The sequence below is a fragment of the Nonomuraea sp. NPDC050547 genome, from assembly GCF_044457345.1.
Classification (GTDB): domain Bacteria; phylum Actinomycetota; class Actinomycetes; order Streptosporangiales; family Streptosporangiaceae; genus Nonomuraea.
The window spans coordinates 1-56181 of record NZ_JBITGW010000006.1 but is presented as its reverse complement, the minus strand read 5'-3'; the positions used below and the strand labels follow the sequence as shown (position 1 = coordinate 56181).

Below are 56181 nucleotides of genomic sequence, written 5' to 3'. Positions count from 1 at the left end.
GCGCGCCCGTCTGTCGGCGGAACCCGAGACGCACGGGCTCGTCACCGCCATCATCTCCCTCAACGAGAGCGAGATCCTCGACGCCCCGCGCACGGCCGCGCTGTGGCGGGTCCTGGCCGACCGGCCGGGCCTGCGCACGCTGGGCCAGATCACCGACCGGCGCGAACGCACGGGGCAGGGGGTCGCCTTCGACGTGGGCACCGCCGACCGGTGGGTGCTGGTGGCCGACCGGGGGAGCGGCGACCTGCTGGGGGTGGAGCGCGTGATGCTGCGGCCCGCGGCCGGCCTGGAGGTCACGCCGCCCTGCGTCCGCGACTTCTGGACCTTCCTCGACCGCGCCGACGCGGCCACCGTGGGCGACTGACCCTCGCCCCGTTGGTTTGTCCGGCAAGGCCCAGCTCGGCAAGCCACCTCAGCCCGACAGCTCGGCACGGCGGCCCCGCAAGCGGCGAGAGGCGCGGCGCCTTGGCCAGACGGCTCGGCGGTCCCGCAAGGCGGCGGGAGGCGATTCGGCGGAAGGCGGCTCAGTGGGGCGGTTCGGCGAGGTGGCTTGATGAGGTGGTTCGGTGGGGCGGCTTCGTAAGGCGGCTTCGTAAGGCGGCTTCGTTCGGGCGGTGAGAGACGCGGCTGCGCGGGGCCGTAAGAAATGCCGGGCGGCCGGACTATTACCGGGCATGATGATGACGCCCGCTTGGTGCCCGCCCCATCCGGAGGACCTCCGCCCCACCCCGCGCGACGGCCGCCGCTGGTGCGGCCCGCTCGAAGGCGTGCTGCGCCGCTTGTGGTCCCCCAAGGACGGCCCGCCACGCCCCGACTTCGTCACCGCCGTCGACGACCTGGCCACTCTTGAGTACGGCCCCGCCCACCGCCTGGCCACCGGACTGGCCATGCTGTGGATAGGCGGCACCGGCATCGGCTACGTCGTCAAGGACCCGGACGGCATCACCGGCCGCAGCCTCCCCTTCGCCCGCCCGGCCCTGTGGCGCGACCTGCCGCCCCCTTCCCCGGCACGCATGCTCGCCGCCCACGCCCTGTGCGACCTCGACGGACTGTCGGCGACTCTGGAGTGGCGCGCCCTGACCCGCCGCTGCCTTCCTCTCTTCCGCGACCGCCCCGCCCCGGGACCCCGCGACTGGTGGGCCGAGTCCTTCGCCCTGAGGTCCCAGGCCCGCATCGCCGCCGTCCTGGACGGCGACCAGGCAGCAGCCGAAACCGTGGGCGCCTACCACCACCGCATCACCACCTCCTACCCCACCCCGCCCTACCCCTCCTCCTGACCCACTCCACAGCCCTCTCCACCCCACGGCTCCGCCACCTCTCACCCCCCGCAGCCACACCCACCGTGCCCCACCACCTCTGGGGCCCGGCACCATCACGGAATCTCCAACATCCCAGCGGGCCTCGGCACCCCAACCGCGTCCCCACCGGTATCCCTCGTATCACCCGTATCCGTCGCCCCACCCCACCGCGTTTCTCCCGAAACTCCGCGCGGCGCCCCTCCCCGCGCGGGTCCCGGGCAGGACCCCCACCTCCTGCCCGGGACACCCTCCGGCACCGCACACGCACGCTTCCGGTCGTGCCCCGTGTCCCTGGACGGAGCGCCGCACGCCGCCTGCCCACGACCCGGGGGTCCCGGGGCGGGACGCCACGTGCCGCCCTGAGGATGGGCGGTCTCGTCCCGGCACCGTGGTCTGGCCCAGGGCCGGGTTCCTGGGCGGCCGCGAACGCGGGCCGGTCGGACCGGGTGAGGTGCGGGACTCAGGAAACCGCGTCCAGCACAGGGAAACCAGGCACCTGGGCCAAGCCCAGGAGGGGGTGGGAAATCGGGGAGCTCGTTCGTCATCCGGCTCAACATTTCCGGCGAATAGTGACATGCTCGGGTCGCGGCGCACCCGCCGCCTAGGTCCGGATCACGGGAGTGTGGTGCCAGTGGAGGCACCGTTCGACGACCGCCTGTTGCACCAACGGGTGGTCGGCGGCGATGAGTCCGCGCTCGGCGAGGTGTATGACCACCTCTCCTCGCTGATCTTCGGTCTCTCGCTCCGCGTCACCAGAGACCGTGTGATCGCCGAGGACATCACCCAGGAGGTGTTCCTGATCTTCTGGGAACGACCCCTGGCCTACGACCCCGACCGCGGCACCCTGCGCGCCTGGCTGGCCACGATCGCGCACCGGCGCGCCGTCGACCATGTACGCGCCGAGGAGCGGCGCCGGGTCTCCGTCCTGGGGCCGAGGCTGTTCGAGCCCCCGCCTGAGAGACTGGAGGAGACCGTGCTCGCCGCCGACGAGGCCAAGCGGGTACGCCAAGCGGTCACCCGGCTGCCCGAAGGTTTACGCGAGGCGATTGAACTGGCGTACTTCGGTGGCCGTACGTATCGGCAAGTGGGTGAGGAACTGGGCGTGCCCGAGGGCACGGCCAAGTCACGCATCAGGCTGGCGCTGCGGCGCCTGGCCGACGCGCTGGCAGAGGAAGAGGTGTGATGGAGCCCGTCGAGCGTCTGTACCTGGACGCCCTCATGGAAGAAGCGGCCGTGCCCGAGCGGTCGCTCCGGCCGCAGCTGCTGGCCGGGGCGAGGGCCCGCCGCCGGCCCGCCGCGCCCACGGCCGCGTGGGCGGAGCCGTACGCCGGACGGGTGGCCGCCATGGACGCGCTGCTGGCCGCGGCGATGGACGACGACTGGGCCCGCGAGATCGTCGAAGGCTGGACGCTGCAGGAACTCGTCGCCCACCTCGCCGCCAAGGACGGGCTGCTGGCCGCCTCGGTCGGCGCCCCCGTGCTCGGCCCCGCCCTCGACGCGCTCGACGCGATGGGACGCACCCTCCAGGTTCAGGAGTACGAGCGGGCGCGCAGCCCCGAGCAGACCCGGCGCGACTGGCGGGCACAGGCGGACGCGCTCTGCCGTCACCTGGGCGGCCTGACCCCCGACACCCCCGCCACGCTCGACGGCGTGGCCGGCGCGCTCGGCGACCACGTCCTGGCGCGCGGCCTGGAGACGTGGATCCACACCGACGACGCCGCCTCGGTCGCCGGGCTACGCCTGCCGCACCCCGTCCCCGACCACATCCGGCCGACGGCCGACCTGTGCGCCCGCCTGCTGCCGTGGACGATGATGCTGTCCGGGGTGGAAGGCGCCGGCCGTACCCTCCACCTGACCTTGACCGGGCCCGGCGGCGGGGAGTGGACCATGCCGCTCGGCGTCCATGACGCGGCTCCCGGCACTCCGGACGTCTCGATCACCGCCGACGTGATCGGCTTCTGCTTCCTGCTGGGCGGACGCGGGGAGCCCGGGGCGTTCCCCGCCGAGATCACGGGCGACCACGACCTGGCCGCCGACATCCTGCGCACCGCCCCGGCTCTGTCCGGCCCCTGACAGGCCGGGGAGTCAGAGCTTGGCGGCCGCCTCGGTGACCATCTCGCGTTCGTAGGAGTCGTCGCTCTCCGCCAGCACCCGCTTGACCCCGGCCTCGGCCCGCGCGTCGCCCCGCTCGGCCAGCCCCCGCGTGGCCTCGGCCACCGTGCGCAGGTCGGTGTCGTCCAGCCGCTGGGCCAGCACGTCCCTGATCTCCGGGGTGTCGGCGTCGAGCGAGGACAGCCCGGCGGTCGCCCAGTCGCGTACCTCGGAGTCGTCGTCACGCGTCATCGAGACCAGCAGCGCCAGCCCTTCGGCGTGGCCGGGCGGCAGCACGTCGGCCAGCGCGATCGCGTCGGTCATCGTGCGCTGGTGGTCCGGGCGGCCGAGCACGTCGAGCACCTGCGGCAGCGCCCGGGGGTCGCCCTGGTGCCCGAGCGCGGCCAGCACCGAGCGCAGCACCTGCGGGTTCCCCTCGGTGGTGGCCATCTTCTGCAGCAGCGGCAGCGTGCGCTCCAGGTAGGGCTTCTCGCCGTCCTCGGTGACGCCGTACTGCGCGATCGCGTCCACGCCGAACTCCCGCTCGCGCGCGTCCTCGCTCACGCACAGCCGCGCCAGCGCCTCGTACGTCTCCTCGTCGGCCCGCTTGCCCAGCGAGTCGGCGACGACCCACCAGGTCTCCGCGTCCTCGTCGACGTCACGGTGGGCCAGCGCCCTGGCGACGAGCTGGGGGATGGGCGTGTAGAGCCCGGTGGCGTCCTCCAGGAGGGTGGCGACGGCCGCGTGCCCGCGCTGGGCCTGCACCTGCTCGCTCTCCTCGCCGTCGGCGGAACGGCCGGCCACCGTCACCAGCTCGGTGCCGTCCTTGGCGAACTGCCTGCCCACGACGTACTCCCAGTCCTCCTGCCCGATCTGGTCGAGCAGCGCGGTCTCCAGGTGGACGCCGACCCAGTCGATCGCGATGTCGTGGGGGCTGTCGCCGTCGCCGTCGTACTTCTCCGGGTCGGCCCCGGCCGTCAGCAGCTCCCGAACGACCCCGAGCGCGCCGCGCCTGGAGGCCAGGCTGAGCGGGGTGTCGCCGTCCTCGTTCGGCTCGTCGACCTGCGCGCCGGCCTCGATGAGGGTGCGGGCGGCGTCGGCGTTGCCGTTGGCGGCGGCCCACAGCAGGGCGTGCCAGCCGCCGTTCTCCTTCGCGTTGACATCGGCCCCGGCGGCCAGGAGCGCCCCGATGACGGGCACCCGGTCCCAGGCCGCGGCCGCGCAGAGCGGCAGCCCTTCCTCGCCGGCCTCGTTGGCGTCAGCCCCGGCGGCGAGCAACGTGCCCGCCGTCTCCAGGTCGCCCTTCAACGCCGCCTGGTACAGCTCTTCCTCACGCATGACAGCGACCCTAACGCCTCACTGCCCCAACCCCGACGAACGTCCCGGCGGGTGAGCGGTTCGATGGATGAGGAATCCTCCTTCTGGAGGACCGCGATAGCCACAAGACGCGATATGTTGCGACTATGACAGACTCTGGGGAACTGCGCGCTTCCGACGCCGAGCGCGAGGCCGTCGTCGAGCAACTGCGCGTCGCCTCAGTCGACGGCAGGCTCACCCTCGTGGAGCTGACCGACCGCACCGAGGCCGCCTACACGGCGACCACCCACGCCGAGCTGGCGCTTCTCACCCAGGACCTGCCCGCGGCCGGTGTCGCGCCCCTGGCGCCGCCCACGCCCGAGCGCAAGAAGCGCTGGTTCCTGGCGTTCATGGGCGACACCAAGCGGCGCGGCAAGTGGCGGGTCGACCAGGAGCTCGGCGCGGTGGCGGTCATGGGCGACGTCGTGATGGACCTGCGCGAGGCCGAGGTCCGCACGGACGTCATCGACATCACCGCCGTCGCCGTCATGGGCGACGTCAAGATCATCGTGCCCGACGGCGTGGACGTGGACCTCGACGGCTTCGCCTTCATGGGCGACAAGAAGGTCGACGTGCTGGAGGCCGCCCCCGGCATGAACGTGCCCGTCGTGCGCGTGCACGGCTACGCGGTGATGGGCGACATCAAGGTGTACGGCGACGCCCGCGCCAAGCCGATCAAGCGCGGATGGTCCGCCTGGCGCGAACACCTCGGCCTGACCCCCGGCCAGTTCTCCGGAGACCCCCGCCGCCTCGGCGACTGACCCCTCCCGGAGACGATTCCCCGGGCGCGTGCAACGCCCGGCGGTGGCTCGCGCGTACTGATCGGTGACATCCACCGCGCGGTGAGGACCATCGGAATGCGGATCGCGCAGACTTCGAGCGCTATGTCGGCGAACGCGCCCCCCGCCTGCTGAGGACCGCCTACCTGCTGTGCCGCGACCGGCCGACCCCGAGGCCCAGCTCGGCACCCGGGACGCGCTCAGAACCGCCCTGAGGGCCCTGCCCGCCCGCCAGCGCGCGGTGATCGTGCTGCGCGCCGGCGAAGGTCGCCATCGCGGTGGAATGCCGGCTCGACACCTACCTGCTGGTGTGGCTGAACGACATGCGCGTGGCGAACGAGCCGTGCGGCGGCCGGACGAACGTGCCCAGGTGGCTGCGGACCGGCCTCCAGGCGCAGCCGGGCAGGAACACGGTCACCGCCATCCTGGTGCCGCGCTCGGCGGTGCCGGGGGACACGCTCGGCGCCGCCGAGGCCGACGAGATGGCCGCCTGGGCCGGGCCGTTCGCGGTGACCTGGAACCCTTCAGGTCATGGAGCAGGGGCGCGAGGACGCCTGCCGCGAGAAGCGGGTCATCGTCGACCCCCACAGCGGGCGCGAGGTGCTCTCCTGGAGGTGCGACCCGCCCGTCCTGCGACCGGATCGGACGGGTTCGTGAGGCGTCAGGCGACCGGCGCGGCGGCCACCGCGGCGAACGCCTGGGCGTAGCGCTCCAGGACGACGTCGACCAGCTCGGGGGCCGGGCCCAGGACGTCGGCGACCACGTCGGCCCCCGACTCCCGCCGCACCTTGTCGGCGAAGAACCCCGGCGCCAGCAGGTACGGAGCCACCGCCACCCGCGGCGCCCCGGCCCTGCGCAGCGCGGCCACCGCCTCGGCGGGCGTGGGACCGGCGGCCGAGGCGTAGGCGGGCACGACCCGCCACCAGCCGGCCCGCCGGCCCTGGCCGCCGTCGGACCACAGCCGCGCCAGGTCGGCGATGACCGCGTTGGCCCTGGCGTCGCTGGAGCCCGCCGAGACCAGGACGACGGCGGTGTCCGGGTCGCCGGGCCCCACCCCCGACTCCGACAGGCGGCGCTCCAGCGCCGTGAGCAGGAGCGGGTGGGGGCCGAGCGTCGATCCGTAGTGGACGCGCAGCCGGGGGTCGCGGGCGCGCGCCTCGTTGAGCGCCGCGGGCAGGTCGACACGGCTGTGGTAGGCCTCGGTCAGCAGCAGCGGGAGCACCGCGGCCTCGCGCAGGCCGTGCAGCGCCTGGCCGAGCGTGGGGGCGGCGTGGTCCAGGTAGGCGGTGCGTACCGGGAGGCCGGGGTCGGCCAGCCGTACCTGGTCGAGGAGGGCTTCCACGGTCGCGGCCGCGCGCGGGTCGCGCGAGCCGTGCGCCACCGCGACCAGCGGCACGCGGCCGAGCGGGGACCCCGGAGAGGACGGCGTGGCGAGTGGTGGGCGGGTCCCTGCGAGCCCGCCCACCCTCGTCACCGGGACCTCGCCCCTGCCAGAACGGGGTCCCTCGCCCGACGGATGCCGCCCGTCGGGCGAAATTTCGGTTGTCAGAGGTGAATGCCGCATTCGGTCTTCCCCAGGCCCGACCACCGGCCGCTGCGCGGATCCTCGCCATCGGCCACCTGGCGCGTGCACGGCGCGCAGCCGATGGACGGGTAGTTGTCGTAGTGCAGCGGGTTGACCAGCACGCCGTTGTCGGCCATGTAGTTGTCCACGTCCTCCTGGGTCCAGGCGGCGATGGGGTTGACCTTGACCATCTGCCGCCTGGCGTCCCACTCCACGACCCTGGTGCCGGCGCGGGTGGAGGCCTCGTCGCGGCGGATGCCGGAGATCCACGCCAGGTACGGCTCGAGCGCCCGGTTCAGCGGCTCGACCTTGCGCAGGTAGCAGCACAGGTCCGGGTTGCGGCCGAACAGCCGGGGCCCGAGGTCGCGCTCCTGCTCCTTCACGGTCCGCGACGGCTGCACGTTGATCACGTTGACGTCGTAGACCTGCTGGACGGCGTCGCGGGTCCCGATCGTCTCGGCGAAGTGGTAGCCGGTGTCGATGAACAGCACGTCGATGCCCGGCTTGACCCGGCTGACCAGATCGATCAGCAGCGCGTCGCTCATCGAGGAGGTCAGCGTGAGACGGTCGCCGAAGGTGGCCGCGGCCCAGCGGATGATCTCGCGGGCGGGCGCGCCCTCCAGGAAGATGGCGGCGGACTCGACGATGTTCTGCAGGTCGAGCGTGCCGCGTTGTGCTCTTAAACCGGTCTCGATCTCGACCAGCGTCATATCTTTACCCCGATTCCCAGGAATTTCAGCTTGAAGGCGCGAGCGCAGGCGCGGCAGTACCAGCCGCCGTCGCCCTCGTAGGGCTCCAGATCCTCATCGCCGCAGTACGGGCAGTGGAAAGGAACCGCGCGGGCGCCGCTCATTTGAGGTCCGCCTCGTCGGCGCGCTGCACCCAGTCGGCGAAGCTCTCGCCTTCCTTCTTCTGGTCCTCGAAGTGGGTGACCACCCGCTCGACGTAGTCGGGCAGGCCGTCGGAGGTGGTCTTGAGCCCGCGCACCTTACGGCCGAAGCCCGGGTTGACGCCGAGCGAGCCGCCCAGGTGGATCTGGAAGCCCTCGACCTGCTCGCCCTTGTCGTCGACGACGAGCTGGCCCTTGAGGCCGATGTCGGCGACCTGGATGCGGGCGCAGGAGTTGGGGCAGCCGTTGACGTTGATCGTCAGCGCCTCGCTGAAGTCGGGCAGGCGCCGCTCCAGCTCGTCGATCAGGTTGGAGGCGACCGCCTTGGTCTCGACGATGGCCAGCTTGCAGTACTCGATGCCGGTGCACGCCATGGTCTGGCGGCGGAAGGTGGAGGGGCGGACCTGCAGGTCGTTGGCCTCCAGCTCGGCCACGATGCTGTCGACCCGGTCGGGCGTGATGTCGAGGATGACCATCTTCTGCTCGACGGTGGTGCGTACCCGGCCGGAGCCGTGGCGCTCGGCGATGTCGGCGATGGCGTGGAGCTTGTCGCCGTCGAGGCGGCCGACCTTGGGCGCGAAGCCGACGTAGAAGTTGCCGTCCTTCTGCGGGTACACGCCGACGTGGTCGCGGCGGTTGCCGCGGGGCGCCTCGGGGGCGGGGCCGTCGGGCAGCGGCTCCTTGAGGTACTCGGTCTCCAGGACCTCGCGGAACTTCTCCGGTCCCCAGTCGTTGACGAGGAACTTGATCCGGGCACGGTGCCGGAGGCGGCGGTACCCGTAATCACGAAATATCCCGATAACGCCGCCGTAGACATCCGCGACCTGGTCGGGCCGGACGAAGACGCCGATGCGCTTGCCGAACATCGGGTTCGTGGAAAGGCCGCCGCCCGCCCACAGGTCGTAGCCCTTCTCGCCGGTCGGCAGCTGCACCGCCACGAACGCCACGTCGTTGATCTCGTGCACCGTGCAGTGCGCCGGGCAGCCGCTGATCGCCGACTTGAACTTGCGCGGCAGGTTGGAGTACGCCGGGTCGCCGATGTACTCGTCGTGGACCTCGTGGATCTCCCCGGTCGAGTCCAGCAGCTCCTCGGCGTCGATCCCGGCCAGCGGACAACCGAGGATCACCCGGGGGGTGTCGCCGCAGGCCTCGGTGGTCGACAGGCCGACCTCCTCCAGCCGCCGCCAGATGTCGGGCACCGACTCGATCTCCACCCAGTGCAGCTGCACGTTCTGGCGGTCGGTCAGGTCGGCGGTGCCCCTGCCGTAGTCGTTGGAGATGTCCGCGATGACCCGGAGCTGGCGCAGGTCGAGCTGCCCGCCGTCGATCCGGATGCGGAGCATGAAGTAGCGGTCGTCGAGCTCCTCGGGCTCCAGGATCGCGGTCTTGCCGCCGTCGATGCCGGGCTTGCGCTGGGTGTAGAGGCCGTACCAGCGCATGCGTCCGCGCAGGTCGGCCGGGTCGATGGAGTCGAAGCCCAGCTTCGAGTAGACGTCGATGATCCGCTGCCGAACGTTGAGACCGTCGTCGTTCTTCTTGTTCTCTTCGTTCTTGTTGAGCGGTTCGCGGTAACCGAGGGCCCATTGGCCTTCTCCGCGCGGGCGCTTGTGGTGCCGGCTGGCAGGAGTGCTCATTGCGCGTCCTTCAGGATTGTGGGCGCGCGCGGGATGTACCTCCTGCCTCACCGTTGAGTGCAGGGGTCCCAGAAGAGCTTGTGCGACGCGCGCCGCTGCGAAATACAGGCAGGGATTAGCGGGCGTCGCAACAGATGGCACTGCGGACACGCTGAAGATCGACGTGGCGTCGACCGACAAGCATGGGGTCCGCTGGCATGGTTCAAACGATACCCCGGCGCGCAGGGATGTCCAAGAAGGGGTCCAGACTCTGGGACCAGATCAGGGGTACCCCTACTCACCCCTGCCGCGGCCAGTCGAGCTCGGACTCCTTGGGCTCCTGCGGAGGCTGGTGCTGGCAGTCGCACCAGGAGCCGCCCCTGCAGTCCTCGTGGCGGCGCTCCGCGCAGCTCTCGCAAATCACCTTCGACATTGTCGCACCGGAATGTTGTTCGGTTAGAGTGCGGGCCATGGACCTCCTGCGCGAGCTCGCCGCCGACCTGCGTGACGAGAGCGCCTCGCTGGAGGCGCTGCTGGCTCCGCTCGCCCCCGCCCAGTGGGAGCTGGCCACCCCCGCCGAAGGCTGGGCGATCCGTGATCAGATCAGCCATCTCGCCTACTTCGACGACGCCGCCGTGAGCGCCGTCACCGACCCCGACGCCTTCCGCGCGAGCGCCGCCGCGCTCATGAAAGGCCCCGCGTCCGTCGACGACCTCGCCGTCCAGGCCCGCGCCCTGGCACCGGCCGAGGTCCACGCCTGGTTCGGTACGGCCCGCGCCGCCCTGCTGACCGCCTTGTCCGGCCTCGACGCCAAGCGGCGCCTGCCCTGGTACGGACCCGACATGTCGGCCGCCTCCTTCGCCACCGCGCGCCTCATGGAGACCTGGGCCCACGGCCAGGACGTGGCCGACGCCCTCGGCGTGACCCGCGAGCCCACGGCCCGGCTGCGCCACGTGGCCTCGATCGGGGTGCGGGCGCTGCCGTACAGCTTCGTGATCAGGGGTCTGCCGGTCCCCGAGCGGCCCGTCAGGGTCGAACTCATCCTGCCCGGCGGGATGCCGTGGACGGCGGGCCCGCAGGGCGCGGCGGACACGGTGCGCGGCCCGGCCCTGGACTTCTGCCTGGCCGTCACCCAGCGCGCGCACCTCGACGACACCGCGCTGGAGGTGCGCGGCGAGACGGCGGCGGCGTGGATGGCGATCGCGCAGGCCTTCGCCGGCCCTCCGGGCAGAGGCAGGGCCGCCTCAGGGAAGGCCCCGATGACCTGACCGGCGGCGCACTGACATGCTGGACACATGCGGACACTGCTGAACGTCATCTGGCTGGTCTTCGCCGGGATCTGGCTGGCGCTCGGCTACGCCGTCGCCGGGGTCATCTGCTGCATCCTGATCATCACGATCCCCTTCGGCATCGCCTCGTTCAGGATCGCCGGCTACGCGCTGTGGCCCTTCGGCCGCACCGTGGAGCGCTCGCCCGACGCCGGCGTCATGTCCACGATCGGCAACGTCATCTGGTGCGTGGTTGCCGGGATCTGGCTGGCCATCGGGCACGTGCTCACCTCGATCCCGCTGTTCGTCTCGATCATCGGCATCCCGCTGGGCGTCGCGAACCTCAAGATGATCCCCATCTCCCTGCTGCCGCTCGGCGCGCGCATCGTGGACGTCAGGTAGTCCGCACGCGGCGGAGCATAAGCTTGCGGGAAGTACTCCTGCGAGAGCGTTGGTGCCATGACGTCGACCGATGCGCCTACCCGGCGTACACAGCGCAAGCGGCGCAGGCAGGTCCTGAGCAAGGTGAGGACCCACCTGAGCTGGGTGCGTGACACCAAGTCGTGGGCGCTCGTGCGCGCGACGACGAACGCGGGTGTCGACTACCGGGTGACCGGGCTGGCGGGGGAGGCGGCGTTCTTCGCGCTGCTGTCGCTGCCGCCGTTCGTGCTCGGGCTGATCGGCGTGCTGGCCAAGCTGGGCGTCTGGCTGGGCCGCGACAACGTGGGCAAGGTCGAGCAGTGGGTCGTCGACCAGGCGGCCGTGCTGTTCACCACCGACGCGGTCGAGAAGGTGGTCAAGCCGCTGATCGCCGACATCCTCAGGGACGACGCCAGCAAGGTCTCGATCATCTCGCTCGGCTTCCTGCTGTCGCTGTGGTCGGGCTCGCGGGCCCTCTACGTCTACGTCGACCTGATCTCCGTCGCCTACGGCCTGGGCGAGGAACGTGGCATCGTGCGCACGCGGCTGATGTCCTTCGGCCTCTACCTCGTCGGCCTGGCCATCGGGCTGATCGTCATGCCGGTCCTGGTCATCGGGCCGACGCTGCTCAAGGAGGCGCTGCCGGCGCAGTACACCCCGGTGATCGACCTGGCGTACTGGCCGGTCGTCATCGTCGGCTCCGTGCTCTTCCTGACCGTGCTCTACCACGTGAGCGTGCCCGTGCGCACGAAGTGGTACCGGGAGCTGCCGGGCGCGATCCTGGCGTTGTTCATCTGGATCGTGTGCGCGGGCGTGCTGCGGTCGGTGCTGGCCGCCTGGTTCTCCCCGGTCTCCATCTACGGCTCGCTGGCCGCGCCCGTCGCGGTGCTCCTCTGGCTCTACATCACGGCCCTGGCCGTGCTCATCGGCGCCATCCTGAACGCCGAGGTCGACCGCCTCTGGGGCGACACCCGCTCGGCCATCGCGAAGTAGGGATCGCGAGGCAGGCTCCGCGCCGCGCCCGAGCGCCTTCCGCTATCGTCTAGGGCGTCGCGACTGGCGCATAGGGTGGGCCTGAACCACCGGGGAGCGGAATCGTGCGGAGGCCGAGCGCCTGGGTCTTCGCGAGGATGTCAAAGACGACAGGAGTGCCATGTCTTCTCTCGCTAGCGTTGACCCGCAGATCGCGGAGCTGGTCAAGGCGGAGGAGCGCCGCCAGGCCGACACCGTGAAGCTGATCGCCTCCGAGAACTACGTCTCCAGGGCGGTCCTCGAGGCCACCGGCACCGTCCTCACGAACAAGTACTCCGAGGGCTACGCGGGCAAGCGCTACTACGAGGGCCAGCAGGTCATCGACCAGATCGAGACCGTGGCCATCGACCGGGCCAAGGCGCTGTTCGGGGTCAACCACGCCAACGTCCAGCCGTACTCGGGCTCGCCCGCCAACCTGGCCGTCTACATGGCCTTCCTGAAGCCGGGCGACACCGTGATGGGCATGGGCCTGCCCTTCGGCGGCCACCTCACCCACGGCTGGTCGGTCAGCGCCACCGGCAAGTGGTTCAACCCGGTCCGCTACGGCGTGCGCAAGGACACCGGCCGCGTCGACATGGACGAGGTACGCGCCCTGGCCCTGGAGCACCGCCCCAAGCTGATCTTCTGCGGCGGCACCGCCATTCCGCGCACCATCGACTTCGAGGCCTTCGCCTCGGTCGCCAGGGAGGTCGGCGCCGTTCTGGCGGCCGACATCGCGCACATCGCCGGTCTGGTCGCCGGCGGCGCCCACCCCTCGCCGGTGGGTCACGCCGACGTCATCTCCACCACCACCCACAAGACCCTGCGCGGCCCGCGCGGCGCCATGCTCATGGCCACCGCCGACGAGCACGCCACCGCGCTCAACAAGGCCGTCTTCCCCGGCCTGCAGGGCGGCCCGCACAACCACACCACCGCCGCCATCGCCGTGGCGTTGCGCGAGGCCTCCACCGACGACTTCAAGGCCTACGCCCACCAGGTGGTCGCCAACGCCAAGGCGCTGGCGGAGGAGCTGTCCGGCCGCGGGTTCGACCTGGTCTCCGGCGGCACCGACAACCACCTCATCCTGCTCGACCTGACGCCCAAGGGCATCGGTGGCAAGCCCGCCGCCCAGGCGCTCGACCGCGCCGGTCTCGAGACCAACTACAACGCGGTGCCGTTCGACACCCGCAAGCCCTTCGACCCGTCCGGCATCCGCATCGGCACCCCGTCGGTCACCAGCCGCGGCATGAAGGAAGCCGAGATGCGCCAGATCGGCGCCTGGATGGACGAGGTCGTCACCGCGCTGGCCAAGGGCGACGCGGAGGACGTCATCACCCGCGTCCACCACGAGGTCAGCGAGCTGACCGCCCAGTTCCCCGCCCCCGGCCTGTCCTAGAACGCGAAAAGACCGGCGCCCGCCGCCCCCTCTGGAGGGCGGCGGGCGCCGGCGTCTCCGGAGAGGGCAAGGGCTCCGGAGTGGAACCGGTCACCGGGACAGGGGGACGGGACCCGGTGACCGGAGGCTCAGCCTAGGTAGAGGTAGTCGGCGCCGTAGGGGACCTTCACCTGGGCGCCTTCCGCGCAGGAGCCCTTCGGGGCCACGCCGCCCGTGGTGTTCAGGCGCAGGATCGTGGTGGCGAAGGCCAGCAGGCCCTTGTCCTTGCCCGACTGCTGGGCGTCCAGGACGAGCTCGGGGATGTTCTTGTCGCCGTTCGGGGTCTTGGTGACGAGCTTTCCGCGTACGGCGCTGCCGTCCGGGGCGATCCACTGCGGCGGGCCGTCGAACCTGCCGACGAAGTCGTGGTCGATGCCCCTGCGCAGCTTGGCCGTCACGCCGAGCTGGACGAACGCTCCGCCCTTGCACCGGTAGATCTGCGCGCCCTTCAGCACGTCCGCCGTCATCGCGCGCGGGTGGGTGAAGGACGCACCGGACAACTGCCCGCGTACGGCGCCGCCGTCGAAGTCGGTCGTGTGCAGGTTGGAGTAGTAGCCGCCCGGGTTGGCGGCGATCCGCCTGACGACCTTGCGAGAGACGGGAGCCTCGCCCGCCACGCCCGTCAGGTTCGCGGGCAGGCCCTTGGCCGCGGCGAACAGGTCGGCCGCCACGTCGCCGTTCCTGCCCTTGACGGCCTTGTGCACGTGGCCGTTGGTGGGGGCGCCGAGGCCGCTCCAGGTCGCGGTGTAGGCGAGGGCGGCGCCGTTGGGCCGCAGCCACCAGGTGGCGGCGCCGTCCTGGTCGCCGCGCTTCTTGCCGTCGGCGGCCGGCACCTCCTGGGCGCCGTCGGCCCGGGAGGAGAGCGTGGCGAGGTTGCTGCCGTGCAGGACGCCGTCGAGGTCGACGGGCTTGGCGAGCTTGTGGAACCGGCCGCGTACCGCGCCCTTGGGGAAGGCGGCGTTGTGGAGGTTGGCGTAGAAGCCGCCGGGGTTGTCGGCGAGCTGCTTGAGCAGGCCGGCGTCGGCGGTGGCCGAGCCGGTCACGCCGAGCACGGTGCTGGGCAGCGGCTGCTTGAAGAAGTCGACCTTGACGGCGCCGTCGGTGCCCTTCGCGCCCAGGTGGATGTGGGCGGCGGTGGGGGCGTCCACCTTGTTCCAGCGGATCGCGAAGCTCAGCCGGTCACCGCTGATCTTCAGCACCACGGTGGAGCGTCCGTCGGCGTCGGCGCCGCGCAGCCCGGCGGCCAGATACACATCGGCTGCGGTGCTCTGCACAGGGGAAAGCGAGGTGACCAGAAGTGCACTTGAAAGGGCAAGCGTCAGCATGGGAAACCTCTTTACTGGGGTGATTCTCGCTCGGTACTCCAAGCTGTACGCAAGCCCGCCGGAAAAGGTTCAGGCGAATTTCCCGGACATGAAAAAGCCCTCCCACCAGCGGTGAGAGGGCTTTCGTCAGGCTTTCAGATGTCGACGGTCAGCAAAGTCTTCCCCGTCGTGGTGACGACCTCGAAACGGTCGATTTTCTCCGGATTCCATGGGCTGCCGCCGTGCATGTAAAGCGGCGGCTCCCCGTCGACGCCATATCCCTTGGGCGGAACGGCCCAGCCGGTCATCGCCTTGCGCTCGCCCGTCGTGGAGACCGCGATCAGCTCGCACTCCAGCGGACCCCTGACGCCTTCGAGCTTCAGCGCCGCGTGCGTGCCCCAGCCCTTGGACTCGTAGACCACGCCGCCCTTGACGCCGGTGACGCCGACGCCGCCGGCCGGGGTGCCCTCCTCGTAGAACTGCTCGGCCGGGCCCGTGCCGTGGTGCGTCTGCCCGACGGCGACCTGCGAGGACGGGGCGTTGAGCCCGGAGCCCACCGCGATGCCGCCCGCCACCAGCGTGACCGCCGCCGCCACCCCGATGATCAGAGTGCCCCGCCTGGTCCGCCTGTCGGCCGCCTTGCGCCGCCTCAGCAGGTCGATGACCTCGCCCTCGCCCTGCTGCTCGGGTTCGGGCTCCACCCGGCCCACGCCGGTCAGCACGCCGGCCATCCCCGACAGCTCGGCCAGTTCCGCCGTGCAGGCCCGGCAGGTGTCCAGATGCGCCTCGAACGCCCTCTTGTCGTCGGCCTCCAGCAGGCCCAGGGCGTAGGCGCCCACATCGGTGTGCTCCACTCGCGCGCTCACGCCGTCACCCCTCTCTCCTCCAGCGCGACGCGAAGCGCGCGGACCGCGTAATAGACCCGGGACTTCACGGTGCCCACGGGGATGCCCAGCGCCAGGGCGGCGTCGTTGACCGACCTGTCGCGCAGGATCGTCTCGTTGAGAATCTCGCGGTGCGCAGGCGATAACGACTTCAGCGCCTCCGACACGACCACCTGATGCAGCAGACTCTCCATCTCGTCGGGGACGGGGACGCTCTCCAGCGGCCCGTCACCTGACTCCTGTGGACGAGCGTCCTTGCGCCGCCGGTCATCGATGACGATACGACGGGCGACGGTGGCGAGCCAGGGCATCAGCGAAGACGCGTCGGAGTCCAGCTGCCCGGTGCTGCGCCAGGCCCTGATCATCGTCTCCTGCACCACGTCCTCGGCCCACTGCCGATCTCCGCCGACCAGCCGGATCACGAACCCCAGCAGCGGCCGGTGGTACTCCCGGTAGAGCGCGGCGACGGCGATCTCGTCGTCATCGCGCCCGGCCGGGCGCAGGCGCCGGACGAGGCCGCGCAGCGGGGGTTTCGGCATGTCGGCGGCTCCGTCGGCCGAAGGCGCGGGGTAGGCGCTCAGTCGCATCATGCCCCTTTCCATCGTGGCCGGCGAAATCCGGCGTCGGCAGGGAGTACGGGGCTCGCCGCCACCAGGGTTCAACGGTTTTCGAAGTTGCCCCGGACCTGGGCGCGTGCGTAAAGTGGCCTCCGTGCCCACACGGGTGCCTTGAGCTGGGAGGTGAAGACCATGCGGGTTGTTCTGTTCGACCTGACGTCCATCAGCCTCCGGGTGCTCATCTGACGAGTGACCCGGGATCCTCTTCCCGAAGGTGTCACCTCCGTTGACTTACGATCTTTCTCTGCTCGGCTGGACCGAATCGCAGTCCGCCGAGCTGCCTCACGGCACCATTCCCGCCCGCGTGGCGCGCGTCGACCGCGGCGCCGCCGAAGTGATCGCGGACGACGGCCAGCATCACGTCAAGTACGGCGCCCGCGTGCGCAGGTCCTCGGCCGAGGACCCGGTCGCGCTGCCGTGCGTCGGCGACTGGGCCGCGCTGCGGTGGCTCGACGAGGGCCGCTACGAACTCGACACGGTCCTGCCCCGGCGCACCTCCTTCGTCAGGGGCGGCGTCGGCCGTACCTCACGAGGGGGCCTGTCGGCCGACGGTCAGGGCCAGGTGCTCGCCGCGAACGTCGACATCGTCTTCGTCGCCGAGCCGTCCATGCACGCCACCGACTTCGCCGACCTGGCCAGGATCGAGCGGCTCGTCGCGCTGGCCTGGGAGTCCGGCGCCACGCCCGTGGTGGTCATCACCAAGTCCGACCTGTTCGAGAACGGTCTTGACGACCTGCTGGCCGACGTCCACGTCGCCGCGCCCGGCGTGGACGTGCACGCCGTCTCCTCGCAGAGCGGCGAGGGCGTGCAGCTCCTGCGCGGCTACCTGGAGGGCTCCAGGACCGCCGTCGTGCTCGGCCCGTCCGGCGCGGGCAAGTCCACGCTCGTGAACGCGCTGGCGGGCGACGGTGTCATGGAGACCCAGCTCGTCCGCGCCGGCGACGGCAGGGGCCGCCACACCACCGTGCACCGGGAGCTCATCCCGCTGCCCGGCGGCGGGCTCATCATCGACACGCCGGGCATCCGGCGGGTCGGGCTGTTCGGGATGACCGACGGCGTGGACATGGTCTTCGCCGACATCGACGAACTCGCTCGCGCGTGCCGCTTCGCCGACTGCGGCCACGACGGTGAGCCGGGGTGCGCGGTGCTGGCCGCCGTGGAGGGTGGCGAGCTGCCCGAGCGGCGGCTGGCCAGCTGGCGCAAGCTCCAGCGGGAGGCCGCGTGGATGGCCTCGCGCACAGATGCGCGGCTGCGCAAGGAGCAGCAGAACAAGTGGAAGGTCATCCACAAGGAGATGCGCCGCTCCGGCCGCAACCGTCCCTGACCCGCACCAGAGTGGGTACGTAGAGGGCGTGGGGTACCTGTTCGCGGATCGGGCCGAGGCGGGGGCGTTGCTCGCCGAGCGGCTGCTGTACGCGCGCGATCCCGTGGTCCTCGCGCTGCCCCGCGGCGGCGTCGCCGTCGCCGAGCCCATCGCGCGGCGGCTCGGCGGCGTCCTCGACGTGCTGGTCACCAGGAAGATCGGCTATCCCCCCACCCCCGAGCTGGGGGTGGGGGCGATCGCCGAGGGCGGGGAGCCGGTCCTCGACCTGGAGTTGCTGCGGCGGCTCGGGATGACGCCGGCGTCCGTGGCCGGGGTGGTCGAGCGGGAGCGGACGGAGCTGGCCCGCCGGGTGGCCGTCTACCGGGGCGAGCGGCCGCTGCCCGACCTCACCGGGCAGGAGGTGATCGTGGTGGACGACGGACTGGCGACGGGGGGCACGGCCAGGGCCGCGCTGCTGGCGGTCGCGTCCGCCGCTCCGGGGAGGGTGACGCTGGCCGTACCCGTGGGGGCTCGTGAGACGGTCAGGGCGCTGCGGGGAGAGGCCGACGAGGTCGTGGTGCTGGCCACTCCGGCGGACTTCCGCGCGGTCGGTCAGTGGTACGAGAGCTTCGACCAGCTGACCGACGCGGACGTGCTGCGGCTGCTGGGGGAGCGGTAGCTGAGGGCGGGCTGTGAATTCTGGTACGGATCGGTTACGCCCCGTCCCGGATGGCTCACGGTGATTAGTCTGCCGGTGTCGCACGAGAACGAAGGGCGGGCATGAGCTCTCACGACATCGTCATCGACGTCGATGGCCCCTACCCGGCCGGGCACGCGCGTCGCTGGCTGTCCGAGGTGCCCGCGGCGCTGGCCCCGGGCCTGCGTTCCGGCGTGGTGTGCGTGGACACCGACGCGCGCGGCTTCGAGTACCGCCCGCTGACGGTGGCGAGCGTCGACTGGCTGCTGACGGTGGCGGCAGGGGAGTTCAACGACGCGTGGGTGGAGCTGTGCGACGGCGACGGCCACGACGACGCGCTGATCGTGGGTGTCGAGCGCTTCTCCCATCGGCTCGCCCACACGCAGCTGCGCGCCTGGTCCTTCCTGCGCGCCCCCGAGTACGGCCTGGCCGCCCCCGGCGTGGCCGAGCGGTGGGCCGGTGTGCTGCGCGACTTCGCCGCCCCCGTCGACCCGGCGTTCGGGCACGTGGCCGACGACTCGATGGGGCAGGGGATGACGGCCCTGGACGGCGCGGTGGTCCGGGGCGGCCGGATCCCGTCGGCACGCCAGGCACGGCGGTTCCTGCGCGGCTACTCGTGGATCACGATCTGCCCGGCGGAGCTGGCCGGGCGGGTGGACACGACGGCCTTCCACGAGGCGGAGAAACTGCCCGGGGGAGCGCTGTGGCTGCGGGCGACGCGGGAGCTGGCCGGCTACGACGAGGTGGCGGTGCGCCGGGTCTTCGAGGCGCTGGCGCCGGTGCTGCCTCCCGGGCGGCCGAGCCGGGACCCGTTCGACACCAGGACGCGCCGGCTGGTCTGGGAGGACGCCGACCGGAGATGACGGAGGTTCAGCGCAACGACATGCAGGCCCAGACGAGCTTGTTGGGACCGGGCGGCGTGAGCCAGCCCCACGCGCGGGTGAGTCCCTCGACCAGCGCCAGCCCCCGCCCGAACTCGGCGAAGACGCCGGGAGCCGCGGGCACGGGCGCGGCCCGGCTGTAGTCGCTCACCACGCACGCCAGCTCGGCGGCGTGAGCGAGCAGGCGCAGGTGCAGCGCCCCACCGCCGTGGCGCATGGCGTTGGTGACCAGTTCCGAGACCACGAGCTGGGCGTCGAAGCAGATTTCCGGCGCGCCGCCCCACTCCTTCAGCGTGCGCTCGACGAAGCGCCGTGACGTGGCCACACACGCGGGCTCGAACGCGCTGAGCTCGTGAAACCGGAAGACCGCTTCCTGCCCCTCCGCTCGCCCATGCAGCAGGACGGCGGCCAGCCATGGTGGCGGTACGGGACCAGTGGCGGCTCGCGGACGTGCGTCGAAAGTCGTCATCATGTCCCCGATCTGGTGATCCAGTGCCCATCTTTACCTTGTGTGCTTACAGATGCAAGACTTTTCGTGTTTTACGGATGCAAACCGCAAATGCACGTGCAGATGATCTGTCATGGTATGTCAACGCCATGGGAGACTGGGTGCTTTCGAGAATCGGGGGCCCCGGGTGAGTGCACAGTGGAACCTTCTGTCCGACGGGCAGGGGAGTCCTACGGTCCTGCGCATCCTGCTCGGTACCCAGCTCCGCAACCTCCGTACCGCCCGCGGCATCTCCCGCGAGGACGCCGGCTACGCCATCAGGGCCTCGCACGCGAAGATCTCCCGCCTGGAACTGGGCCAGGTCAGCTTCAAGCAGCGCGACGTGGCTGACCTGCTCACCCTCTACGGCGTGACCGACGAGGCCGAGCGCGCCCCGCTGCTGGAACTGGCCAAACAGGCCAACGCGCCCGGCTGGTGGCACAAGTACGCCGATCTGCTGCCCGCCTGGTTCGAGGTGTACATCGGCCTGGAGGGCTCCGCCTCGCTCATCCGCACCTACGAGAACCAGTTCGTGCCCGGCCTGCTGCAGGTTCCGGCATATGCACGTGCAGTGATCCGGCTCGCCCACGACGAGGCCGAGACCGGCGAACTGGACCGGAGGGTGGCCCTGCGCACGACCCGGCAGCGCCGCCTGTCCGCCGACCCGAGGCTGACGCTCTGGGCGGTCATCGACGAAGCGGTCCTGCGGCGAACGCTCGGCGGCCCCGACGTCATGCGTGAGCAGGTGGAACACCTCCTGGACACCACCGCGGAGCCGAACGTGACACTTCAGGTCATGCCCTTCGACAGGGGCGGCCATGCCGCCGCGGGCGGGCCTTTCAGCATCCTGCGCTTCCCGGAACGCGAACTGCCCGACGTGGTGTACATGGAACAGCTCACCAGCGCGCTCTACCTCGACAAGCCCGCGGAGGCCGAACACTATGTGCAGGTCATGGACCGGCTCAGCGTCCAGGCCGACTCGCCCGCGGAGACCAGGCGCTTCCTCGAAGGCCTGCTCCCGGTGTGATCCACCCCATACGGCAATTTTGGTCATCCCGTATATGGCGATCAGCACGCTCCCGTAATCTGCGCATGCACGTGCATCTGTAAGCACGCAAGGAGTGTCCCCCATGCAAGAGTTCCGCAACGGAACGCCCGCGAGTACCCTGCCCGTCCGCTGGCGCAAGGGCCGCCGCAGCAACCCCAACGGCAACTGCGTGGAGGTGGCGGCCCTGCCGACCGGTGAGATCGCCATGCGCAACTCCCGCTTCCCCGACGACCCCGCCCTGATCTACACGCAGGCTGAAATCGAAGCCTTCGTCCTGGGTGCGAAAGATGGGGAGTTCGACGATCTGATCGCCTGATGGTAGGCGTGTCGTCACAATACGCGTCCGAGCGCCTCCATAGGGTGATCTTTCATGGACGCGCTGGATCTCGCACGTTGGCAGTTCGGTATCACCACGGTGTACCACTTCCTGTTTGTGCCGATCACCATAGGAATGTCGCTGCTGGTGGCGATCCTGCACACGGCGTGGGTCCGTACCGGCAGGGAGCACTATCTCCGGGCGACCAAATTCTTCGGCAAGCTCTTCCTGATCAACTTCGCCATGGGCGTCGTGACCGGGATCGTGCAGGAGTTCCAGTTCGGCATGAACTGGAGCTCCTACTCCCGCTTCGTCGGAGACGTCTTCGGGGTGCCGCTGGCTCTTGAGGCCCTGCTGGCGTTCTTCCTGGAGTCCACGTTCCTCGGGCTGTGGATCTTCGGCTGGGACCGGCTGCCGAAGAAGATCCACCTGGCCTGCATCTGGGTGGTGGCGGTGGGGAGCGCGCTGTCGGCGTACTTCATCCTGGCCGCCAACTCGTTCATGCAGTGGCCGGTCGGCTACAAGCTCGGGGCCGGGCGGGCCGAGCTGGCCGACTTCGGCGCCGTGCTGACCAACAAGGTCGTGCTGGCGGCGTTCCCCCACACGATCTTCGGCGCCTGGCTGTCGGGCGGGGCCGTCCTGCTGGCGGTCTCGGCCTGGCACCTGGCCCGCGGGCGCGACGCCGACGTCTTCCGTCCCACGCTCAAGCTGGGTCTGTGGACCACGCTCGTGGCCTTCGTCCTGGTCTTCTTCTCCGGCGACACGCTGGGCAAGATCATGACGGAGACGCAGCCGATGAAGATGGCCGCCGCCGAGGCGCTCTACGAGACCGCCCAGCCCGCCCCGTTCTCGCTGTTCACCATCGGCACGCTGGACGGCGGGCAGCCGATCTTCCAGCTGGAGATCCCGGGCGCGCTGTCGTACCTGGCCACGGGCTCCTTCGACGGCAAGGTGCAGGGCATCAACGACCTGCAGGCCGAGTACGAGCAGCGCTTCGGCCCCGGCGACTACCGCCCCTACATCCCGGTCACCTACTGGGGCTTCCGCCTGATGATCGGCTGCGGCGCCCTGGCGGCGCTGATAGCACTCGTGCTCCTCTGGCTGACCAGGAAGGGCCGCCTGCCGGACAAGCGCTGGATCTGGCGGGCCGCCGCCTGGTCGGTGGTGCTGCCGGTCGCCGCGCACAGCTTCGGATGGATCTTCACCGAGATGGGCCGCCAGCCGTGGATCGTGTTCACCCAGATGAAGACCGAAGCGGGCGTCTCACCCGCCGTCGGCGCGGGCACCGTCCTCACCTCGCTGATCGTCTTCACGCTCCTGTACGGCGCGCTCGCCGTCGTCGAACTGGGCCTGATGATCAAGTACGGCCGGCGGCCCCCGCCCCAGATCCAGGACAAACCCGAGGGCGACACCACCCTGACCTTCGCCTACTAGGAGAGCCCGATGACGCTGAACGACGTCTGGTTCGTGGCCATCGCCGTCCTGTGGGTCGGCTACTTCGTCCTGGAGGGCTTCGACTTCGGCGTGGGGATGCTCCTGCCGGTGCTGCCCGCCGACCCGGCGGAACGCCGCGTGATGATCAACACGATCGGACCCGTCTGGGACGGCAACGAGGTGTGGCTGATCACCGCGGGAGGGGCCACGTTCGCCGCCTTCCCCGAGTGGTACGCGAGCCTTTTCAGCGGCTTCTACCTGCCGCTGCTCATCATCCTGGTGGCGCTGATCCTGCGCGGGGTGGCCTTCGAGTATCGGGCCAAGCGCGACTCGGCGCGCTGGAAGGCGGGCTGGGACCGCTGCATCGTGGCCGGCTCGTTCGCGCCGGCGCTGCTGTGGGGCGTGGCCTTCGCCAACATCGTGCGCGGGGTGAAACTCGACGCCGACCACGAGTACGCGGGGACGTTCTGGGACCTGCTCAACCCGTACGCGCTGCTGGGCGGGCTGGTGACGCTCACGCTGTTCCTCGCCCACGGCGCGATCTTCCTGTCGCTGAAGACCACGGGGGAGATCAGGCGGCGGGCCAGGTCAGTGGCGCTGCGCACGGGCGTGGTCGCCGCGGCGCTCGCGGTGCTGTTCCTGGGCTGGACGCAGTTCCACGGCGGGACGGTGCTGACCGCCGTGCTGGCGCTGGTGGCGGCGCTGGCGTGGCTGGCCGCGCTCGGCGCGATCGCCAGGGCGCGGGAGGGCTGGTCGTTCACCCTGTCGGCGGTGGCCATCGGGGTCGCGGTGACCAGCTTGTTCGCGGTGCTCTATCCGGACGTGCTGCCCTCGACGCTCGATCCGGCCAACAGCCTCAACGTGCGGAACGCCGCGTCCACGCCGAAGACGCTGGGCATCATGACGTGGATCGCGGTGATCTTCCTGCCGCTGGTGCTGCTCTACCAGAGCTGGACGTACTGGGTGTTCCGCCGGAGGATCGGCGTTCGTGACATTCCTGCCTGATCAGGCAGTTGTTCCGACCGGGTTCGCGGGAGCGCGCACGGGCGCGCTCCGCTCATCGGAACAACTGCGTGATCACGCGGGGAGAATCTGTGGTGCCGGTGGTGAAGTTCAGGCCGCGGAGATGCCGGCGCTGGCGGCGCGGCGCATACGACGGCGACGCTCGCTGGCGCGCTCGTCCTCGTTGAGACCGCCCCACGTGCCGTACTTCTCCGGACGGGACAGCGCGTAGTCAAGGCACTCGTTGCGGACGGGGCAGCCGCCGCAGATCGCCTTGGCCTTCCGCTCGCGTACGTCACGCTCGGGCTGCCGCTCCCCATCGGGGCCGAAGAAGAGCACGAGGTCCTCACCCCGGCACGCGGCATCATCCTGCCATCCCCAGCTGGGGCGCGGGCGGGCGAGCTGCCGACGTACCTGAGACATGAGAAAACCACCTTCGTGAGAGGTATTTCAGTAATTGAGCCGCATTGGACGCTTTCGGCGTCACTGTTCCAACGCAAGGCCTGGCCGTGATGTTCCCGTGATCAGGTGAGGGCGGGCGTGGCGTACCGCACAGGCGTGAGCCTGTCCAGCGAGACCAGCCGGTAGGTGGTGATTTTCTCGGCGCAAGCCGTACCACACGGTGCTTGGAACACCGATGGCTCAACCACAACCTGGATCCGGACGTCTCCGATGCGCACGATGGCTTCGGTGACGTCGCCGTCCGACCTGGCGGATTCCACGGCCACTCCGCCGAGTCCGCACTCTCCCGTATGGGTTCGGGCGAAGTGCTCCGCGGCTTGCAGTGGCTCAGGGATGCCTGCGCGTCCCCGGAAACGGTCGAGAATCACCTCGCCGGACCGGTACGCGTTCGCTGCTGCGAGCGCAGCAGCCTGAGACATGCTGCCGTAGAAAATTCCGTGTGGCAAGCACACGAGGTTGGCGGCGTACCGATCGCCACCAACGTGTGATGTTTCCCACACCCTGTCCGGCAGGAATTCCGCCAGTCCACGAGCGAGGGGTAGTCCAATGCGGGCGCAACACGCATTGCGCTTGGCGTGCGTGCAGACCAGAAATACCGGCTCGTCTTCAAGTATGCAGGACTCCGGGACCACTCCGGCCACCAGCGCGTCCAGGTCAAGATCGTCGGGACCTGCGATGACACCCCCGGCCAGCCAGGGGTTGTCGCCGATCGCATACCCGGCTAGCACACGGATCCCCTGCTCCTGCGGGCGGGTCCGGCGCCCGGGGCGGCGGATCAGCTGCGGCCTGACGCCCCGCGCCACGGCCCGGCGGATCAGCTCGGAGATTTTCGGCGGAAGCGTCCCGTCGTCGACGTGTGAGGGCCAGGCGCCGGAATACTCGATGAGCAGCCAGAGCCGCGCGCCCACCGTCGCGCTGGCGAAGGTGGGCACGCCGCCGGTGTGGCACCCGTCCGGATGATCACAACCCCTGGCCACGTTCCACCCTCCCCCGACGGCAATTTAGGTAAGACTAACCTAACGCCAAGGTAGGGGTCGGCGTGGGGTCGACACGCCGATGAAAAGGATCTTCTTACCCGCGGATCGCGGGTCTCAACCCTTCAGCACGTCACGGGCGATCGGCAGGGCCGCCGCGCGGTCCTCCGGGATCAGGCCGACGCGGGTCCTGCGGTCCAGGAGGTCGTCCTCGTCGAGCGCGCCCTCGTGCTCCACCGCGAAGCGCAGCTCGCCCTTCGTGACGCCCGCTCCGGCCGGTTCGGGCTCCGCCTCGGCATAGGGCCGTACGGCCCGCCCCGTGAGAACCACCTCCGTGGTGACGCATGGCCCGGCGGGCAGCTTCGCCAGCCGTACCGCCCGATCCACGGCATCCTCCGCCATGCGGCGATATGTCGTCAGCTTCCCCCCGACCACCGTGACGAACCCGCCCGCGTCCAGCACCGCGTGCCGCCGCGACAGGTCGGCCGTGCGGCCCGCGCCGTCTCCCCGGGGGGCCAGGAGCGGTCTGAGGCCCGCATAGGCGCCCGCGACCGCCTCACGGGTCACCGGAACCTCCAGGATGCCGTTCAGCACCTCCAGCAACGCCCTGATGTCGTCCTCGGGCGCCTCGGGCACGTCGGGGACGGGTCCGTCCACCGGCTCGTCGGTGAGGCCGACGTAGACGCGGCCGTCGTGCTGGGGCAGGACCAGGGCGAAACGATTGCTCTCCCCCGGAATCGGGACATGCAGCCCGGCCCGCAGTCCCGGCAGCGTCTCGCCGCGCAGGACCAGGTGGGTGCCGCGCGAGGGGCGCAGCGTGACCTCCGGGTTCAGCTGCCCGGCCCACACGCCGGCCGCGTTGATCACGGCGCGGGCCCTGATCGTGAACTCCTCGCCGGTCAGCTCGTCGCGGGCCCGCGCGCCGGTCGGCGTCAGCTCAAGGGCCCGGCACCGGGTCAGGACGCGCGCGCCGTAGGCCGCCGCCGTGCGCGCGATGGCCACCACGAGCCGGGCGTCGTCCTCCAGCCGTCCGTCCCAGGACAGCAGGGCGCCGCGCAGGCCGTACCCGCTCAGAACGGGGGCGGCCTCGCGGGCGCGGACGGCCGTGAGGCGGGAGGGGCCGGGCAGCAGGCGGCGCGGCGTGCGCGCGGCGGCCCGCAGCCCGTCGCCCAGGCGGTAGCCGGTCATGACCAGCGACTCCTGCCCCCTGGAGACGTCAGGGGTCAGCGGCAGCAGGTACGGATGGGCCCTGACCAGGTGGGGCGCGGTGCGGTTCAGCAGGATGCCGCGCTCGACGGCGCTCTCGTAGGCCACGCCCAGTTGCGCCTTGGCCAGGTAGCGCAGCCCGCCGTGGATCATCTTGGAGCTCCACCGCGAGGTGCCGAAGGCCAGGTCGTGCGCGTCGATCGCGGCCACCGACAGCCCGCGCGAGGCGGCGTCCAGGGCCGCGCCCGCGCCCGTCGCGCCCAGCCCGACGACCAGGACGTCGACGGTCCCCTCCGCCGTCCTGGCCAGCTCGGCCGAGCGGCGCGCGGCGTTCAGGGAGGAGGCCTTCGGCGGGGAGGCTCCGGGCGAGGAAGATCTAGGCAAGGTAGCGCTCCAGGAGAGTCGTGAGCTCGGCGTCGAGCGCGTCGTCGCCGAGCATGGTCGGGCCGGACAGCAGGAACGACTGCGCGACCAGCAGGATCGCGCTGGCCTTCGCGCGGTCGCCGACCGCCGGTTCGAGTACGGCCAGGACCGCCTCGTGGGTGGCTCCGGTGCGCTGGAGCAGGTAGGGCAGCAGCATCTCGGGGTCGGCCTCGACGATCTTGCGCAGGAGCGGGTGCCCGCGCAGCGCCCTGACGCCCTCGACCACCGCCTTGACCGGATCGCGCACGTCCAGCTCCTCGACCACCCTGACCCACTCCCTGGTCATCAGGTCGCCCACCAGGCCGCGCACGTCCGGCCAGCGTCGGTAGAGGGTCATCCGGGACACCCCCGCCCGGCGGGCCACGTCGGTCAGCGTCGTGCGCCGCACGCCGTAGGCCAGCACGCACTCGCGGGCCGCGTCCAGCACCCCGTCATTGTGACGAATCGACGTCATGTGTCACAGTGTAGAGCGTGAGTGAACCCATGCTCTGGTCCGGTTGGGGCGATCCCGCCAAGGCGCGCGAGCTCCCCGAGGCGGTCCGCACGCTTCTGCACGACCTGCTCGGCGTGCGCGCGCCCGCCGAGCCCGCCGCCACCCTCTCCTCGGTACGGCTGGCGCCCTCCCGGCTGCCCGAAGCCGCCCTGCACGCGCTGGGCGCGATCACCGGCGCCGCACATGTCGGCACCGGCCACGAGGCCCGCGTGCGCCACGCGCGCGGCAAGTCCACGCCCGACCTGCTGCGGATGCGCGCGGGCGACGGCGCGCACGCCCCCGACGCCGTGGTCTCACCGGCCACGCACGACGAGGTGGCCGCGGTGCTGCGCGTGTGCGCCGAGACCCGGATCGCCGTCGTCCCCTTCGGCGGCGGCACGTCGGTGGTCGGCGCCCTGACCCCGGCCGGCGACGGCTTCACCTCGGTCGTGGCGCTCGACCTCGGCCGGATGGACCGCCTGGTCGCGGTGGACCCGGAGTCGATGATCGCCACGTTCGAGCCCGGCGTACGCGCGCCCGAGGCCGAACGGCTCCTGGCCGGACACGGGCTCACGCTGGGCCACTTCCCCCAGTCCTTCGAGTACGCCACGCTCGGCGGCTTCGCCGCGGCCCGCTCCAGCGGCCAGGCGTCGGCCGGATACGGGCGCTTCGACGACATGGTCGCCGGGCTGACCCTCGCCACCCCCGCCGGGACGCTCGAACTCGGCCGGGCGCCCAAGTCGGCCGCCGGTCCCGATCTCCGCCAGCTCGTGCTGGGCTCGGAAGGCGCGTTCGGCGTCATCACCTCCCTGCGGCTGCGGGTGCGGAAGGCGCCGGCGGAGAAGGCGTACGAGGGCTGGCGCTTCGCCTCCTTCGCCGAAGGCTCCGCCGCCCTGCGGACCCTGGCCCAGCAGGGCCCGCTGCCGACCGTGCTGCGGCTGTCCGACGAGACCGAGACCATGATCGGCCTGGCCAAGCCCGACGCGATCGGCGGCGGCGACAGCGGCTGCCTGGTCATCGCCGGGTACGAGGGCACGGACGTGCGGGCGCGGGCCGAGGCGGCGGGACGGGTGCTGGCCGGGCTCGGCGGCGTCGCGCTGGGCCCGGAGCCGGGGCGGGCGTGGGCGAACGGGCGCTTCTCGGCGCCGTACCTGCGCGACTCGCTGCTCGCCGCCGGCGCCACCGTCGAGACGCTGGAGACGGCCGGGTTCTGGGCGAACCTGCCGCGACTCTACGACGCGGTACGGCTGTCGCTGCTCGGCTCCCTGGGCTCGCCCCTGGTCATGTGTCACATCTCGCACGTCTACGAGACCGGGGCCTCCCTGTACTTCACCGTCGTCACCGCCCAGCACGGGGACCCGGTCGAGCAGTGGGAGCGGGCCAAGGAGGCGGTCGGCGCGGCCATCGTCGAGGCGGGCGGGACGATCTCGCACCACCACGGCGTCGGGCGCGACCACCGCGACGCCTACGCCAGGGAGATCGGGCCGCTCGGGGTGGAGATCCTGCGTGCGGTCAAGGACCGGCTCGACCCCGCGGGCGTCATGAACCCCGGCGCCCTCATCGCCTGACGGCCCGCCGGCGTCCGGCGGCGTCTACTGGCGGATCTTGTCGGCTTCCGTCATGGCCTCGGCGGCTTCGGCGTGGCGCCGCAGGGCGTTGAATATCTCGGCGAGGACGACGAGGGAGACCACGAGCGGCGCGCCGCCCGAGGAGCGGGCCAGGCTGACCGCTTCCTTCGCGAGAGGCAGCGCCCGCGCGGGGCGGCGGCGTTTGAGCAGCATGGTGGCGGCCGTGCGTAAGGAACGGGCGAGCAGGCCGGTGTGCGCCGCCGGGTCGCGGGTGGCCAAAACCCTGCTCATGGCCACCGCCTCCAGGGCGCTGCGCACCCCCGCCCGGCCCCATCCGGACCTGCTCTGGGCGTAGGCCAGCAACCCTTCGACGGCCTCAGCCCCCACTGTGCCGCGCTGGATCGCATCGTCGAAACCGTTACGGGCCATCCCAGCCCCCCTCGTACGGTTGACCGTTGAGCGTACACCATGCGTGTTCTCAGCGGTACGGAGAGTTCGGGGTGCGATTCCGCAAGATCGCGGCAAAGATATGGGCATGGTGGAAGTCGCGGCGGAGCGCGGAAAGCAGCAGTCGTCCCGGACATCGGAGGAAGGCGCCGGATGGCGATGTCAGCAGGTCGGCACTTATCGGGATTTACGGCCAAACAATGACACGTTTTCCTGGCTGCATCCGCGCACTTTGTGGCGTTCCCGCAACGAGATCCTGGCCGGGCTCTTCGGAGACCCGTCCGGCAAGGTACGCCGGCGGTGGATGGAGGCGCAGCTAGCCCGCGGCGTCGACCCCGGCCACCGGATCACGCCGCCGGTCGGCGACACCTTCCAGTTCCTGATCCTGGGCGATCCGGGCGAGGGCGACGCCTCCCAGTACGCCGTGGTGCCGGGAATGCTCAAGCTGGGCAAGGGCACGGCGTTCGCCGTCATCGCCAGCGATGTCATCTATCCGACGGGTTCGGGAAACGAGTACGGGGACAAGTTCTTCCGTCCGTATCAGGCCTATGACGCGCCGATCTACGCCATTCCCGGAAACCACGACTGGTATGACGGGCTCGGCGGGTTCATGCGGGTCTTCTGTGACGCGGACCCTTTGCGGCCCACGCCCGACCGGGGACTGCGCGGGCTGCTGTGGCGCAAGCCGGAGAAGATCGACGAGGACCGCCTGGCCGAGGCGCGCGAGTTGCGCGGGTCGCCGAACCAGCGGTCGGTCCAGCCGGGCCCCTACTGGGTGATCGAGAGCGAGAGCCTGCTCGTCGTCGGCATCGACACCGGCATCAAGGGCGTGATCGACAAGGCTCAGGTGGAGTGGCTGCGCCGCGTCTCGCTCGACCCCCGCCCGAAGATCCTCGTGACCGGCAAGCCCATCTACACGCGCAACGACTACAAGCCCTCGCCGCTGGAGGGCGGCGGGACCGTCGACGACATCGTCCGCGACCCCGCGTACCGCTACGTCGCCGCCATCGGCGGTGACGTGCACAACTACCAGCGCTACCCCGTACGCGTCGGCGACCGCGTGATCCAGTACGTCGTCACCGGCGGCGCCGGGGCCTTCATGCACGCCACGCACACGATCAGGCGCGTGGACGTGGCCGGCGTGCACGAGGACGACTTCCGCTGCTACCCGCTGCGCGGCGACTCGCTGTCGTTCTACAGCCAGCTGTACGCGCGGCGGCTGCGCATGAAGTGGCTCTACCTCACCCCGGCCGAGGCCGCCTGCATCATGGTCGGCCAGATCGGCAACACGCCGGTCCGCTCGCTCAACGCCACCACCGTGGTCACCCGGCGGATGCGGTGGGCGGCGCGGATCCTGGGCGCGTATCCGTGGCCGTTCCGGCTGCCGGTCGACAAGGTGTTCCACCGCTATCTGTCCGAACTGTCCGACTGGGACGAACCGCCGTTCTTCAAGCAGTTCCTCCACCTGTCGGTGACGCCGGGACAGCTGACGGTGCGCTGCTTCGCCGCCACGGGCTGCCTGCCCGCCGAGCAGGACCCGCCGCTCGAGGACGAGGTGGTCATCGGATTGTCGTAGTGACCTGGCACTCTGGGGTGCGTGTACGCGGTGATGGCGGGGGAGGCGATCCGCACCCTCCCCGAGGAGAGCGGCTCCGCAGGGGCGGGGGCCGCGTTCCTGGAGCGCGTGGAGGCGGTGGAGCGCGCCCGCCCGCGATGGGTGTGGGCCGACACGCGGGAGTCCTACCCGCCGCTGCTGTCGGCCGGGCGCCGCGTGTCGCGCTGCCACGACATCACGCTCACCGAGAACCTGCTGCTGGCCCACGAGGGCCGCTACGGCGAGGCCCGCTCGGCCGAGGCCGCCCACGCCAGGCTGCGCGGCCTGCCGGTCCCCGACGACGGCGACGGCCCCGCCGCCAGGCAGGACACCCTGTTCGAGCCCGAGCGCAGAAGACTCGACACCGGCGAGCTCGCCGACGTCCTCGACGACCAGCTCAGGCGCATCGACGCCCTGCCGGAGCCCGGCCGCTTCCGCCTGCTGGTGGCCGCCGAGTCCGCGGGCGCGCTGGTCGCCGCCGAGATGGCCCGCGACGGCATGCCGTGGCGGCGCGACGTCCACGACGCCCTGCTGACCGAGATGCTCGGCCCCCGCCCCGTCCACGGCATGCGCCCGGCCAAGCTGCAGGCGCTGGCCGACGAGGTGTCGGCGGCGTTCGGGCACGCGGTCAACCCCGACTCGGTGCAGCAGCTCGTCAAGGCGTTCAAGGGGGCGGGCCTGGCGATCAAGTCCACGCGCTCGTGGGAGATCAAACAGCTCGACCATCCCTCGGTACGCCCGCTGCTGGCCTACAAGGAACTGGCCCGCCTCTACTCCTTCCACGGCTGGGTCTGGGCCGACCAGTGGGTCCACGACGGCCGCTTCCGCCCCGAGTACGTCGTCGGCGGCGTCGTCTCCGGCCGCTGGGCCACCAGCGGCGGCGGCGCGCTGCAGATCCCGAAGGTCATGCGCAAGGTCGTGGTGGCCGACGACGGCTGGACGCTCGTCGTGGCCGACGCCGCCCAGCTGGAGCCGCGCGTGCTGGCCGCGATGGCGGGCGACGCCGGGCTGGCCGGGGCGGCGGGCGAGATCGATCTCTACTCGGCCCTGGCCAAGTCGTTCGGCGGCGAGCGCGACCAGGCCAAGCTCGCCATGCTCTCCGCCATGTACGGCGGCACCAGCGGCGACGCGCCCAAGCTCCTGGCCGTGATGCGCCAGCGGTTCCCGAAGGCCTACCACTTCGTCGAGGACGCGGCCAAGGCGGGAGAGGAGGGCAAGCTGGTGCGTTCGTGGCTGGGCCGTACCTCGCCGCCGCCGTCCCAGCGCTGGCGTGACCTCGTGTCCGGCCCCGACGGCGTCCGCGCCGCCCGCGACCGCGGACGCTTCACCCGCAACTTCGTCGTCCAGGCCACCGCGGCCGAGTGGGCGCTGGCCCTGCTCGCGGTGCTGCGCGGGCGGCTGCCCGAGGCGGCGCGCCTGGTGTTCTTCCAGCACGACGAGGTGATGGTGCACTGCCCGCTGCCGCTGGCCGAGGAGGTCATGGCCGCCGTGACCGCCTCCGCCGCCGAGGCCAGCCGCCTGCTGTTCGGTCAGACGCCGGTGCGCTTCCCCATGGAGTCGGTGTCCGTCCCCTGCTACTCCGACGCCAAGTGACCCGTGGTCAGCGGCGGGTGGTGACGTAGAGCCAGACGCCGGCGGCCGTGACCATGACGCCGACGACCAGGCCCAGGATGCCGTAGGACAGGCCGCCCACGATGGCGCCGGCGACGACGGTGCCGGTGGCGCCGCAGATGTTCATGATCAGGTCGGACAGCCCCTGGACGGCCGGGCGGCGGTCCAGCGGCACGGACTCGGTCACCAGCGCCGACCCCGCCACCAGCCCGCACGACCAGCCGAGGCCCAGCAGGACCAGGCCGGCGGTGACCTGCCAGACGCTGTGCTGCGCGGTCCCGGCCAGCACCGCGGAGGCGAGCAGGAGCGACATGCCGAGGATGAGCACGGGCACCCGGCCCGCCTTGTCGGCCAGCCAGCCGACGACCGGCGACAGCATGTACATGCCGGCGATGTGCAGGCTGATCACCAGGCCGATGACGTCGAGGCTGGAGCCGTCGTGGTGCAGCTTCACCGGCGTCATGGACATGACCGAGACCATCGCCGTGTGGCTGATCGCGATCATCACGAGCGCCCGCCTGGCCATGGGGGTGGTGCGCAGGGTGCGCCAGCCGTTCCGCAGCGCCTTGTCCTGTACGGCGGGCCGCGCGCCCGACGCGCCCGGTCCGGTCGGCCCGCCTCGCGCGCCCGGCCTGGTCGGCTCGCCCGGTTCGGTCGTCGCGTTCCGTTCGGTCGGTTCGGTCAGTGAGCGGGCCAGTTTGAGCGGGTCGGGACGCAGACCGGCCGCCACGACCAGCCACGCGAGCGCGAAGGCCAGGGCGGAGAAGGCGAAGGGACCGGCGTTCGCGACCAGGCCCGCGGACATGCCGACGTGGTCGGCGGGCTTGGCCAGGTTCGGGCCGGCGACGGAGCCGACGGTGGCCATCCAGACCACGAGCGACAGGTGGCGGGCGGCGTGGCCCTTGGGTGACAGGTCGGTGGCGGAGTAGCGGGCGGCCAGGTTGCCCGCGCTGCCGCCGCCCACCAGGACGAGGCCGACGAGCAGGAGCGGCCAGGACTCGATGGTGATCGCCAGGACGGAGAGCGCGCATCCGGCGGTGGCGGCGACGTAGGCGAGCGAGAGGCCGGCGCGGCGGCCGCTCCTGGCGGCGGTTCTGGCGATGGGGAGGGCGAGCAGTGCGGCGCCGAGGACGGTGGCGGTGCCGGCCAGGCCGCTGATGACCGTGGACCCCGAGAGCTGGTCGACCACCACGGAACTCAGCGCGAGGCCGACCGCCACACCGACGCCGCCGACGATCTGGGCGATCGACAGGACGGCGAGGGTGCGTCGCTGGATGCCGCGGACGTCGGTGGGCGATGAAATGTCGCGCTTTGTTGGGGTATCGGTCACCGGTGAAGTGTCCCATACCACCGGAAAGCTGCTATTTACGGGCTGGGTGGGGTGGGTGTGGGGGATCGGTGGGCGACCTGCCCGGACGTCCTGATGGACGGGTTTGTGGGTGAGAGTCGCTGGTGGGCGGATCGGCTGATCGGGTGTCGTCTAGACGACCCGTCCGGGCTTTGGCAGCGCCCGTGCCGGAGTTGCCCGCTCGTGGGGTGTCTTCGCGCCCGGGGTGGTTCCTGGGCGGTGTGGGTGAGGCTGCCTACAGGGGGGTGACCGGGTCGTTCAGGCTGATGTGGCCGGGGGCGTCGGGGATGAGATTGATGCCGAACCAGACCTTGCCGTCCCACTTGCGGTGCCTGGACAGAGTGCGGATGGGTTCCTTGCCCTTGGTGTAGGTGCCCGGGTCGATGGTGGTCAGGACGCAGCGGTCACAGCCCTTGGTGACACGGAAGTCGAGGTCGCCGATGCGTACCCGCTTCCACTGGTCCTCGGCGAACGGCTTCGTCACCCCGTCCACCACCACGTTCGGGCGGAAACGGCGCATCGGGAGAGGTTCCGGCAGATCCTCGCCGCGCTCGGCGGCGGTCTCGGCGATCCAGTCGTTCAGCTGGGCGAGGGAGGTCGTGGTCGTGAGATGCAGCGGGTAGGCGTCGGCCAGGCTGACCCGGTCGTCCGGCCTGCTGTACTCGGGATCGATCGGGCGGCGGGTCGGGTCGTCGAGCCACTTCAGGCGGGCCGGGCGATCCAGCAGCGCCGACAGCCAGGCGGCCGCCTCGTCGCCGCAGTCGCGCAACTCCACGACGGTACGCACGACCGTGACAGCGGTCATCGACGCGGCCGGCCGTACCAGGAGGGGGTCGGCGTGCGGGCCGGTCAGCGTCAGTGTGCCGCCCGCGACCTCGGCCCGGCAGGCGAGCAGCATCGGGAACTGGCGCGCGGTGATCATCTCACCATGCTCGTCCACCACCAGGTACCGCCGATCATCGGCCAGCCCCCACGGCTCCACCTCGGTGCGGTCGAGGTCATGACCCTGGGTGGACTTGATCGGATAGACATGAAGCGCGTGCACCCTCATGTCCGCACCGTACAGGCCGGCGTTCCCTTCACGGTACGCCCGCCGAAACGCGGCACCGGAAGCCGCGACCAACCCGCCCGGGTGTCCGCCTCACGGACCGGCCCCATCCCGGCGGGCTCCGCCGCCCGGGTCTCCGGGCGGAGATCGTCGTGATCCGGACGGGCCGCGAGGGGCGCCGGGGCCGGCCAGGGGTGCACGGAGCCCGCCGGGGCGGTGCCGGGGGCGCGGATCAGGTGGCCGGGCGGAAGGTGTTCAGGAAGGTGTTGCGGGTTTCGGTCTGGTCGTCCCACTTGAGCTCGGGGATGGCGAAGGTGATCTTGTAGGCGGCGGCATCGTCGATGCTGACGAAGCGGGTCAGGGCGTGCATGGGGACCCCGTTCCCCAGCGCGTAGGTGTACTCCCAGTCGGCCGACTTCCAGCCGCGCCACTCCAGGGCCTGGAGCTGTACCTGGATGTAGCCCTCGACGCCGCCGTCCGCCTCCTCCTTGGACAGTTCGGCCACGCCGCCGTCCGGCTGCGGGGCCGTCTGCTGGACGGTGATCTTCATGCCCGAGTCCTTGGGGCCGGTGAACGTGGCGCCGCCGCTGGTCGTCGCGGCCTTCCACGTGCCGGGCAGGGCCGCGGTGAAGCCGGCGGCGGTGTGTTCCTTGTAGCCGTCGGGGACGGTCGCCACCGAGGGCTCCGGTGCCGTGCTCGACGACGATGTCGGCGCGCCGCTCGCGGTCGTGGGCGGGGTGGGGGTGCCACCCGAGGTCAGGAGCCAGATCGCCACCGCCGCCGCGCCCACGCCGGCCAGGGCGGTCACGATGAGGCGCGCGGTGGGGCGGCCGTCGCGCATCCACCCGGAACCGTCGTCGGCCGGTCGTCTGCGGCTCCTGGTCAGGCGTTCCGGCGCCTTCGAGTCACGGCTCGCGCCGAGGCCGCGGGACAGATCCCTGGACTGTTCGCGTAGGTCGTCCGCGGAGGCCAGCGGCCAGGGCGCGCTTCGGACGTCGCTGGTCAGCGGCAAGATCGGCTGAGGCCCCGACACACCCCCGAACGTCGGCTGCACGATCCCCGGCCCCGACACCGACTCCAGGGAGGGCGGCCCGGAGGGCGAGCGCAGGTCGTGCGAGCCCGACGGCGAGCGCAGGTCGTGCGGGCCGGAGGGGGTGCGGAGGTCGTGCGGGCCCGAAGGTGAGCGCAGGTCGTGGGCGCCCGGCCCGGAGTGGACACCCGGCCCGGGGTAGGCACCTGATCCCGTGCGGGTGCCTGGCCCGGAGTGGGGACTCGGCGCCGGGTGGCCGCCGGACGGTGCGTGGCCGCCCGGCTGTGGATGGCCGGTCAAGGGGGAGTGGCCGGTCGAAGGGGAGTGGCCGGTTGATGGGGAGTGGCCGGTGGTTGGGGGGCCGGGGGTGGCGGGTGGGAGGTGGGGGAGGTGGTCCTGGGTGCCGGTGAGGGAGTCGTAGCCGCCCGCGGGGAGCGGGCCGGAGTGGCTGGTGAAGGCGTCGAAGGATCCGGGCTGCCGGATCTGCTGCGTGTTGTGGCTGCCGGAAGGGCTGTCGAGGCCGTCGTAGGGCATGACGTAGCCGCCGGACGGGCTCTTCAGCGGGTCGTACGGCACGCGTACCGGCCCGGAGGGCGTCTCCACGATCCGCGACGGCATCGGCCCCGACGGCGGCTCCAGCGGAGGCAGCAGCCCGACCGGCGTCGGGTCGGCCCGGGTGGGCAGGCCACTGGCCTCGGGGCCGCGCGGCGGCCGGGAGCCGTGGGCGTGCAGGACCTTCTCCAGTTGCTCGGCGACCTGGGCGGCGGCCATGCGCTCCGCGGGGTTCTTGCGCAGGAGGCCCTCGATGACGCCCAGCAGGGCTCCGGCCCGCTGCGGCCTGATCGGGTCCTGGGTCAGGACGGCGCCGAGGACGGCGATGGCGTCGGGCCCCTCGTACGGCGGGCGGCCCTCGACGGCGGCGTACAGCGTGGCGCCGAACGACCACAGGTCGGCCGCCTGCGTGATGGGCTGGCCGGACAGCCGCTCCGGCGGGATGTAGGCCGGCGAGCCCATGAGCAGCCCGGTCTGGGTGATGGTGACGTCGCCCTCGATGGCGGCGATGCCGAAGTCGGTCAGGACGACCCGGTCGGAGGTCAGCAGTACGTTGCCGGGTTTGACGTCGCGGTGCAGGATTCCGGCGGCGTGCGCGTGCCGCAGCGCGTCGAGGACCCGGATGCCGATCTCGGCGGCCTGGATGACGGGCAGGGGGCCGCTCTGCCGTACGGCCTGCTCCAGCGACCACGCGCGGACCAGTTCCATGACGATCCACGGCCGCCCGTCCTCCTCGACGACGTCGTGGACGGTGACGATGCCGGGGTGGGTGAGGCGCGCGGCGGAGCGGGCCTCGCGCAGCATGCGGCGGTTGGCGACCTGGGTGCCTGAGTGGTCGAGGCCGTAGGGGAGGATCAGCTCCTTGACCGCGACGGCGCGGTCGAGCAGCACGTCATGGGCGTGCCACACCATGCCCATGCCGCCGCGCCCCACCGGCGACATCAGGCGATAGCGCCGGCCGATCAGTCGGCCCTGGCTCTGCGGAACGCCCTCGGCGCCTGGCCCGCTGAGCACGCGGTCGGCTGACATCTCCCGCCCCCATCTCCAGCCTCATCGGTAACACGATACTTCTAGATTATGAGGTTCGACACGATATAGGCAGTTGATTGACGAACGGAAGTTGAACGCTGACATATCGTCTAAAAGTGCTGTCTGACCTGCGCAAACGTGGTATTTGAATGGATCACTTACTGAATTGCGGCCCGCTTGGTCAATGCCGCCAGCGCTTTGGTGAACGCCTCGGCCGGAGGGCTCACCAGCCCCGCGCCCACCTGCCCCGTCCCCGCCACGCGGCCCGCGATCCCGGTGTTGACCACCGGCAGCACACCGGTCCTGGCCACGAGCGTGACGTCGATGCCCACCGGCGTCCCGCGGAACCCCAGACCCGGGATCTGGTAGGCGGGATGCTCGGCCAGCGTGATCTCGTACATGGACCGGGTGGCCGCCACCGCGTCCCCCACCTCGCCGCCCACGAAGCGCACGATCGCCGGGGAGGCCGCCATCGCGAAGCCGCCCAGGCCCGCCGTCTCGGTGATCGTCGAGTCGCCGATGTCCGGGTTGGCGTCGGCGGGGCCGTACGCGCCGAGATAGAGGCCGTCGGGCACCCCAGCGGGCCCCGTGAACCACCGCGAGCCCAGCCCCGAGACCTGCACCCCGAAGTCGGTGCCGTTGCGCGCCATCGCCACCACCAGCGACGAGCCGGGGATGTCGCGCGCCGCGTCCGTGCTCGCCTTGGCGGCGGCCATCCCCGCGTTGAGGAAGAAGTGGTCGTTGCCGCCGGCGAAGCGCAGCACCTCGGCCGCCGTGCCCGGAGCCGACTCGACCAGGGCCGGGGCCAGCTCGCGCAGCAGCAGGGACGTGGCGGCGCGGTTGCGGTTGTGGAGCTCGTCGCCCATCTGCAGCGCCTGCGCGATCAGCGCGCCCAGGTCGATCGGCCCGCTCACCCGCAGCGCCGCCGCCAGCGCGGGGCCCAGCACCGCGTCCATCCAGCGCAGCCGGTCGAGCACCTCGGGTCCGTAGGCGCCGTAGCGCAGGACCTTGCCCAGGCCCTCGTTGAGCGAGCAGTACGCGGCGCCGCCGTGCTCCTCGTCGCGTACCTCGAACATCCACATCGACGGGCTGACCACGCCCGCCATCGGGCCGACCGCGCGGTGGTGGTGGCAGGGTTCGAGCGCGATCCGGCCCTCGGCCAGCAGGGTGGCGGCCTCGCGTTCGCCGGTGGCCCAGCCCTCCAGCAGCGTCGCGCCGATCAGGGCGCCGCGCATCGGTCCTGACGCCCGGTCCCAGGTGATGGGCGGGCCGGCGTGCAGAAACGTACGCGCCGGGAGGTCGAGCGCCTCCGCGGCCCGCCGTACCCCGGCCAGGTGGGGGCGCGCGGAGGTCAGGCGGCGAACGGCCCGCTCGTTGGCGGCGGCCCGGCGCGGATCGGCCAGCACCCGCGTCAGCGCCTCGGCGGTGCCCGGCAGCGGCGGCCGCCACGCGACGGCGGTCCGCGGCACCGCCTGCGCGTCCAGGGCCTCGCCCAGAAGCTCGGCGCCGACCGTGATGACCCGTGGCGGGCCGGACAGAAGGCTCACAGCAGGCTCCTGGCGTGCCGGGCGGCTTGGGCGTTGGAGGTGAAGACGGCGGCGCCGGCCTCGCGGAAGGCGGCGGCCTGCCTGCGCAGGTCCTGCGGGTCGCCCTCGCTGCCGATCAGCGCCACGACGACCGTGGCGGGGCAGCGGGCGACGGCGTGCGCGTAGGAGGCGGCGGGATCGGGGTCGGCCCCGTGGCCGAGCACGACGTCCATCAGCACCACGTCCCCCTCCGCGACCGCGGCCAGCGCCTCCAGCCGCAGCGTCGGGTCGATCATCGGATGCGGCCGGCCACGCGTGTAGGCGTCGTCGCCGTAGTCGACGAACTCGCCGGTGCCCGCCACGCCCTCGGCCTCGGCGCAGAGCGTCCCGCCCGAGTAGATGCCGCGCAGCGTGCCGGTGGCCGTCCTGCCCGCCCACGCGGGCCAGGCGGGCCACTCGGGCACGGCCCGCCCCAGTTCCTTGAGGACGCGCTCGGCCGTGGCCGTCAGATCCGCCGACGCCTCCACGAACCTCTTCGCCGGTACGGCCGGCCGTACCGCGGGCTGCTTGGACACCAGCACGATCAGCTCGGTGGCAGGATCCTCGTCCAGCATCGCGAGCGCCCGGTTGGCCGAGCGCCCGCCGACCTCCGGCGACAGGTCCCGCCCGCCGACGCCCAGCACGTGGCTGACGCCGACCCCGGCCAGGTCCAGCAGGCACGACAGCTGCTGGGCGCCGGTGCCGGAGGCGGCCACGATGCCCACGGGGCCGGGCCGCAGGACGTTCGCGAAGCCCAGGCCCACCCCGGCGATCACCGCGGTGCCGCAGTCGGGCCCCATGACCAGCACGCCCTTCTCCGCGGCCAGGTCCTTCAGCGCGACCTCCTGCTCAACGGGCACGCCGTCGCTGAAAACCATGACCGGCAGCCCCGCCTCGACGGCGTCAACCGCCTCCGCGAACGCGTGCTCGCCCGGCACCGACACCAGCACCACCCCGGCCTCGGTACGGCGGGCGGCCGACCGGGTGGTGAGCGGCGGCTGGTCGCTGTCGGCGGCGGCGACGGGGGCGTGCGCGGACAGGAGCGCGTCGAGCTCGGCGTGGGCGGCGGCCGCGCGCTCGCCCCTGACCGCCACCAGCAGGTCGGCCGGGTCGGCCGCGGGCAGCTCGAAGCCCAGGTCGCGGGCCAGATCGAGGTTGAGCGGCGTGGCCATGGCGACCACGGCCACCTCCACGCCGTCGAGGTCGGCCAGGGTCTTGCTGATCCGCATCAGCGTGACGGAGTCGCGGTAGACGCCCTTGCGCAGGACCACCTCGTCCGCGCTCACCTGGCAACCGCCAGCGCGGGCGGCACCGGGTCGGCGGCCAGCGCGCGGACGGCCGCCAGCCCGATCCCGATGCCCTGGGCCAGATCGGCGCCCGAGGTGTGGCCCAGGCGGCACAGCCTGGACACGGCCGGGTCCAGAGCGCCGCGGCCGGTCAGCGCGCGCAGCACCCCGGTCACCTCCGGGCACGACTCGCCGCGCGCGGCGCAGTGCAGGAGCGTCGCGGACAGCGGCGTGGTCCTGGTGCGGGCGTCGTAGGCGACGGTCGCGGCCAGCCAGTCGGCCAGCCAGACCGCCCGCTCCACTCCGGCGGCCCTGCCCAGGTGGCGCAGGGTCACCAGCAGCCCGGCCAGGACGTCGTCGCCGCTCGGGGTGAGTCCGGGGCCGAGACCCATCAGCTGCTCGGCGGCGGTCACGACGCCCAGGAGCCGGCCTCGGCCGCAGGACTCGGCCAGTAGTTCTATCGCCTGGTGACCGGCCAGGCCGGGTGCCGGGCGTACCGGATCCAGGGATACGGCCAGCCGTACCGGATCGACGGGAGGCAGGGGCGGGGCGGGGTCCCACCAGCGGCGGGCGCGCAGACTGAGGCGGCCGAGCTCGATCGTGCCCTCGCCCACCGACGCGTCGTCACCCACCGTGACGTGCGGCAGATCGGCGGCGAGCAGGACCGAGTTGGGCAGGCGGGTGGCCTCGCCGGTGATGATCGCGATCACCGACGGTTCCAGATCGGTCCTGACCTCCAGGTAGATGCCGGCCGGGAACGCGGCGAGCACGCGGGCGCGGCGTCGCGGCGACTCCAGGACCGGGCGCACAGCGGCGCTGGCCGCACCGGTCACGTGGGTGCGGGCACGCCTGGGATGTGTACTGACCGTCACCGGGCCTCCCTTCCGACCTTGGACCTGACCGTAGAACGGCCCCACGACACCCCGTACGGAGAAATTTGCCAACAGTGACGGAGAAGGTTGGCTCTTCCTGACAGACCGCTTCTGGGGTCACAATCACCACATGGAGCCCCCCGTTCGCCTGGCCAGCACGGGCACGATCATCCACGGAGTCTCCGTCGGGGAGGTGCTGGGCGTCTCGACCCTCGCCGACGCCCGCCTGATCGCCGGGGAGAGCGGGCTCGGCCGCATCGTGCAGCGCCTCAACGTCATGGAGGTGCCCGACATCCTGGCCTGGGTGAAGCCGCACGAACTGCTGCTCACCACCGGCTACCCGCTGCGCAACACGCCGCAGTCGCTCGGCCGGCTCGTCGCCGACCTCGACGAGCGCGGGCTGGCCGCGCTGGCCATCAAACTCGGGCGCTACGTGGACGAACTGCCGGGGGAGATGGTCGAGCAGGCCGACCGGCTGGGGTTCCCGCTGATCATCCTGCCGAACGACGTCGGCTTCGACGACATCCTCAACCAGGTGCTCACCGACATACTCAACCGGCAGGCCGCCGTCCTCGCCCGCGCGGAGGAGGCGCACCGGGCGCTGGTGCAGGTCGTGCTGGCCGGTGGCGGGCTCAACGAGGTGACCGCCGAGGTGGCCGCGCTGCTCGACGTCGCGGTGGCCGCCGTCGACGGCAGCGGGCGGGTGCTCGCCGCCGCCGGGCCCTCCGACCACGTGGCGGCCTTACGCGAGTCGATCGCGCGCGAAGGGCCGCCGGCTCCGGCGCCCGTCGACCTCCCCGGTACGGCCGGCCGTACCCTGGCCTCGGTCCCCGTGGTCGCCGGCGGGCACCACCACGGCCGGATCATCGCCTACAGCCCGACCGGCGCGATCCGCGACAGCGACATCGGCATACTCGAACGCACCGCCACCGTCGCCGCCCTGGTCGTCACCCGGCAGGAGGCGGTCAACGCGGTCGAGAGCAAGTACCGCGCGGACTTCCTGCGCGACGTCCTCACCGGCCGGGCCGGCGGCGCCGAACGCATCAGCGCGCGGGCCCGCGCCTTCGGCTGGGACCTGGAGCGGCCCGTGACCGTCCTGGTGGCCGAGCTGGACCCCGACGGCGACGAGCGCAGCGCCCAGGACCGCATGGTCAACGGGTGGACCGCCGCCGTGCGCAGGCACGACCCGCGCGGCGCCGTCGCGGGCTTCTCCCACGAGGTCGTCGCCGTCGTGGACGCCGCCCTGGACGCCTCCCGCGTGGCCAAGGACGCCGCCGCCGCCCTGGCCGACGCCCTTCCCGCCACGTTCTCGACCGGGACCTCCCGCCGCTGCACCGCCCCCGCGACCCTGCCCGAGGCCTACTCCCAGGCGCTGAAGGCGGCCAGGGTCGGGCGCCAGCTCCACGGCCCCGGCGCGGTCGCCCAATTCGACCAGCTCGGCGTGTACCGGCTGCTGTCGCTGGTCAACGACACCGACGAACTGCACGCCTTCGTCCGCGAGACCCTGGGCCCGCTGGCCGGCGACGACGACGCGGAGAACGGCGACCTGCGGCGTACCCTGCAGGTCCTGCTGGAGACGAACCTCAACGTGGCCGAGACGGCGCGCAGGCTGCACTTCCACTACAACACGCTGCGCTATCGGATCGGGAAGCTGGAGCGCATGCTCGGCAACTTCACCGAGGACCACCACCTGCGGCTCAACCTCACCCTGGCCCTGCACGTCCTGCGGATGCGGGGCATCTAAGCTGGGCCGTTGTGGACCTGGACTTCGAGCTGAACTCTGACTTCATCCCGCTGTGCGACCTGCTGAAGTACTGCGGGGTCACCGAGACGGGCGGCATGGCCAAGCACCTGATCGCGGAGGGGATGGTCTCCGTCGACGGCGAGGTCGAACTCCGCAAGACCCGCAAGATCCGCTCCGGCCAGGTGGTCGCCGGAGACGGTTTCACCATTCACGTGGCCTGAAGACGCCGCGTGTCACTCCTGCCTCTATTGTGCTCTCCGACATCAAATAGGAGACATCTCCGCTGGTGAGAGGCAAGGGCAGGCAAGATGGCGTTCGGGTGGAAGCTGCACGGCGACGGGAAGCGGCTCGCGCCGGGTGAGGTGGTCAAGCCGGACGAGCGGCTCACCTGGCCCAGGATGATCGGGTTCGGCGCCCAGCACGTGATCGCCATGTTCGGCGCGACGTTCGTGTTCCCGCTGGTCATGGGGCTGGACGCGAACCTGGCCGTGATGATGTCCGGCGTCGCGACGATCCTGTTCCTGCTGATCGTGCAGGGGAAGGTGCCCAGTTACGTCGGCTCCAGCGCCTCGTTCGTGGGCGCGGTGGTGGCGATCAGGGCCGCGGGCGGCGACAGCGCGACGGTGACCGGGTCGCTGCTCGCGGTCGGGGTGGTGCTGGCGCTGGCGGGCCTGGCCATCCACCTGCTCGGGGTCCAGGTCATCCACCGGATCTTCCCGCCGGTCGTGACCGGGGGCGTGGTCATGCTGATCGGGTTCGGCATGGCGTACGTGGCGGCGGACGTCTACTGGCCCCAGGATCCCTGGGTCGCCCTGCTGACCATGGCGGCCTCGTTCGTGTTCATCGGGGTCCTGCGCGGGTTCCTCGGCCGGATCGGGGTGCTGCTCGGCCTGGTGTTCGGGTTCGTGCTGTCGTGGGCCTGGGACCTGATCGGCGGGCCGATCACCGCGCCCGGCGGCGACGGCAAGGTGAGCGAGCACCTGCGCGTCAACCTCGACGCCGTCGCCCAGGCCGACTGGATCGGGCTGCCCAAGCTGCACGGGCCGGTCTTCGAGGTCTCCGCGGTCCTCGTCTGCCTCCCCGTGGTGATCGCGCTCATCGCGGAGAACGTCGGCCACGTCAAGGCCGTCGGCGAGATGACCGGCGCGGACGTCGACCCGTACATGGGCCGCGCGGTCATGGCCGACGGCGTCGGAACCGTGGTCGCCACCTCGGTCGGCGGCTCGGCCACCACGACGTACGCCGAGAACATCGGCGTCATGGCCGCCACCCGCGTCTACTCCACCGCCGCCTATTACATCGCCGCGGTGATCGCGATCCTGTTCGGCCTGTGCCCGAAGTTCGGCGCGCTGGTCGCCGCCACGCCCGGCGGCGTGCTGGGTGGCGTCACCACGATCCTCTACGGCATGATCGGCCTGCTCGGAGCCAAGATCTGGATCGAGAACAAGGTGAACCTGGCCGAGCCGGCCAACATGGTCCCGGTCGGCGCCGGGATCATCTGCGCGATCGGACCGGTCGCCTTCCCCATCACCCAGACCTTCTCGCTCGGCGGCATCACGCTCGGCACGGTCGTCCTCCTGGTGGGATACCACGTGCTCAGGGCGGTGCGCCGGTAAGGCCGCCTCTGGTCATCGGCCCAGCTTTGGCAGATCATGACGGTGTAGGACAGTGACATCGGGCCTAATGTGCCCGACAAGCAAGGAACCGCCGCGGAGGAGCCTGCGGGGCGGCCACCGAACCGACGGCCCGGTAGAAAAGGGGCTCTCATGGTTTTGGGTTGGACCAAACACGGCGACGGAAAACACCTGGCTCCCGGCGAGGTCGTCAGGCCCGACGAGCGCCTGACCTGGCCGAGAATGGTCGGGTTCGGCGCCCAGCACGTGATCGCGATGTTCGGCGCCACCTTCGTCTTCCCGCTCGTGATGGGCCTGGATCCGAACGTGGCCATCATGATGTCCGGTATCGCCACGATCCTCTTCCTGCTGATCGTGAAGGGGAAGGTGCCCAGCTACCTGGGCACCAGCGCCTCGTTCGTCGGCGGCGTGATCGCCATCAGGGCGCTCATGGGCGGCGACACCCCGGCGGCCGACGCCATCGTCACCGGCGCGATCCTGGTGGCGGGGATCGTGCTGGCCCTCGCGGGGCTGGCCATCCACTTCCTCGGCGTCCAGGTCATCCACCGGATCTTCCCGCCGGTCGTGACCGGCGCGGTCGTCATGCTCATCGGGTTCGGGCTGGCGTTCGTCGTGGCCGACGTCTACTGGCCGCAGGACCAGTGGATGGCCCTGATCACGATGGTGATCACGTTCGTGGTGATCGTGGCGTTCAAGGGGTTCATCGGCCGGATCGGCATCCTGGTCGGCCTGGTCGCCGGATTCCTGCTGTCATGGGGCTTCGACAAGGTCTTCGGGAACGTCACCGCGTTCAACGCCGCCACCGGCAAGATCGACACGCACCCGAGGGTCAACCTCTCCTCCGTCGCCCAGGCCGACTGGATCGGGCTGCCGAGCTTCCACGGGCCCGACATCAGGTTCGGCGCGGTCCTGCTCGTCCTGCCCGCCGTGATCGCGCTGATCGCGGAGAACATCGGCCACGTCAAGGCCGTCGGCGAGATGACCAAGACCGACGTCGACCCGTACGTGGGCCGCGCCGTCGCCGCCGACGGCATCGGCACCGTCGTGACCAGCGCCGTGGGCGGCTCGCCCACCACCACCTACGCCGAGAACATCGGCGTCATGGCCGCCACCCGCGTCTACTCCACCGCCGCCTACTACATCGCCGGCGTCATCGCGATCCTGTTCGGCCTGTGCCCGAAGTTCGGCGCCTTGGTCGCCGCCACGCCCGGTGGCGTGCTGGGCGGGGTCACGGTCATCCTCTATGGGATGATCGGCCTGCTCGGAGCCAAGATCTGGGTGGAGAACAGAGTGGACTTCGCCGACCCCGTGAACATGGTGCCCATCGGCGCCGGCATCATCCTGGCGATCGGCCCGGTCGAGCAGATCATCACCGAGGAGTTCCGGCTGCAGGGCATCGCGTTCGGCACCATCGTCGTGGTCGGCGGCTACCACCTGCTGAGATGGATCGCCGGCCGGCCCGCCGAGATCAGGGAGACCGCCGGGTGAAGCCCGCCCCGTTCGAGTACCACGCCCCCCGCGAGGTGGAGGCGGCCCTCGACGCCCTGGCCGAGGCCGGGGCCGAGGGCAAGGTGCTCGCCGGCGGCCAGAGCCTGATCCCCATGCTCAACATGCGCCTGGCCGCCCCGGCGCACCTCGTCGACATCAACCGGGTCGGCGCGCTGGCCGCCGTCGAGACCTCCGCGCGCGGGGTGCGGGTGGGCGCGCTGGCCAGGCACGCGCAGATCCTCCGCTCCGCGCCGGTCGCCGCGGTCCAGCCGTTGCTGCGGCAGGCCCTGGGGCTGGTCGCGCACCCCGCCATCCGCAGCCGCGGCACCGTCGTGGGCAGCCTCGTGCACGCCGACCCGGCCGCGGAACTGCCCGCCGTCCTCGCGCTTCTGGGAGGTTCGGTACGGCTGGCCGCCCGCGGCACCGAGCGCGAGGTGGCGGCGGGGGAGTTCTTCGCCGGCCCGATGGAGTCGGCGATCCGGCCCGGCGAACTGGCCGTGTCCGCGTTCTTCCCGGCCTTGGGCGAGCGCTCCGGGACCGCCTTCGTGGAGGTCGCCCGCAGGCACGGCGACTACGCGCTGGCCGGGGTGTGCGCGCTGGTCGTCCTGGACGAGGATCTGCGGGTGTCGGTGGCCCGGGTGGCGTGCATCGGGGTCGGCCCGGTGCCCCTCGTGGTGGATGTAACCGGGGACCTCGGGCACGGCGCCGACTGGGTCTGCGCGGCGCGGGCCGTACAGGAGAAGGCGGAGCCGGAGGCGGACATCCACGCGACGGCCGAGTACCGGCGGCACCTGCTGGGGGTTCTGGCCGAGCGGGCGCTGCGCGCGGCCGCCCGCACCGCGGGCAGTGACGACGGCGAGAGGGAGAGCGGTTGAGCGGGCACGAGATCACGCTCGTCGTGAACGGGGTGGCGCGGCGGGTGAGCGTTCCGGCGCGGCGGCTGCTGTCGGACTGCCTGCGCCACGACCTCGGGCTGACCGGGACGCACGTCGGATGTGAGCACGGCGTGTGCGGGTGCTGCACGGTGCTGCTGGACGGGGAGCCGGTGCGGTCCTGCCTGACGTTCGCGGTCACGGTGGACGGGCAGGAGATCACGACGGTCGAGGGGCTGGCCGGGCCGGACGGGATGTCGGCGGTGCAGCGGGCGTTCGCGGAGTGCCACGGGCTGCAGTGCGGGTTCTGCACGCCCGGGTTCCTGTGCACGGTGACGGCGCTGCTCAGGGAGAACCCGGCGCCGACCGAGGAGGACGTGCTCGAAGGGGTGTCGGGCAACCTGTGCCGGTGCACCGGGTACCAGAACATCGTCAAAGCCGTGCACAGGGCGGCGGAGCTGATGACGGAGGAGTCGTGAGCACGCGGTTGTTCGGCGAGCCGGTCCAGCGGGTGGAGGACGCGCGCCTGCTGACCGGCCAGGGACGCTACCTGGACGACCTGGGCCGCGAGGCGCTGGCCGTCGCGTTCGTCCGCTCCCCGCACGCGCACGCCCGCATCCGCGACATCGACGTCACCGCGGCCCTCGACGTCGAGGGCCTGGTCGCCATCTACACCTGGGAGGACCTGCCGCCCGGGGTGGCCGAGCCGCTGCCCCTGCTCATCCCGCACCCGGCCCTCACCCACGGGCGCACCGCCCACCCGCTGGCCAGGGAGACCGTCCGGCACGTCGGCGAGCCCGTCGTCATGGTCGTGGCCACCGACCGCTACCTGGCCGAGGACGCCTGCGCGCTGATCGAGGTCGACTACGAGCCGCTCAAGCCGGTCGTCGGCCTGGAGGAGGCGGCGCAGGGTTCGCGGCTCGTCCACGAGGACGTGCCCGCCAACCTGGGCGCCCACCTCGTGCAGGAGGTCGCCTCGGCCGGTGGCGTGAGCGCCAGGGAGTGCATCGAGACCTCGCCGCACACGCTCGCGTTCCGCCTGGACATCGAGCGCAGCGCCAGCATGCCGCTGGAGGGCCGCGGCGTGTACGCCCGCTGGGACGGCCGCGACCTGCGCGTCTATTCCAGCACCCAGACCTCCACCAGCGTCCGGATGGCGATCGCCGCGAAGCTCGGGCTGCCGCTGCCCCACGTCGAGGTGATCGCGCCCGACGTGGGCGGCGGGTTCGGCGTCAAGATCGTGCACCCGTGGCCCGAGGAGGTCCTGGTGCCGTGGGCGGCCATGACGCTGGGGCGCGAGGTCAAGTGGGCCGAGGACCGGCGCGAGCACTTCGTCGCCAGCGCCCATGAGCGGGCGCAGGTGCAGTACGTGCGGGTCGGGTTCGACGACGCCGGGCGGGTGCTGGGGCTGGAGGTGACGATCCTGCACGACCACGGCGCCTACACGCCGTACGGGATCATCGTGCCGATCGTCACGTCCACGCAGCTGCTCGGGCCGTACAAGATCGGGTCCTACCGGGTGGAGTTCAGCTCCATCTACACCAATACCGTGCAGGTCACGCCGTACCGGGGCGCGGGGCGGCCGCAGGCCGTCTTCTGCATGGAACGGACGATGGACAAGATCGCCCAGCATCTCGGCATGGACCGGACCGAGGTGCGCGCGGCCAACTTCATCGGGCCCGAGGAGTTCCCCTACGACCAGCGCATGACCTTCCAGGACGGGCGGCCGCTCGTCTACGACAGCGGGAACTATCCCGAGATGCTGCGCATGATCAAGGAGCTGATCGGCTGGGACTCCTTCGAGCGTGCGCCGCATCGGGGGATCGGCCTCGCCTGTTACGTCGAGGGGACCGGCGTGGGGCCGTACGAGGGCGGGCATGTGCAGATCACCTCGGACGGGCGGGTGCACGTCTCCACCGGGCTGACCTCACAGGGGCAGGGGCACGAGACCGTGTTCGCGCAGATCGCGGCCAGCGAGCTGGGGGTGCCGATCTCGCGGGTCTCCGTCGTGACCGGGGACACGCGGCGGTTCGGGTATGCCGTGGGCACCTTCGCCTCCCGGGCCGCCGTGGTCAGCGGCAATGCCATCGCTCTGGCCTGCAGGAAGGTGCGGGAGAAGGCGTTGCGGATCGCGGCGGAGGCGCTGGAGGCCGACCCTGCCGATCTTGACATCGCCGACGGGCTGGTGCACGTGGTCGGCTCGTCGTCCGCGTCGATCCCGCTGTCCACCGTGGCGGTGCTGTCCAACCCGCTTCGCTACTCCTTTGACGCCGAGACCGCGAAGGCCACGCAGTTCTCCACCGCCGCTCCGACGGACCGGCCGCCCGTCGCCGACGGGGAGGAGCCCGGGCTGGAGGGGCGGGGGTTCTATTCGCCGCTTCGGTCCACCTTCGCGGCGGGGATGCATGCCGCGATCGTCGAGACCGATCCTGAGACCGCGGAGATCCGGATCCTGCGGTACGCGGTCGTGCATGACTGCGGGCGGCTGGTCAATCCGATGATCGTCGAGGGGCAGGTGCACGGCGGGGTGGCCCAGGGGATCGGGGGCGCGCTCTATGAGCGGATGGCCTATGACGCGGACGGACAGCTGCTCAACGCCTCGTTCATGGACTTTCTGATGCCTTACGCGAGTGAGATTCCGCGGATCGAGACGGCTCATCTGGAGACTCCCTCGCCGCTCAACCCGCTGGGGATCAAGGGGGCGGGGGAGGCCGGGGTGATTCCGGTGTCGGCGGTGATCGCTTCGGCGGTGGAGGACGCCGAGGGGTTCGACATCGATCGGATGCCCATCTCGCCGTCTGACCTTTACCATTTGCGGGAGCGCTAGGCTCCTGCGGCATGCGTGTCGATCTCGCCTGGCGTGGGCTGACTTCTGTGCCGGATCCTTCCGGGGCTTCCGTGTTGTTGCTGGATGGGAACCGGTTGACGGATGTTCCGGATTTTTCGGGATATAGCGGGTTGCGGGAGTTGCATCTTGACGGAAATTTGCTGACTCGGGTGCCTTGTTGCCCGCCGTACCTTGAAGTGCTTTTCCTGTACGGCAACGCCATCACCGCCCTCCCCGAACGGCTGCCCGGCGGCCTCAGGCACCTGGCGGTCGGCGGGAACCGGCTCACCTCCGTCCCCGACGCGCTGTGGGAGCTGACCGGCCTGGAGACGCTCAACCTGGCCGAGAACGCGCTCACCGAGATCTCCCCGGCGATCGGCGGGCTGGGCTCGCTGCGCATGCTCGACCTCGGCCACAACCGGCTCGCCTCCGTGCCCGCCACGATCGGCGACCTTCCCCTGACCGACTACCTGTACCTCAGCGACAACGGCCTCACCCAGGTGCCGGCGGCATTGGGCAGGCTGGACCGCCTGGCGTACCTCAACCTGACCGACAACCGCCTGGAGTCGCTGCCCGCCTCCCTCGGGGACATGGCCGGGCTGGTGGAGCTGCGCCTGTACAACAACCGCCTCGAAACTCTGCCCGCCTCGCTCGCCCGCCTCGGCCGGCTGCGGGAACTGCACCTTCGCGGGAACCGGCTGCGCGACCTGCCCCCTCTGCCGCCGGGGCTGATCCACCTCGACCTGCGGGACAACCTGCTGTCCCGGGTGCCCGCTCTGCCGTCCGGGCTGGTCGAACTCGACCTGCGCAACAACCGGCTGCGTACCCTGCCGGATGAGCTGCCACGGGGGTTGCGGAAGCTGGACCTGCGCTGGAACAAGCTCGAAGGCGACCCCCCGGTGCTCGACCACCTCCGCTCATCCGGCTGCACAGTACTCCGCTGACCCCTCCCACGCCCCACACTCGGGCGTCGGCTCTGTCCAGCGTCTCGGGGTCTTGCTGAGGGTTGTGCTTCGTGCTTCCGGGCGTGGCTGGGTGATCTTGGGGTGAACTCTCGGGTCAGGGGGTGCGTATCTTCGCGCATGACGACATTTACGCGGCTGACCATCTGCGGGATCGCTGTCGCGCTGGCCGCGGCCTGCTCGCCGGGTGATGGGTCCGGGGGCGGTTACGTGGCCGCCGCCCAGAACCCGCAGCCCGTGGCGCTCACCGTCGAGGAGCTCGCCGCCAAGGTCGACTGCCGTCCGAAGATCCAGATCGATGCCACCGAACTCCGGCAGGGCCACTGCAAGACGGGCGACGGCGAGTTCTTCCTCACCACGTTCACCACCCAGGCGGGCAAGGACGCCTGGATGGACACCGCGCCCGAGTACAACCCCCACCTGGTCGGCCACCTGTGGACCGCGCTGTCCACCCGCAAGGTGCTCGACCGCATCAGGAAGCGGCTCGGCGGCGACCTCCATCTCAAGGACCACCGCACGCAGACGCCCACGCCGTCCCCCTGACCGGATTGCCGCCCCCGCGGACGACCGCCGGGCCGGTGTGGCGGCACCGGTCCGGCGGTGGCTCACCAGTGGCGGGCGACCAGGAGGTACTGGGCCAGCACCTGGCCCGGGGTGGCGATCCGGTCAAGGAACATGAGGCTGTCCATCCGGCAGTTGCAGGGGTTGCCTTCGCGGTTGTTCTGCGGGTAGCTGCCTCCGATCTTGATGCCGCGCGGGTCGGTCGGTGAGGCGAGGTCGGGTTCCGGCGGGCCTTCGATCGCCCACGGGTCGCCGGTCAGCGTGGAGAAGCCGGAGAGCGGGCGGCCGTTCTTGTACAGGCGCATGGTCGCGGTGTCGTAGTCGAACGTGGCCGCCAGGAACACCCACTCGCCCGGCGGCAGAATCTCCTGCCATGGCCGGTCGGCCGCGAATGTCTGCGAGCTGCCGCCGTCCACCCGCCGGCCGAGCGCCACGACCCGCATCTCGCCGTTGACGGTGATCAGCTCCAGCAGCGCGCGTACGTCGTGCCCCTGCGAGTTGCCGCTCAGCACCCCGGCCAGGCCGATCGCGCCGTAGAAGTCGTCGGGGTTGGCGGAGTTGGAGTTCGGGCTGGGGTTCTGGCCGGTCATCTTGAACCAGCCCATGATGGTGGCTCCCCGGACGGCGTTGAAGGCGTTCAGCGTGGGCACGCCGGTGGGGGAGTAGACGCCCGCCTTCCAGTCGTCGCTGCTCGCCGTCGTGGGGCTGACCTGCCGCACCTGCAGGGAGGTACGGCTGCCGCGGTGCGCGCCGTCCCGCACCCGCATGTCGGCTCCGCCGTTGACCAGGGTGATGCCGGTGCCTGAACGTCCCCGGTCCTGTTCCACGGCCGGGTTGGCGGGGTCGGGGTGCTCGAAGTCGTAGTGGGCGACCAGGTTGCGCCGCAGACCGGGCAACACGGTGGGCCACCCCCACCCCTTCGCGGCGGTCTCCGCCCGCGCCGCCTCGACCTCGGTTCTGGCCGCCTCGACGTCATCCGCGGCCGGCGCCGGTTCGGCCTTCGCCGGGCCGGCCTGGGGGTTGCCCGCCGCTTCGCGCGCGCCCGTCCCGGTCCCGGAGGTTGCCGGGCTCGTTCCGCGCGCTGCGAGGTCGGAGAGTGCCGGGGTCGTTCCGCGCGTTGTGAGGCCGGAGGTTGCCCGGGACGTTGCGCGCGTTGTGAGGTCGGTGGATGCCGGGTTTCCCGCCGTACCGGCGAGTCGCGTGGTGGCGGCGCGGCTGGACGGTTCTGTGGCGGTAGCCGGGTCGGGGAGCTGGGTGTCGGCGGCCGTGCCGGTGGGTTGCGCGGCGGTAGCCGTACCGGAGAGAGGGGTGGTCAGGGCGGTGGTGAGGAGGAGTGTCGTGAGGACGGACAGATGCCGAAATCTCATGACGGGAACTCCCAGCGCGCGCCCGTGATCTTCCAGATCTTGCCGTTCGCCTTGGACAGCACGTACAGCTCGCCGTGGCCGTCGCGGCCGAAGCGCAGGTCGACGCGGTTGCTGCCGGCCAGGTCCTTCATCGTCATCAGCTGGCCGGTGGCGGCGTCGCGGAGTTTGGGCTCGTACATGACCGCGCGGTCCTTGCCCCGGCGCATCTTCGAGGCGTAGGTGAACCAGATTCGCCCGTCGACGATGTCGCCGAACACATACTTTCCATACAGGAACGGCAGTCGCCAGCCGCGGTAGACCTGCCCGCCGACCACCGCGTGCCCGCTGTCGGCCGTGCAGGAGTGGCCGGGCGGCGGGTCGTGGTCGTATGCGGCTACCGGGTAGGTGTAGCCGTATTGGGCGTCGTCCGCGGGCAATGTGTACAGGTTGCAGCGGTCTTCCTTCTTGAAGACGAACGACCCTTCGCGCACGCTCCAGCCGAAGTTGTCGCCCGCGCGCACGTCGTAGATCGCCTCGATCTCGTGCTCGCCGATGTGGCCGAGGAACAGGCGGTTCGATCCGGCAGGGTCCCAGGAGAAGCGGTGCGGGTCGCGCATGCCGTACGCGTAGATCTCGCCGAGCGCGCCCGGCCGGGTGACGAACGGGTTGCCGGCCGGGATGCCGTATTTGCCGTTAGCGCTGTTCGTCCCGGTGGGATCGATACGCAGGATCTTGCCCTGCGGTATGCCCAGATCCTGTGGGTTCGTGGTGGTCACGCCGCGTCCGCCGTCGCCGGCGGCCACGTACAGCAGGCCGTAGTCGGGGTCGCGGCGGCCGGCCGTGGGGTTGAAGTCGATCTGCTGGATGCCGTGGATGTTGCTGCCGAACCCGAGGCGCAGGATCTCGCGGCGGGTGCCCTGGAAGGTGCCCGCCCTGGGGTCGGTGGCCGTCCATTCGTCGATGACGCCGTGGACGATCGAGTTCGGCTGAGGTGTCAGGTCGGGCGTCTTCGTGGTGAGCGCCGCGCCGGCCTCGGTGTGGACGGTGTAGAACTTCCCGTTCCTCGCGAACTCCGGATGGAACGCCACAAACCCAAACCCACTCCCCAGGCCGCGGCCCGAGATGAAGTCCGGGGCGAACGTGGCGCCGACATCCAGGTACTCCTGCCACGTGCCCTTGCCGCGCAGGTACAGCTTGCCGTTGAGATCGTTGACGAACATCCGGCCGGAGCGGTCGGGCACCTGGCCCAAGTAGTTGATCCGCGCCCACCTGACCAGGCGCTGGTCGGTCGGGGCCGGCACCGGCTCCGTCTTCGGGAACTGCGCGAACTCCTCCAGCGTGAGAGTCAGCGCCGACGGCGTCGGCTTCTCGGGGATCGGGTCGTCGATGGGCACATCGGGCTCCGCCACCGCCGGAGTCGTCGCCAGGACGGTCACGAGCAGCGCGGCGGCCAAGGTTCGGAGAGGTTTCACGGTCATGGCATCACCAGAGGGGGTTGAGGGTGGGTTCTGGGGGTTCGGGCGCTTCAGGAACAGCGCCTTCTGGTACGGCACGCGGTGTCGCCAGCCGGTGCCGCGCTCGTTCGACGGGATCGCCGGTGTTCGCTGGTTGGCCTGTGCGTCGGCCTGCCTGTGCGTCGGCCTGCCTGTGCGCTGGCCTGCTTGTGCGTCGGCCTGCTCGTCCGGGGCTTGCTTGTGCCGGGTCTGCTATGCCGGTCTGCTTCTGTTGGCCTGTTGGCCTGTTGGCCTGTTGGCCTGTTGGGCCGTGTTACCGGGGTTGCCTGCTCTGGAACTGCCCACGTGTGTTCTTCGGCAGGTGCGCGCTTCGGGCCGACTCTGCTGTTGTTGGGCGGTTGGCCGGGCATTCCTGTGATGACCTCCGCGCTCCTGCCGGGCGGGGGCGCGTTTTCGGGTTTGTCGCTCCGAATGCGGCTTGCGGATGGGGATCGCCACGGTGCGTGCGGCGGGAGGGGGTTCGGGTCAGGAGTCGGCGTGGGTGGTGTCGTCGCCGGGGCCGCCGATGAGGGCGTCGGTGCCCTGGGTGCCGTAGAGGTGGTCGTTGCCGGGGCCGCCGTTCAGGACGTCGGGGTCCGGCCCGCCGTACAGGGAGTCGTCGCCCCTACCGGCGGAGAGGACGTCACTGCCCGCACCCCCATAGACCTGGTCATTTCCCGAGCCGGTGAGCACCACGTCTCTGCCGTCGCCACCGCAGACGACGTCATCCCCGCCGAGTCCCCAGACCAGGTCGTCGCCGCCGAGCCCGGAGACCACGTCGGCCCCCGAGGTGCCGGACAGCAGATCCCGCCCGTCGGTCCCCACGACGGTCGACGCCACCCCGGCGCAGACCGGGGTGCCCTTGAGCGACATATCCCGCATACGGCCGATGTTGTCGAACGAACCGAAACCGACCCGGCCGGTGCCGAACGTCCTGTCGGTGGCGGTCATGAGGGGTGTGGTCGAGCCGTCCATGTACACGGCGATTTCGCCGGTCGCCACGCAGTGCCGTACCCGCACCCGGTGCCATTGCGCGTCGGTGACGGCAGGCGGCGCCCCCACCTGGCCGTTCCACTGGTGGTCGAGCCGCAGGCGGTCCGCGTTGTTGACGACGAAGATCCCGTTGTGCGGGTAGATGGTGTTGTCCTGGGACAGATGCACGTAGGAGAACTGCGTGTCCGATCGGTATCCGAACACGATGATCACGTCCCGGTTGCTGACGCTGACCGGCGTGTCCAGCCGTACGGTCGCCTCGATCTCCACCGACGCGAACTCCGGCCCCGCCGTGAGCACCGCGTACTCGAACGGCCGCCGCGGCCCCGGCCGCGCCACCCCCGCCTCGGCGAGAATGACCTGATCCCCGGGCAGCCGCCACTTGGACGGCGTAACCGGCGCCCAGTTGCCGGCTCCGTTCACATTCCGAACCACGGCGCTGCCCGGATCACAAGCAGCATGGCCGGGACCGGCGGACTCGACGCCCCCCGAATCGTTCGCGACAGCGGACCCCGGCGCGAGCATCGCCGCACCGAGCACAGTAGTGGTGGCCAGGGCACATAAGCGCACGCGAAGGGCCGACATCCGGATCCTCTCGGTCGAGTGATCGACGGTTGTTATTCGTAAGCGCTTCCGAAAGCGCTTACGTTAGCCTCCGGCCGAAGCGTAGCTCGCCAAATCCCCGTGTCAATCCTTCACCCCCAAACACCTGCCCCCGACCTCCACGCCATCTGCGCCCGCTGCCGCGTGCCCAGCGCTGCCGGGAGTGTCACCGCACACTCAAGCTGCTGCCTCGTGCGCCATACGTTCCGGTGCCCAGGTGCGGCACTCCGCACCTGCGTCCACTGCGATCCACGGGTGCGGCTGCGGGTGTGGGTGCGTGGCGTGGAGGCGTGGGAGCGCGCGGTGTGGAGGCGGGGTGTGAGCGCGTGGTGTGGAGGTTTGGGGTGCTTGGCGTGGGGTGGGGGCGGGGTCAGACGGTGGGTTAGTCACTGATCTCCCTAGCGGGAGGCCCGTTCCGGGCTGAAAATCGGGGTGGTTGCCCGCCGACGTCGTGCCACTATGGTCCGCTTTGAG

55 protein-coding genes and 1 riboswitch (1 of these 56 only partly in view) are annotated in these 56181 nt (G+C 71.3%); of the genes, 29 read left to right on the top strand and 26 right to left on the bottom strand.

The genetic code is table 11. From position 1 onward, the window contains the following. From ACIBHY_RS16485 to ACIBHY_RS16470, 4 genes are all read left to right on the top strand, one after another. Positions 1-364, top strand: the end of a protein-coding gene (locus ACIBHY_RS16485) for a hypothetical protein (RefSeq protein WP_397307052.1). Its footprint begins 572 nt before the window's first position; 364 of the gene's 936 nt are visible here — the last part of the coding sequence; its start codon lies beyond the left edge, outside the window; the stop codon is at positions 362-364. Between the two features lie 310 nt (positions 365-674). Next, positions 675-1277: a hypothetical protein gene (locus ACIBHY_RS16480; protein ID WP_397307051.1), complete on the top strand. Its 603-nt coding sequence runs from the start codon at positions 675-677 to the stop codon at positions 1275-1277. 652 nt (positions 1278-1929) lie between these two features. Beyond that, entirely contained in the window at positions 1930-2481 is a 552-nt protein-coding gene (locus ACIBHY_RS16475) for a sigma-70 family RNA polymerase sigma factor (RefSeq protein ID WP_379613764.1), read from the top strand. Next, positions 2481-3371 carry a maleylpyruvate isomerase family mycothiol-dependent enzyme gene (locus ACIBHY_RS16470; protein WP_397307276.1) on the top strand — a complete coding sequence of 297 codons (891 nt, stop codon included), beginning with the start codon at positions 2481-2483 and terminating at the stop codon, positions 3369-3371. The genes ACIBHY_RS16475 and ACIBHY_RS16470 overlap by 1 nt, the downstream gene beginning before the upstream one ends. 12 nt (positions 3372-3383) lie before the next feature. Here ACIBHY_RS16470 and ACIBHY_RS16465 read toward each other — a convergent pair whose 3' ends face one another. Continuing rightward, positions 3384-4727: an ankyrin repeat domain-containing protein gene (locus ACIBHY_RS16465; protein WP_397242550.1), complete on the bottom strand. Its 1344-nt coding sequence runs from the start codon at positions 4725-4727 to the stop codon at positions 3384-3386. 125 nt (positions 4728-4852) lie between these two features. Here ACIBHY_RS16465 and ACIBHY_RS16460 point away from each other — a divergent pair, with 125 nt between their 5' ends. Next, on the top strand, positions 4853-5506 hold the full coding sequence (locus ACIBHY_RS16460) for a DUF1707 domain-containing protein (RefSeq protein ID WP_397242552.1): 654 nt from the start codon (positions 4853-4855) through the stop codon (positions 5504-5506). Positions 5507-5822: 316 nt separating this feature from the next. On the opposite strand, the gene ACIBHY_RS16455 is transcribed toward ACIBHY_RS16460, so the two are convergent. After that, positions 5823-5981 (bottom strand): hypothetical protein, encoded by a 159-nt coding sequence (locus ACIBHY_RS16455; protein WP_397307050.1) that lies wholly within the window; start codon positions 5979-5981, stop codon positions 5823-5825. Between the two features lie 74 nt (positions 5982-6055). On the opposite strand from ACIBHY_RS16455, the gene ACIBHY_RS16450 reads away from it, so the two are divergent. Further along, entirely contained in the window at positions 6056-6181 is a 126-nt protein-coding gene (locus ACIBHY_RS16450; RefSeq protein WP_397242556.1) for a hypothetical protein, read from the top strand. Between the two features lie 4 nt (positions 6182-6185). On the opposite strand, the gene ACIBHY_RS16445 is transcribed toward ACIBHY_RS16450, so the two are convergent. The 6 genes from ACIBHY_RS16445 to ACIBHY_RS16420 form a co-directional block, all read right to left on the bottom strand. Continuing rightward, the gene (locus ACIBHY_RS16445) at positions 6186-6920 is read right to left on the bottom strand and encodes a sirohydrochlorin chelatase (RefSeq protein WP_397307049.1); all 735 of its coding nucleotides are present in this window, start codon (positions 6918-6920) and stop codon (positions 6186-6188) included. 149 nt (positions 6921-7069) lie between these two features. Then, positions 7070-7798, bottom strand: a complete 729-nt coding sequence (locus ACIBHY_RS16440; RefSeq protein ID WP_397242560.1) for a phosphoadenylyl-sulfate reductase — start codon at positions 7796-7798, stop codon at positions 7070-7072. Then, the gene (locus ACIBHY_RS16435; protein ID WP_246510212.1) at positions 7795-7941 is read right to left on the bottom strand and encodes an Insertion element protein; all 147 of its coding nucleotides are present in this window, start codon (positions 7939-7941) and stop codon (positions 7795-7797) included. The genes ACIBHY_RS16440 and ACIBHY_RS16435 overlap by 4 nt, the downstream gene beginning before the upstream one ends. Beyond that, a complete protein-coding gene (locus ACIBHY_RS16430) occupies positions 7938-9611 on the bottom strand; it encodes a nitrite/sulfite reductase (protein ID WP_397242562.1) in 1674 nt (557 codons plus the stop codon). The genes ACIBHY_RS16435 and ACIBHY_RS16430 overlap by 4 nt, the downstream gene beginning before the upstream one ends. 115 nt (positions 9612-9726) lie before the next feature. Further along, positions 9727-9810, bottom strand: coding sequence for a putative leader peptide (locus ACIBHY_RS16425; protein ID WP_311132608.1), 84 nt, complete (start codon positions 9808-9810; stop codon positions 9727-9729). A 78-nt stretch (positions 9811-9888) separates the two neighbouring features. Further along, positions 9889-10023 (bottom strand): hypothetical protein, encoded by a 135-nt coding sequence (locus tag ACIBHY_RS16420; RefSeq protein WP_397242564.1) that lies wholly within the window; start codon positions 10021-10023, stop codon positions 9889-9891. A 37-nt stretch (positions 10024-10060) separates the two neighbouring features. Between ACIBHY_RS16420 and ACIBHY_RS16415 the strand changes: the two genes are divergently transcribed. The 4 genes from ACIBHY_RS16415 to glyA all read left to right on the top strand — a co-directional run bounded on the left by ACIBHY_RS16415 (position 10061) and on the right by glyA (position 13685). Next, positions 10061-10858, top strand: coding sequence for a TIGR03084 family metal-binding protein (locus ACIBHY_RS16415; protein WP_397307048.1), 798 nt, complete (start codon positions 10061-10063; stop codon positions 10856-10858). Between the two features lie 27 nt (positions 10859-10885). Continuing rightward, complete coding sequence (locus ACIBHY_RS16410) at positions 10886-11260, top strand: YccF domain-containing protein (RefSeq protein ID WP_184971633.1); 375 nt, start codon at positions 10886-10888, stop codon at positions 11258-11260. A 57-nt stretch (positions 11261-11317) separates the two neighbouring features. Beyond that, the gene (locus ACIBHY_RS16405; protein ID WP_397242568.1) at positions 11318-12271 is read left to right on the top strand and encodes a YihY/virulence factor BrkB family protein; all 954 of its coding nucleotides are present in this window, start codon (positions 11318-11320) and stop codon (positions 12269-12271) included. 49 nt (positions 12272-12320) lie between these two features. Then, a riboswitch (ZMP/ZTP riboswitch) is annotated at positions 12321-12405 on the top strand. A 26-nt stretch (positions 12406-12431) separates the two neighbouring features. Then, entirely contained in the window at positions 12432-13685 is a 1254-nt protein-coding gene (glyA, locus tag ACIBHY_RS16400; RefSeq protein ID WP_397242570.1) for a serine hydroxymethyltransferase, read from the top strand. A 128-nt stretch (positions 13686-13813) separates the two neighbouring features. On the opposite strand, the gene ACIBHY_RS16395 is transcribed toward glyA, so the two are convergent. The 3 genes from ACIBHY_RS16395 to ACIBHY_RS16385 all read right to left on the bottom strand — a co-directional run bounded on the left by ACIBHY_RS16395 (position 13814) and on the right by ACIBHY_RS16385 (position 16499). After that, positions 13814-14998 (bottom strand): CHRD domain-containing protein, encoded by a 1185-nt coding sequence (locus ACIBHY_RS16395; RefSeq protein WP_397307047.1) that lies wholly within the window; start codon positions 14996-14998, stop codon positions 13814-13816. Between the two features lie 185 nt (positions 14999-15183). After that, complete coding sequence (locus ACIBHY_RS16390; protein WP_397242574.1) at positions 15184-15894, bottom strand: anti-sigma factor family protein; 711 nt, start codon at positions 15892-15894, stop codon at positions 15184-15186. Further along, positions 15891-16499 carry a sigma-70 family RNA polymerase sigma factor gene (locus ACIBHY_RS16385; protein ID WP_397307275.1) on the bottom strand — a complete coding sequence of 203 codons (609 nt, stop codon included), beginning with the start codon at positions 16497-16499 and terminating at the stop codon, positions 15891-15893. Before ACIBHY_RS16385 ends, ACIBHY_RS16390 begins: the two co-directional genes overlap by 4 nt. A 256-nt stretch (positions 16500-16755) precedes the next feature. On the opposite strand from ACIBHY_RS16385, the gene rsgA reads away from it, so the two are divergent. From rsgA to ACIBHY_RS16370, 3 genes are all read left to right on the top strand, one after another. Then, positions 16756-17853, top strand: coding sequence for a ribosome small subunit-dependent GTPase A (gene rsgA / locus ACIBHY_RS16380; protein ID WP_397242576.1), 1098 nt, complete (start codon positions 16756-16758; stop codon positions 17851-17853). Positions 17854-17881: 28 nt separating this feature from the next. Beyond that, positions 17882-18511 (top strand): phosphoribosyltransferase, encoded by a 630-nt coding sequence (locus ACIBHY_RS16375; RefSeq protein WP_397307046.1) that lies wholly within the window; start codon positions 17882-17884, stop codon positions 18509-18511. A 101-nt stretch (positions 18512-18612) separates the two neighbouring features. Further along, entirely contained in the window at positions 18613-19392 is a 780-nt protein-coding gene (locus ACIBHY_RS16370) for a hypothetical protein (protein ID WP_397307045.1), read from the top strand. 7 nt (positions 19393-19399) lie between these two features. On the opposite strand, the gene ACIBHY_RS16365 is transcribed toward ACIBHY_RS16370, so the two are convergent. Then, positions 19400-19882 carry an ATP-binding protein gene (locus ACIBHY_RS16365; protein WP_184971621.1) on the bottom strand — a complete coding sequence of 161 codons (483 nt, stop codon included), beginning with the start codon at positions 19880-19882 and terminating at the stop codon, positions 19400-19402. Between the two features lie 163 nt (positions 19883-20045). Here ACIBHY_RS16365 and ACIBHY_RS16360 point away from each other — a divergent pair, with 163 nt between their 5' ends. From ACIBHY_RS16360 to cydB, 4 genes are all read left to right on the top strand, one after another. Next, positions 20046-20924: a helix-turn-helix domain-containing protein gene (locus ACIBHY_RS16360; RefSeq protein ID WP_397242582.1), complete on the top strand. Its 879-nt coding sequence runs from the start codon at positions 20046-20048 to the stop codon at positions 20922-20924. Positions 20925-21027: 103 nt separating this feature from the next. Then, the gene (locus tag ACIBHY_RS16355) at positions 21028-21261 is read left to right on the top strand and encodes a DUF397 domain-containing protein (protein WP_397242584.1); all 234 of its coding nucleotides are present in this window, start codon (positions 21028-21030) and stop codon (positions 21259-21261) included. Positions 21262-21315: 54 nt separating this feature from the next. Then, on the top strand, positions 21316-22695 hold the full coding sequence (locus ACIBHY_RS16350; RefSeq protein WP_397307044.1) for a cytochrome ubiquinol oxidase subunit I: 1380 nt from the start codon (positions 21316-21318) through the stop codon (positions 22693-22695). A 9-nt stretch (positions 22696-22704) separates the two neighbouring features. Continuing rightward, positions 22705-23700 (top strand): cytochrome d ubiquinol oxidase subunit II, encoded by a 996-nt coding sequence (gene cydB / locus ACIBHY_RS16345; protein ID WP_397242588.1) that lies wholly within the window; start codon positions 22705-22707, stop codon positions 23698-23700. Positions 23701-23808: 108 nt separating this feature from the next. Here cydB and ACIBHY_RS16340 read toward each other — a convergent pair whose 3' ends face one another. The 4 genes from ACIBHY_RS16340 to ACIBHY_RS16325 form a co-directional block, all read right to left on the bottom strand. Continuing rightward, entirely contained in the window at positions 23809-24120 is a 312-nt protein-coding gene (locus ACIBHY_RS16340; RefSeq protein ID WP_157245964.1) for a WhiB family transcriptional regulator, read from the bottom strand. Between the two features lie 101 nt (positions 24121-24221). Continuing rightward, entirely contained in the window at positions 24222-25091 is an 870-nt protein-coding gene (locus ACIBHY_RS16335) for a sucrase ferredoxin (RefSeq protein WP_379613724.1), read from the bottom strand. 159 nt (positions 25092-25250) lie between these two features. After that, complete coding sequence (locus tag ACIBHY_RS16330) at positions 25251-26723, bottom strand: glycerol-3-phosphate dehydrogenase/oxidase (RefSeq protein ID WP_397307043.1); 1473 nt, start codon at positions 26721-26723, stop codon at positions 25251-25253. Then, on the bottom strand, positions 26716-27216 hold the full coding sequence (locus ACIBHY_RS16325) for a TetR/AcrR family transcriptional regulator (RefSeq protein ID WP_397307042.1): 501 nt from the start codon (positions 27214-27216) through the stop codon (positions 26716-26718). Before ACIBHY_RS16325 ends, ACIBHY_RS16330 begins: the two co-directional genes overlap by 8 nt. 29 nt (positions 27217-27245) lie before the next feature. Here ACIBHY_RS16325 and ACIBHY_RS16320 point away from each other — a divergent pair, with 29 nt between their 5' ends. Then, entirely contained in the window at positions 27246-28802 is a 1557-nt protein-coding gene (locus tag ACIBHY_RS16320) for an FAD-binding oxidoreductase (RefSeq protein WP_397307274.1), read from the top strand. A 24-nt stretch (positions 28803-28826) separates the two neighbouring features. Here ACIBHY_RS16320 and ACIBHY_RS16315 read toward each other — a convergent pair whose 3' ends face one another. Next, positions 28827-29231 (bottom strand): hypothetical protein, encoded by a 405-nt coding sequence (locus ACIBHY_RS16315; RefSeq protein ID WP_397242594.1) that lies wholly within the window; start codon positions 29229-29231, stop codon positions 28827-28829. A 250-nt stretch (positions 29232-29481) separates the two neighbouring features. Here ACIBHY_RS16315 and ACIBHY_RS16310 point away from each other — a divergent pair, with 250 nt between their 5' ends. Together ACIBHY_RS16310 and ACIBHY_RS16305 are read left to right on the top strand one after the other, a co-directional pair. Continuing rightward, on the top strand, positions 29482-30825 hold the full coding sequence (locus ACIBHY_RS16310; protein ID WP_397307041.1) for a metallophosphoesterase family protein: 1344 nt from the start codon (positions 29482-29484) through the stop codon (positions 30823-30825). Positions 30826-30858: 33 nt separating this feature from the next. Beyond that, entirely contained in the window at positions 30859-32436 is a 1578-nt protein-coding gene (locus ACIBHY_RS16305) for a bifunctional 3'-5' exonuclease/DNA polymerase (RefSeq protein ID WP_397243785.1), read from the top strand. 7 nt (positions 32437-32443) lie between these two features. On the opposite strand, the gene ACIBHY_RS16300 is transcribed toward ACIBHY_RS16305, so the two are convergent. The 6 genes from ACIBHY_RS16300 to ACIBHY_RS16275 form a co-directional block, all read right to left on the bottom strand. Then, a complete protein-coding gene (locus ACIBHY_RS16300; RefSeq protein ID WP_397242598.1) occupies positions 32444-33784 on the bottom strand; it encodes an MFS transporter in 1341 nt (446 codons plus the stop codon). Positions 33785-34037: 253 nt separating this feature from the next. After that, positions 34038-34853: an MOSC domain-containing protein gene (locus tag ACIBHY_RS16295; RefSeq protein WP_397242600.1), complete on the bottom strand. Its 816-nt coding sequence runs from the start codon at positions 34851-34853 to the stop codon at positions 34038-34040. Between the two features lie 229 nt (positions 34854-35082). After that, positions 35083-37461: a protein kinase gene (locus ACIBHY_RS16290; RefSeq protein WP_397307040.1), complete on the bottom strand. Its 2379-nt coding sequence runs from the start codon at positions 37459-37461 to the stop codon at positions 35083-35085. A 158-nt stretch (positions 37462-37619) separates the two neighbouring features. After that, a complete protein-coding gene (locus ACIBHY_RS16285) occupies positions 37620-39008 on the bottom strand; it encodes a DUF1116 domain-containing protein (protein WP_397242604.1) in 1389 nt (462 codons plus the stop codon). After that, entirely contained in the window at positions 39005-40312 is a 1308-nt protein-coding gene (locus ACIBHY_RS16280; protein WP_397307039.1) for an FdrA family protein, read from the bottom strand. Before ACIBHY_RS16280 ends, ACIBHY_RS16285 begins: the two co-directional genes overlap by 4 nt. Continuing rightward, complete coding sequence (locus ACIBHY_RS16275) at positions 40309-41184, bottom strand: DUF2877 domain-containing protein (protein ID WP_397242608.1); 876 nt, start codon at positions 41182-41184, stop codon at positions 40309-40311. Before ACIBHY_RS16275 ends, ACIBHY_RS16280 begins: the two co-directional genes overlap by 4 nt. A 130-nt stretch (positions 41185-41314) precedes the next feature. Here ACIBHY_RS16275 and ACIBHY_RS16270 point away from each other — a divergent pair, with 130 nt between their 5' ends. The 9 genes from ACIBHY_RS16270 (at position 41315) to ACIBHY_RS16230 (ending at position 51254) form a co-directional block, all read left to right on the top strand. Continuing rightward, a complete protein-coding gene (locus ACIBHY_RS16270; protein WP_379635093.1) occupies positions 41315-42928 on the top strand; it encodes a PucR family transcriptional regulator in 1614 nt (537 codons plus the stop codon). An 11-nt stretch (positions 42929-42939) separates the two neighbouring features. Further along, positions 42940-43149, top strand: coding sequence for an RNA-binding S4 domain-containing protein (locus ACIBHY_RS16265; RefSeq protein WP_397242610.1), 210 nt, complete (start codon positions 42940-42942; stop codon positions 43147-43149). 87 nt (positions 43150-43236) lie between these two features. Beyond that, on the top strand, positions 43237-44544 hold the full coding sequence (locus ACIBHY_RS16260) for a uracil-xanthine permease family protein (protein ID WP_397242612.1): 1308 nt from the start codon (positions 43237-43239) through the stop codon (positions 44542-44544). Between the two features lie 150 nt (positions 44545-44694). After that, positions 44695-46050: a uracil-xanthine permease family protein gene (locus ACIBHY_RS16255; RefSeq protein WP_397307038.1), complete on the top strand. Its 1356-nt coding sequence runs from the start codon at positions 44695-44697 to the stop codon at positions 46048-46050. Next, complete coding sequence (locus ACIBHY_RS16250) at positions 46047-46925, top strand: FAD binding domain-containing protein (RefSeq protein ID WP_397307037.1); 879 nt, start codon at positions 46047-46049, stop codon at positions 46923-46925. The genes ACIBHY_RS16255 and ACIBHY_RS16250 overlap by 4 nt, the downstream gene beginning before the upstream one ends. Continuing rightward, the gene (locus ACIBHY_RS16245; protein ID WP_397242618.1) at positions 46922-47401 is read left to right on the top strand and encodes a (2Fe-2S)-binding protein; all 480 of its coding nucleotides are present in this window, start codon (positions 46922-46924) and stop codon (positions 47399-47401) included. Before ACIBHY_RS16250 ends, ACIBHY_RS16245 begins: the two co-directional genes overlap by 4 nt. Further along, positions 47398-49749, top strand: a complete 2352-nt coding sequence (gene cutA / locus ACIBHY_RS16240; protein WP_397307036.1) for an aerobic carbon-monoxide dehydrogenase large subunit — start codon at positions 47398-47400, stop codon at positions 49747-49749. Before ACIBHY_RS16245 ends, cutA begins: the two co-directional genes overlap by 4 nt. Before the next feature lie 197 nt (positions 49750-49946). Next, positions 49947-50693 (top strand): leucine-rich repeat domain-containing protein, encoded by a 747-nt coding sequence (locus tag ACIBHY_RS16235; RefSeq protein WP_397307034.1) that lies wholly within the window; start codon positions 49947-49949, stop codon positions 50691-50693. Between the two features lie 138 nt (positions 50694-50831). Continuing rightward, positions 50832-51254 (top strand): hypothetical protein, encoded by a 423-nt coding sequence (locus ACIBHY_RS16230; RefSeq protein ID WP_397242624.1) that lies wholly within the window; start codon positions 50832-50834, stop codon positions 51252-51254. 62 nt (positions 51255-51316) lie between these two features. Here ACIBHY_RS16230 and ACIBHY_RS16225 read toward each other — a convergent pair whose 3' ends face one another. The 3 genes from ACIBHY_RS16225 to ACIBHY_RS16215 form a co-directional block, all read right to left on the bottom strand. Continuing rightward, on the bottom strand, positions 51317-52639 hold the full coding sequence (locus ACIBHY_RS16225) for a hypothetical protein (RefSeq protein WP_397307033.1): 1323 nt from the start codon (positions 52637-52639) through the stop codon (positions 51317-51319). Continuing rightward, positions 52636-54096, bottom strand: a complete 1461-nt coding sequence (locus tag ACIBHY_RS16220; protein WP_397307032.1) for a PQQ-dependent sugar dehydrogenase — start codon at positions 54094-54096, stop codon at positions 52636-52638. The genes ACIBHY_RS16225 and ACIBHY_RS16220 overlap by 4 nt, the downstream gene beginning before the upstream one ends. A gap of 501 nt (positions 54097-54597) precedes the next feature. Continuing rightward, entirely contained in the window at positions 54598-55527 is a 930-nt protein-coding gene (locus ACIBHY_RS16215) for a calcium-binding protein (protein ID WP_397242630.1), read from the bottom strand. Positions 55528-56181 lie beyond the last annotated feature (654 nt).

Excerpts from the sequence above, each read along its gene's own strand:
- ACIBHY_RS16385 (WP_397307275.1), bottom strand. The coding sequence starts at position 16,499 with ATGCGACTGAGCGCCTACCCCGCGCCTTCGGCCGACGGAGCCGCCGAC.
- ACIBHY_RS16460 (WP_397242552.1), top strand. The coding sequence starts at position 4,853 with ATGACAGACTCTGGGGAACTGCGCGCTTCCGACGCCGAGCGCGAGGCC.
- ACIBHY_RS16290 (WP_397307040.1), bottom strand. The coding sequence starts at position 37,461 with ATGTCAGCCGACCGCGTGCTCAGCGGGCCAGGCGCCGAGGGCGTTCCG.
- ACIBHY_RS16440 (WP_397242560.1), bottom strand. The coding sequence starts at position 7,798 with ATGACGCTGGTCGAGATCGAGACCGGTTTAAGAGCACAACGCGGCACG.
- cydB (WP_397242588.1), top strand. The coding sequence starts at position 22,705 with ATGACGCTGAACGACGTCTGGTTCGTGGCCATCGCCGTCCTGTGGGTC.
- ACIBHY_RS16315 (WP_397242594.1), bottom strand. The coding sequence starts at position 29,231 with ATGGCCCGTAACGGTTTCGACGATGCGATCCAGCGCGGCACAGTGGGG.
- ACIBHY_RS16295 (WP_397242600.1), bottom strand. The coding sequence starts at position 34,853 with ATGAGGGTGCACGCGCTTCATGTCTATCCGATCAAGTCCACCCAGGGT.
- ACIBHY_RS16470 (WP_397307276.1), top strand. The coding sequence starts at position 2,481 with ATGGAGCCCGTCGAGCGTCTGTACCTGGACGCCCTCATGGAAGAAGCG.
- ACIBHY_RS16420 (WP_397242564.1), bottom strand. The coding sequence starts at position 10,023 with ATGTCGAAGGTGATTTGCGAGAGCTGCGCGGAGCGCCGCCACGAGGAC.
- ACIBHY_RS16225 (WP_397307033.1), bottom strand. The coding sequence starts at position 52,639 with ATGAGATTTCGGCATCTGTCCGTCCTCACGACACTCCTCCTCACCACC.
- ACIBHY_RS16220 (WP_397307032.1), bottom strand. The coding sequence starts at position 54,096 with ATGACCGTGAAACCTCTCCGAACCTTGGCCGCCGCGCTGCTCGTGACC.
- ACIBHY_RS16405 (WP_397242568.1), top strand. The coding sequence starts at position 11,318 with ATGACGTCGACCGATGCGCCTACCCGGCGTACACAGCGCAAGCGGCGC.
- ACIBHY_RS16410 (WP_184971633.1), top strand. The coding sequence starts at position 10,886 with ATGCGGACACTGCTGAACGTCATCTGGCTGGTCTTCGCCGGGATCTGG.
- ACIBHY_RS16435 (WP_246510212.1), bottom strand. The coding sequence starts at position 7,941 with ATGAGCGGCGCCCGCGCGGTTCCTTTCCACTGCCCGTACTGCGGCGAT.
- glyA (WP_397242570.1), top strand. The coding sequence starts at position 12,432 with ATGTCTTCTCTCGCTAGCGTTGACCCGCAGATCGCGGAGCTGGTCAAG.
- ACIBHY_RS16255 (WP_397307038.1), top strand. The coding sequence starts at position 44,695 with ATGGTTTTGGGTTGGACCAAACACGGCGACGGAAAACACCTGGCTCCC.
- ACIBHY_RS16270 (WP_379635093.1), top strand. The coding sequence starts at position 41,315 with ATGGAGCCCCCCGTTCGCCTGGCCAGCACGGGCACGATCATCCACGGA.
- ACIBHY_RS16480 (WP_397307051.1), top strand. The coding sequence starts at position 675 with ATGATGATGACGCCCGCTTGGTGCCCGCCCCATCCGGAGGACCTCCGC.
- ACIBHY_RS16305 (WP_397243785.1), top strand. The coding sequence starts at position 30,859 with ATGGCGGGGGAGGCGATCCGCACCCTCCCCGAGGAGAGCGGCTCCGCA.
- ACIBHY_RS16430 (WP_397242562.1), bottom strand. The coding sequence starts at position 9,611 with ATGAGCACTCCTGCCAGCCGGCACCACAAGCGCCCGCGCGGAGAAGGC.
- ACIBHY_RS16260 (WP_397242612.1), top strand. The coding sequence starts at position 43,237 with ATGGCGTTCGGGTGGAAGCTGCACGGCGACGGGAAGCGGCTCGCGCCG.
- ACIBHY_RS16450 (WP_397242556.1), top strand. The coding sequence starts at position 6,056 with ATGGAGCAGGGGCGCGAGGACGCCTGCCGCGAGAAGCGGGTCATCGTC.
- ACIBHY_RS16230 (WP_397242624.1), top strand. The coding sequence starts at position 50,832 with ATGACGACATTTACGCGGCTGACCATCTGCGGGATCGCTGTCGCGCTG.
- ACIBHY_RS16355 (WP_397242584.1), top strand. The coding sequence starts at position 21,028 with ATGCAAGAGTTCCGCAACGGAACGCCCGCGAGTACCCTGCCCGTCCGC.
- ACIBHY_RS16350 (WP_397307044.1), top strand. The coding sequence starts at position 21,316 with ATGGACGCGCTGGATCTCGCACGTTGGCAGTTCGGTATCACCACGGTG.
- ACIBHY_RS16465 (WP_397242550.1), bottom strand. The coding sequence starts at position 4,727 with ATGCGTGAGGAAGAGCTGTACCAGGCGGCGTTGAAGGGCGACCTGGAG.
- ACIBHY_RS16425 (WP_311132608.1), bottom strand. The coding sequence starts at position 9,810 with ATGCCAGCGGACCCCATGCTTGTCGGTCGACGCCACGTCGATCTTCAG.
- ACIBHY_RS16325 (WP_397307042.1), bottom strand. The coding sequence starts at position 27,216 with ATGACGTCGATTCGTCACAATGACGGGGTGCTGGACGCGGCCCGCGAG.
- ACIBHY_RS16340 (WP_157245964.1), bottom strand. The coding sequence starts at position 24,120 with ATGTCTCAGGTACGTCGGCAGCTCGCCCGCCCGCGCCCCAGCTGGGGA.
- ACIBHY_RS16415 (WP_397307048.1), top strand. The coding sequence starts at position 10,061 with ATGGACCTCCTGCGCGAGCTCGCCGCCGACCTGCGTGACGAGAGCGCC.
- ACIBHY_RS16320 (WP_397307274.1), top strand. The coding sequence starts at position 27,246 with ATGCTCTGGTCCGGTTGGGGCGATCCCGCCAAGGCGCGCGAGCTCCCC.
- ACIBHY_RS16370 (WP_397307045.1), top strand. The coding sequence starts at position 18,613 with ATGAGCTCTCACGACATCGTCATCGACGTCGATGGCCCCTACCCGGCC.
- ACIBHY_RS16365 (WP_184971621.1), bottom strand. The coding sequence starts at position 19,882 with ATGATGACGACTTTCGACGCACGTCCGCGAGCCGCCACTGGTCCCGTA.